The organism is Cutibacterium sp. 37298, from assembly GCF_023838685.1.
Lineage (GTDB): Bacteria > Actinomycetota > Actinomycetes > Propionibacteriales > Propionibacteriaceae > Cutibacterium > Cutibacterium acnes.
In genome coordinates this window covers 688329-745408 of sequence record NZ_JAJNRJ010000001.1, presented here as the reverse complement: position 1 = coordinate 745408, position 57080 = coordinate 688329, and the positions used below count along the sequence as shown (strand labels likewise).

Here is a 57080-nt window from a genome sequence, read left to right as displayed (position 1 = left end):
GCGCCTGATCAGGTCAGCAAAGCCAGCCTCAAGAATCTCGGAGCGACCGAGGTCTTCGAGGTCGGCGGCGGAGTCCAGGCCGTCTACGGAGCCAAAGCCATCCTCTACAAGAACGCCATCAACGCCCAACTCGGAATCGACGACTGAAAGGTGTCGACATGTCCATTTTTCGCAAGCGCCGCAAGGCCACACCCCTGACCATCGCAGCACCGGTCTCGGGCGAGATCATCGATATTGCTGACGTACCGGACCCGGTATTCGCAGGCAAGCACATGGGCCCAGGCTTTGCGGTCGCCCCGGTCTCGGGCGACTTCACCTCGCCCATCGACGGCATCGTCATACTTGTCGCGCCGACCCTCCACGCCGTCGGCCTGCGCGCAGACAATGGGGCGGAGGTTCTGGTCCACGTCGGCGTCGACACCGTTGAGCTGAAGGGTGAAGGTTTCACTGCCCACGTCAACGAGGGCGACAGGGTCAGGACCGGCGATCCGCTCCTGAGCGTCGACCTGGACAGCATACGGCCACGCGTACCGTCGCTGATCTCCCCCGTGGTCGTGACCAACGCGGCCGGGTTCACCATCTCGGAACGCAGCAATGATCCGGCGTCAGTGCTCTCAGTCACCGCAGGATGACCCGGTGCAACGTCCGGATCGCTCACGGCACGCAACGACGAAGCAGGGATCGCTCAGACAAGGGCACGTCATCGTCAAGAAGATTTACAACAACAATGTTCTTCTCGGCGTCAACGGTTCGGGGACCGAAATGGTCGTCAATGCTCGCGGTATCGCCTATGGACGACACCGCGGGGAGATCGTCGATGCCTCATCGGCCCAGCGATATGTCGCAGAGGGTGCCTATCGCACGACCGCCATCGCATCACTGCTAACGAACGCCACTCACACCGAGGTGCGAGTGGCACAGGCAATCGTCGAATTGGCGCGCGAAGAGCTGGGCACTCCCCATGCCCGACGGATGATGCTGCCCATCCTCGATCACCTCGTCGCAGCTGTGCACCGAGCTAAGCAGGGGGCCGTCATCGATTTTCCCCTGGAATGGGAAGTCCGTCAGCTCTATCCCGATGAGGCGGAACTGGGCCGACGCGCTGTCGAAATCGTCGACGGTGCTCTCGGAATCCATTTGCAACCCGAGGAATGGGTGGCATTCTCCCTGCACTTCATCAATCAGCGGTGGGACAGTAGAGACGTTTCGCGGACCATGTCGATGACTCAGACGATCTGCGACGTTTTCACCGAGCTGGAGGACCTGTGGCACGTTGAGATCGACCGTTCGTCCATGAGCGCATCCCGCTTCGTCACCCACCTTCGCTATCTGTTCGCTCGGGCCTCGGACAACAAGCAGCTCTCTCACGTTGACCTGGACATTGTGGGACTCATGTCAGATCGCTACCCAGAAGCCACATTGGCAGCTAGCCAAGTGGCCGAGCACATGTCGAAAGTAATCGGCAACGACCTGACGAAAGCCGAAATCAACTACATCGCCTTACACACCACCCGGCTCTACAACGAGGTGATGGGGATGGATGACTGACGATCGCGCACCTGTTAAGGCTCATCGGTAGCGGTCAATACACAAAAATGGCGATGACCCTCCTGCCGGAAAGCCAGCACCAAAGTCACCAGATCAAAATCCAGATGCGTGCCTAACTCCCACCGCAACATAACGAGGTTCAGCCGCTGCGATCCATCGCAGCGGCTGAACCTCGGGCTGATCAGATTCCGGTGATATCCTTAAATTTCACGGTCTTGATCTCACTAGGGTTTTTGGAACAAATCGCATCAAACTTCCATTTGCCGTGAGCATCGATAGAGTTGGCGTTGGCCAGACAGGTGTCCGTGTTGTTGCCGGACGCGTCATAGGCGTCGAATTCGATCTGGACGTAGTTGTTGATCGACTCGTCAGAGTTGTTGCGTACGTACCCCGTCACATGGACCGTGAACTCGTCCTTCTTCAACTTCCAACCCTTGAGCAGGGCAAGGTCGCCCTTAACTTGATCCTCGTCGGTGGTCTTCGCGGCAGGCTTTTCGACCTGCTTGGCCTGGCTCGTAGCTGGGGCCGACGCGGCCTTGTCGCTACCGGACTTCTGCTCGTCACCTCCTTTCGACCCTCCTTCCAGACCTGCGAAAATCCCCAGAATGACGACGGCGATGACAATCCAGAACCACACCCGCTTGTAGATCGGCTTTTTTGGCTTCGACGGCGGCATCCCGCTCGAGTTCAGGGCATATTGGAAGTTGGGCTGACCTTGCGGACCTTCTCCCGGATACTGCGGTTGTGGGTAGTGGGGTGGTTGCTGGTCATTGGACATTGGTGTCTCCTTTCGACTCCACACCAGTGCATCCCAGGATCGGGCCCTCCCGCATCGGCCGAACGGACAGACCGCAGGTGGCCGATTGGGCAGGTGTTTTCGTCCATCCGGTCGAGGCAGCCCTACCGAAACCGCCCTTAGGATGAGGGCATGATCGAGTACGAAGTCGTGGGCGACGATCGCAGGCCCGCCGTTTGGCTGTCCATCGTCCTCATCGCCATCGGAATACTCGGATGCTTCACCTCGACCGCGTTCTGTCCACTGGCCCTCCATATGACGGCGCAGAACCCCTCCGGTCTCACCGTGCTGCACGGAATCGCTACCCTCGTCGCAGATGTGGTTTTGCCCGTCTGGCTGCTATGGCGACATCGTCAACCGTTCACAATCACCCTCGTCACAGCGGCAATCAGCCTGGTACTACCGATCGGTAACACTGTTCCTCTTATCGCCCTGGCATGTTTGCTGGGACGACGACGTGGCGCGGCACCGTGGTGGACCACCGCGGCCGTGACGATCACGACTACCATCGTAGGAGTCGTGGACGCCGCCAGGTCTCCGAAGGCCGCGTCGACGATCAAAACTCTCTTGTCCCCAGCAAACACCCCTGACACTGCTGATCTGACGGTCTCTTGGTTCACCGTTGCGGCCTTCATCGCCGCCGGGCTCATCATCTCCATTGGTTCGGGGCTGTGGCGCCGCAGCCAACGCACCACAACCTCACTTACCCGGGAACGCGACGTCGCGCAGGCCACCAACGCCAAACTCGGCGACGAATTGTCACGCCGCGAGGAACGCGAGCGCATCGCCCAGGAAATCCACGATCAACTCGGCCATAAATTGTCCCTTCTCAGCCTGCAGTCCGGGGCGCTAGAGACTCAACTTCGGGACAATCCGGACGCCGTCAAGGCCGCCCACGAGGTACAGGCTGGGGCAGCTGCAGCCGTCAATGACTTGCATTCCCTGTTGTCGGTACTTACCGAGTCCCGCGTGACACCCGATTTGCCCCTGTCGAAACTGGCCGAGGTCATTGACGAGTCCTTCGGCGCCGGTCAGCCCCTCAATTCGAGCGTCTTCATTGAGGACGCCGATCGGGTCGATCCCGCCGTGTCGAGGGCCGTCTACCGCATCGTTCAGGAGCTGCTCACTAACGCAGCCAAGCACGCACCCGGGCAGACGACGACCCTGCGCGTACGCGGGAATCCCCGAGACGGAATCAGCATCGACGCGACGAACGGCTACATCGGCGGATGGGCTGGAGGACCGAGTGCCCATTCCCGCGGGCTTAAGGGGATCACCGAGCGTGTCGAGCTACTTGGGGGCAGCCTTCACTACGGTCTTGACGACGATCTGTTCCACGTCCATGTGGACATCCCGTGGCGGTGATAATCATCCCCGCCTGCTCCTAATAGACCACGGTGCAGCCGCAACGAATCGCAAACGGTGAACATCATAGGATGTGGCCATGCTGCCCGTTCGCGTCTTACTCGTCGACGACGACACGCTCGTACGCAGAGCTGTACGCCAGATCCTTGAGGCCGCTGATGACCTTGAGGTGGTCGGTGAGGCCAGTGACGGCGACGGAGCCGTGAGGCAGGCTCCCCAGGCCGATGTGGTCCTCATGGACCTGCGAATACCCGGAATGAGTGGTGTGGAGGCGACATCGCGAATCACCCATTCCCCGAGCTCGCCCAAGGTCGTCGTCCTCACTACCGTCACCACCGATGCGGCCATCACCGACGCAATTCACGCCGGGGCATTGGGGTTCCTACTGAAAACCTCCTCACCTGAGGACATCGTCAGTGCCGTGCGTGCGGCCCACACTGGAGATGCCTTCATGTCCCCGACGTCGACCCGCCAACTTCTAGAACAGTTGCGGAGCGACACTGGTAGACGGGGCCACCGGGCTGCCCGCAAGACCCTTTCCGCCCTCACTGACCGCGAGCGAGAGGTTGCAATAGCGGTGGCCGAGGGACTAACCAATGACGCCATTGCCGCGCGGTTAAACATTTCGGCAAGCACCGTCAAGGCGCATCTGTCGACGATTCAGACCAAGCTCAACGTCGACAGTCGAGTCCGCATTGCGGTACTCGTTGAGCGGGCTGGGTATCTTGCTGCATAAGCGCAACGGCGCTGATAACTTGGGGCCACTGCGTGAAACTACTCACCTGATGACGGGCTGACCGCCCCCAATCGTTGCTTTCCTTGGCCCAAGGCGACGAGACTAGTGAGGTGCTCATTGACGCCGACCGCTTTGACCTTCTGGAGGAACTCATCCTTGCCGAACCTTTACGACACGGGCAGCCGGTTGTCCTCATCGATGGGCGCTCTGGGGCAGGAAAAACCACCTTAGCCAATACCCTCATCTGTCACCATGCCGACTGGCAGCTCGTCCACGCTGACGACCTGTACCCTGGCTGGTCCGGATTGTCATCGGTGTGGGACCTGCGTGATCTCGTCGCTAGACGCCGGTACCGGCGCTGGGACTGGTATCAAAACCGCTTCGACGACGAAGTCATCCTAGATGCGAATCGTCCCCTCGTTATCGAAGGCTGCGGGGTACTGACGCCGACGAATGCACCTTTGGCATCCCTGCGAGTGTGGTGCGAAGTCTCGGCACCGCTCAGGCGCCACCGAGCCTTAACCCGGGACCCAGAATTTCGCGACCAGTGGGCCATGTGGGCCATTCAGGAGGGGCTACACATCGCACGTCACCGACCAGCTGATCTCGCTGATCTCACCATTTCCTGACCGCCACCAAACGCGTATCAGACCACCAGATATTTGACCACCAGCGCGGCCACCATGGCAAGCAGTAACAAAGCCATTCGAGGCCATGTCTGCGCGGATTTGCCAGCCTGAATACGTTTGGGGTCCTCGAAGAAAATAACCCCGCACATCATTCCGACGAGAAAACCCCCAAGGTGGGCCTGCCATGCGATCCCAGAGATGAAAAGCAACAGGGCGGCGTTAATAGCCAACACGACCCATAATTCCCGCGTCGAGACCCCGAGCCGTCGCTGCACGATGAGCAGCACACCGAAGAGACCAAAAATCGCACCCGAGGCCCCGACGACACCGTCATCAACGTTCGGCAAGATCGTCCTGCCCCCATCCGCAGTGGCCATCAGGCAGAACAGCGCCCCACCACCCAGGCCAGACATGAGGTAAGCAGCGAGGAACCTGGCGCGTCCGAGGAAGGGCTCCAGAGATCGGCCAAGGGCCCACAACGCGTACATATTGAAGCCAATATGGAAGATACTCAGCGCGTGCCCGAACATCGAAGTGACGAATCGCCACGGCTCGGTGAATCCGACTCGCGGGGCCAACACAACGGCCTCACCCACCTGAGGGCTTAACCACTCCCCCACCCACACCAGGAAACAGATACCAATAAGGGTCCACGTGACGACCGGAACATCACTGCGACGCTTCACTCGGGCAACCGGTCGGGGAGTCGCCTGCTGGTACGACGCCGAAGGAGGCGCCCATGAGGGGTCTACGTCAACCGAGCGGTAAGGCTCAGGCTGAGATGCCGTCGACTCGTCTCGTTGCGCCGGTCTAGCGTGTGAAGCCGCCCCTGTCACATCGCCGTGGTTCTGCTGTGATTCGTCCTGCCACGATCCCCACTCATCGGGGCGAGAGAAACCGTCGGGACGTTGGTTATTCTGACTCATCGGCGTCCTGCAAGTGCTGAAGTTATTGACTCGGTAATGGAGGTGTCACGAAACTCGAATTCGTGCTCAAGGAGTTTGGCTGGTTTAACCCGCTGCCCTGAGCACAGCGCTTCGTCGACGAGTTGAGACCCGAAGATCATCTTCGCTGCCGGAACCGGGAATGGGATTACAGACGGACGGTGCATGGCCTGAGCCAGCGCCGTGGTGAACTCGGCATTGGTGCACGGGTTCGGACTCACGAGGTTCACCGGCCCGCTCATAGCGTCGTCAGTCAGAATCTTCATCATTGCTGATACGTGATCGTGCAGGCTAATCCACGACATGTACTGACTTCCGTCGCGGATCTTGCCGCCCAGGCCGAACTGGAAGAACGGTCGCTCCTTGCCCAACATGCCGCCGAAGGAACTCACGACATGACCGGTTCGCAGGGTCGCTACCCGCACCCCGTCAGGGGCGGAGTTTGCGGCTGTCTCCCAGCGTTGGCACACCTCGGCCAGGAATCCCGCACCGGCGGGATCGTTCTCGTCAAGCCATTCATCGCCGTGCGGACCGTAGTAGCCGACCGCCGAACCATTGAGGAAGATCCGGCAGCGCGGCGAGGATGCTAAGGCGCGGACGACAACGCCTGTCGAGTCGATGCGGGAGGCAAGGATGCGAGTCTTGCGTTCATCAGTCCAGCGTCCATCAGCGATCGGTGCTCCGGCCAAGTTGACCACAGCGTCAATGTCGTCGAGGAAAGGCGGCGCGATGGAGAGGGTGTCAAGATCCCAGCGTCGATCAGAGGGCTGGATGGGTTCATGACGAGTCAACGTGACGACGTCATGGCCTTCTTTGCGCAGACGCTGCACCAGCGCTGTGCCGATAAGACCGGCGAACCCTCCGATGGCAATCCTCATATGGTCATCCTACGGGTCCAGCGAAGGGCGTCTCTGCGCGGTCCACCGGCCTCACAGATGAGTACGCTCAAGAATTACGCTGGCGCGAACGCTGAAAGTTCGCAAAGAATGCACAGACGATTACGCAGATCGTTCCAGCAGTAATCGTGATAAACATCGACTCACCGAGACCTCGCCCCAGATCGTGACGAACCATGATTCGGGCATCCATCATCATCGCGATGAAAGCCGACCCCAGCGCTGACCCGACCTGACGGGTGGCGTTATAAACACCTGAACCGGCTCCAGCGTCGGCCTGACCAAGATCATCGGTACCAACCAGGGAAATCGGACTCCAGGTAAGAGCCGCACCAACGCCGGTGATGACAGATAGCAGTGGGAACACCCACAGACCGGTGGACGGCACTGTGAACAGCCACCATCCGATGGAGGAAATCACATATAGCGAGACACCAATCGCAGCCATCCGGCCAGACCGACGGTGCTGGAGGACCCGTCCAACAACCAGAGACAGCACGCCGGAGACGACAGCGGTTGGGGTCAACAATAGGGCGGCTGCCGTCGGGGACTTGCCACGCACGTTCTGCAGATAGATGGCCGTCGGCAGAAAGTAGGCAGTTACAAGCATGCCGACGAGGAAAATCGCGATATTGGCAAGAGTGAAATTGCGCTTGGTAAACAGTCGCAGCGGAACCAATGGTTCAAAGTTGGTCGAATGAGCATGCAAGCGGGTTTGCGCCCACTGAGTCTGCGAGACGACGAAGAGCACCATAAAGACCACACCGAGGACGATGAGCAGCGGCACGGAAATGATGCCGGTGATCGTCCCCCAGTTGTACTGCTCTCCCTCCTGAATACCGAATACCAGCAGGGTCATGCCGATACCCGACAAGACGACGCCACACCAATCGAAGGCGTGGCCGTGGGTTTCGAGGGCAGGCACGTTACGGATAGCCAGCCACAACCCAATGACAGTAATCGGGACATTGACGAAGAAGATCCACTCCCAGCCCAGGGTGTCAACGAGGATGCCGCCGAGTACAGGACCGACGAAACTCGCGACACCGGCGGTGGCTCCCCACAGGCCCATGGCAGCACCGCGTTTCTCCGATGGGAAAAGTCGGGTGATCATCGACAGGGACTGCGGAGTCATAAGGGCAGCTCCGATGCCCTGAATCGCCCGAGCAGCGATAAGGACGCCAATCGTCGGGGACAGACCACATGCCAGTGAAGAAACTCCGAAGACGAGCATGCCGATGATGTACATACGATGCGGTCCCCAGCGGTCACCCATGCGTCCGGTAATCAGCAGCGGGACAGCGTAGGTGAGTAGGTACGCACTCGTGATCCACACCCCTTGGTTGAGGTTGGCGTTGAGCGCGCGGATGGTCGCCGGCAGAGCGGTCGTGACGATCGACGTATCGACGAGGATCATAAAGAAGCCGATAAGAAGGGCCCACAGGGCACTCCAGGCCTGCTCCTCAGTAACGACATGCCCGTCTCGGTCCCGGGCAAGGTGTTCGACATGGGCAACGGGCGACTGCTCAGGCGACAAGGGGTCTCCTAGGGAAAGAAGAAATTAGGCCAAGAAGCGATCGTACCTCCCGCAGATCGGCCGGGGAACGTACCGCATCGCCACCGAAGCCTGCACGATTACGTCATAAACAAGCCTTGGACTAGGCATTATGCTTATAGCTAAGACTTCAACGTCATGCTCGTCACCAGTCATGAGCGGTCATCGCGAACCTCACGACGACCCCTGCCCGAGCCTGAGCAAGACGGTCAGCATCCTCTGGATCGACAACCCCAATAACTGGATAACCTCCAGTCGTCGGATGGTCCGGCCCAAAGACCAGAGGCACTCCCGAGGTAGGTACCTGGATCGCGCCTCGCATCACCGGCTCACTCGTTAACTCCCCGGTCACCGCTCTTTCCAGGGATGGTCCTTCCAACCGTGTGCCCACTCGGTCGCTCGCCTGTGCGACTCGCCACGGTGTCTGCTCGAGGGAACGCCGCCCAGCATCGGTAAACCAATCGTCGCGAGGTCCCCATACCCCATGAAGGACGAGTTCCGTTGGCGCTTGCTGAATGTCGACAGGAGTCGTCGAGATGAGACCGGCTGGGCCATCACCGACGCTAACACGGTCGCCTGCCTTCAGCGGGGCCGGGCCCATCCCACGGGTCGGATCAGCCGAGACACTGGCAAAGGTGGGCGACGCGTTAATCCCTCCGGTTACAGAAAAGTAGCTCCGCAAACCGGTTGCTGGCATGGCGATGCTTACCGTCTGACCATCTGTAACGAGAAATCCCCAGCCACTAGGGCGCGGCGCTCCATCCAAATCGATTTGGGCATCCGCCCCTGTCACCGCAACAAGGACAGGACCCCCGACACATCTCAGCCGCACCGGTCCGAGCAGAATCTCCAGACACCCCAATCCAGCACCATTGCCGACGAGCCGAGCGCCATCCAGATAGGCCCGACGATCCCATGCTCCGCAGCCACTGATTCCTAGATCCGCCCAACCGCGACGTCCAGCGTCCTCAATGAGAGTTCTCGGCCCGGCTGTCTCTACTACGAAGTGGGTCATGAGTCCACCACCTCGAATCTGATGACGGCTCCCGGGAGCAGTAGAGCTGGCGGATCGGCCTTCTCATCCCACAGGATTGCGTCAGTCGTGCCAATAATCTGCCAGCCGCCCGGGGAGGCTTGCGGGTAGGCGCCGGTAAATCCATCAGCCAAGGCGATACTGCCCGGCGGAATCCTGGTCCGAGGGGTATCCCGACGCGGGATCCGGTACGGCCAATCAGCTCCGGACATATACCCAAATCCGGACATGAACCCGGCAAATTCCACCGTCCATTGCTGATCGCTGTGGCGTCTCACCAACTCGTCCGTAGTCATATTGAGCAATTCCGCCACGTCAGATAGGTCCAGCCCGTCATAGCGAACTGGCACCTCGACGACTTCCCGCACCCCTTGTTCAACGCAGTCCAATCCCGCGGCGATAAGCTCCTGGACATGAGCGACGGCTGCCGGTAACTGATCGGGCGACTCGACGTCGATGAGCACCGTCGTCTGGGCCGGGACGAGATCTACCGTTCCTACCGCCGGATGCTCACTCAAAGTCCGATGCAGGCGACGACGCTGACCGACATCATCCAATTCGACGAGCACCGCCGTCCGTCCAGCCGGCAACAACCTCATGCGGCAGCCCGCAGTTCGACCCCAGCAGAGGCAAGGCGATCACGCACTGCCGTGGCCATCGCAACAGCGCCCGGGGTGTCACCGTGAACACACACCGAATCGGCCTTGATCGGTACCTCGGTGCCGTCGATAGCCGTTATCGATCCCTGAGTCACCAGGGTCACGACGCGCTCAGCGACCTCGCCCGGATCATGCAACACCGACCCCTCCTGGCGACGTGATACTAAGGTGCCGTCGGGGTTGTAAGCCCGATCGGCGAACGCCTCACTCAAAGTGCGGACGCCCTGCTGCTCAGCGAGGTCAAGGACGAGAGCTCCCGGCAAGCCTAGAATGGCCATATCGGCGCCCGCGGCGGAGTTGACAGCGTCGATCGCCTCGACGACTGCCTTGGCCTGAGCCCGGTGGTGAACGATCGTGTTGTACAGGGCGCCGTGAGGCTTGACGTAGCGCACCGAGGCGCCATGAACTGCAGCAACTCCACGCAGTGCCGACAACTGGTAAATAACCTCATCACGCAGCCGTCCGGGGGCAACGTCAATGAAATTGCGACCAAACCCTGCGAGGTCCCGGTAAGACACGTGGGCGCCGATGCACACCCCGTGTTCCGCAGCAGCCTTACAAGTCCGGCCCATGACGACGGCGTCACCAGCATGGAATCCGCAGGCCACATTCGCGGAGGTGACAATTCCCAGCAGGGATTCATCGTCACCTGTCTTCCACGATCCGAAAGATTCCCCCATGTCCGCGTTGAGATCAACAGTTGCCATGACATAAGGGTGGCGCCGAGATCCCTCCCGGTCAACACGTTTTCTGGGTAGAGACACCTTCAGACGGTCCGGTCGCTTCTAAAGTGACGCCACAACACCCCAAAACATGAGAGGAGCGCACCATGTGGGTTTTACTCGCCGTGGCGATCGTCGTCGTCGGCTTTGCCTTGCGGCTCAATGCCATGCTCGTGGTAGCCGTCGCAGGAATCACTGCCGGCCTCATCGCCGGAATGTCACCGGTCAAGATCATCGAGACCTTCGGAACTGGATTCGCCAGTTCGCGTTCCGTGACGGTCTTCATCGTCGTGTTACCCGTCATCGGGTTGCTCGAACGCCACGGTCTCATGCAGCAGGCCGGCCGCTTGATGTCGAAGATGAAGTCTATGACGGCCGGAAAGCTCCTTGCCGTCTACCTCGCTGTGCGTCAGATCACCGCAGCTGTAGGGCTGTCGTCCATTGGTGGGCCAGCCCAGGCGGTGCGTCCCCTCGTCGTACCGATGGCTGAGGCTGCGGCTCGACGCACTCACCCGCGATACACCCGCAAGATGCGCGAGAAACTGCGCTCCTACGCGTCCTCAGCAGACACCATCGGACTGTTCTTCGGCGAGGATGTGTTCATTGCCATCGGGTCGATCCTGCTCATCACTGGATTCGTTGACGCCACCTACAACCTCAAACTCGAGGCTCTCCAAATCGCCTTGTGGGCCATTCCGACGGCCATTTGTGCCTTCCTCATCCATGCACCTCGACTGTGGTTGCTGGATCGCAAACTCGCCAAGATGGCTGCCGAGGGAGGCGACGACGTCGACGTCGATGAGATCCCTGAGCCTGGCCACACCGTGAGTCTGCCTTCCGGTGGCAACCCGGAGCAGGGGGTCCGCGAATGATCAAGGTGGAATGGTTCTACTGGTTGTGTGGCTTCCTTTTCCTCGTCACCGCGGTCGTGCGGCTGCGGGACCGTGAGGACAACAAGCGCTTCGGATCGGCCGCTTTTTGGGCAATCCTGGCCTTCTCATTTGGCTACGGCAGTTTTGTCATCAACAAGACTGCACCTGCTCTCGTCGAGGGTATTGCGGTGCTCCTCCTGGTCGTGCTGGCCTCTTGTCGTTTTCCGGGTCACGGCTCTACCGAGATGACCACCGACGCCGAGCGAGAAAAGTCAGCAAAGAAATTCGGCAACAAGCTCTTCATGCTTGCCCTCATCATCCCGTTCGTGGCTGCCATTTTCGCAGTGGCTGGGATGCGCAACGTGTCGTTTGACGGGTCGCCGCTACTAGAAACCGGCATGGCAACGATCATTGGTCTAGGAGCGGCGTCCGTTATTGCCCTTGTCACAGCCATGATCATGTTCAAGGTGCGTTCACCGATGATGGCTTTCAAAGAGGGCGACCGATTGCTCGGTCATATCGGATGGGCAGCTATCCTGCCGCAGTTCCTGGCGACCCTTGGCACCTTATTCAACAACGCCGGTGTCGGCGATGCGGTGGGGCGTATCACCTCGTGGATCCTTCCATCAGAAAGTCTCTTCGCGGCGGTGTGCGTCTATTGCCTTGGGATGGCCTTGTTCACCCTCATCATGGGTAACGCTTTCGCGGCCTTCCCAGTGATGACTGCTGCCGTCGGTTGGCCGTTACTCATCCAACACTTCCACGGCAATATGGCCGCCGTCTTCGCCATGGGTATGCTGGCGGGGTTCTGTGGCACCCTGTGCACGCCGATGGCTGCGAACTTCAATCTTGTTCCGGCCGCTCTACTTGAGCTCGACGACAGCTACGGTCCGATTAAAGCACAGATACCCACTGCAGTTCCGCTACTGGTCTGCACCATCCTCATTATGTACCTGTGCTGCTTCCCAGGAGGTTTGCTATGACTCTCGACGATGACGCCCCAATCTGGGCGAAAACCATCATTGACGGACTCAATCGTCCCTTCCCGTGGGGGTCAGCCCACCAGTCCTCGGGACCAGACGATGTCGACGTCACTCCATGGCGCCTCCACCCGGCCTTCCACGGTTGCTTGGACTGGCACTCGTCGGTCCACATGCAGTGGTCGGCGGTCACCCTGCTCCGCTGCGCGAATCAGGTGATCGACCACACAATAATCGACGCCTTGACCGGCGTTCTCAATGACCGTCTGAACGACGAGAACGCTCGTGTGGAGGCCGAGTATCTGCGTATTCATCGCGGGTACGAGCGTCCCTACGGCTGGGGATGGGCAACCCTGCTCGCTGCCCAGTGCGCTCCCCTCACGGGCACGGCGTGGGCGTCGGCCACCCGCATCATCAGCCTTCAAGTTTTCGAGAATTTGCTCGCGTGGCTGCCGACCCTCACCTTCCCGGTACGCACTGGCACCCACGACAACACCGCCTTCGGCATCGGTCTGTGTCTAGACGCTGCCCGGTCACTGCAACGCCCTGAGGTCATCGAAGCCATTGTGGAACACTCTCATCGCTTGTTCGACGCCGACGTTGACTACCCGTCTTCGTGGGAGCCGAGTGGCAATGACTTTTTGTCGGCGGCATTGAGCGAGGCCCACCTCATGGCTCGGGTGTATGACGTCGAGGGTCGAACCAACGAGTTCGGGGCGTGGCTACACACATTCCTGCCGCGTCTGGGACAGTCTGACGATAATCTCCTAGACGTGCCCAGGGTGACAGACGGCACGGACGGCAAGCTTGCTCACCTATATGGGCTGAGCCTGTCGCGAGCATGGCAGCTGCGCGCACTGGCCACGTGGCTTGCCGAAGACTCCCGCCATCGCATCGAGAAAGCCACTGCCCGCCAGATCAACGAAGTCTCCCACCAAATCACCCATGGCGATTTCATGGCTACTCACTGGTTGGTATCCTTCGCCCTTCAGGCAGTGCTGGCGTGAGGAACGGGCCCGGCGCATAATGCACCGGGCCACGGCCATCGTTGTCAGGGGATCAACCCTGCTGCCCCTTGTTATTTTCCCCTGCCGAAGAGGTGAGCTCAGGAGGAACCTCGTCAGGCAGCTCTGAGCGCTCCGTGCCGGTGAAGACGAACGGCTCCTCGGAACCCTCCGGGGCAGCATCGACCACCACGATCTGACCAGGTTTGACTTCCCCGAAGAGGATCTTCTCGGCTAGGACGTCCTCGATGTCGCGCTGGATCGTCCGGCGCAGCGGACGAGCACCAAGCAGCGGGTCGAAACCACGCTTGGACAGCAGTTCCTTGGCAGCCGGAGTGACCTCGATACCCATATCCTTGTCGGCCAGGCGATCTTCCAGTTGCCCCACCATGAGGTCGACAATCCGTAGGATGTCGGGCTGGGTGAGCTGATGGAAGACGATGATCTCGTCAAGGCGGTTGAGGAACTCGGGACGGAAGTGTCCCTTGAGCTCCTCGGTAACCTTGGCCTTCATCTTCTCGTAGCTGGACTCGACGTCGTCGGCCTTGGAGAAGCCGAGATTGACTGATTTGGAAATGTCGCGGGTGCCGAGGTTGGTCGTCAGCACAATGACGGTGTTCTTAAAGTCCACTACACGGCCCTGGGCGTCAGTAAGACGTCCCTCGTCAAGAATCTGCAACAGAGAATTGAAGATATCGGGGTGGGCCTTTTCGATCTCGTCAAAGAGAATGACGCTGAACGGCTTGCGGCGCACCTTCTCGGTGAGCTGGCCGCCCTCCTCGTACCCGACGAATCCAGGCGGGGACCCAAACATCCGCGAGGCGGTGTGTTTCTCGGAGTACTCGCTCATGTCGAGGGTGATGAGGGCGTCCTCGTCACCGAAGAGGAACTCGGTGAGCGCCTTGGTGAGCTCGGTCTTACCAACACCCGACGGGCCAGCAAAAATGAACGAACCTGCCGGACGCTTCGGATCCTTGAGGCCGGCGCGGGTGCGTCGGATAGAGCGGCACAGGGCCTTGACGGCGTCCTCCTGGCCGACGTAGCGCTTGCCGATCTCATCCTCCATGTGGAGCAGACGCTGGGATTCCTCCTCCGTGAGCTTGAAGACCGGAATGCCGGTAGCTCCAGAGAGCACCTCGGCGATCTCGTCGGGGCCGACCACGGCTGGCACCGACTCGTCACCCTGCTTCCACTCCTCCTCCTTGGCCTCACGTTCAGCGAGAAGTTTCTTCTCGTCGTCGCGCAACCCAGCAGCACGCTCAAAATCCTGGGCGTCGATGGCGGCCTCTTTCTCCACTCGCACACGAGCGATCCGCTCGTCGAACTCGCGCAGATCCGGCGGAGCCGTCATACGGCGGATGTTCATCCGGGCACCGGCCTCGTCAATGAGATCGATGGCCTTGTCCGGCAGGAAGCGGTCTTGGATGTAACGGGACGCAAGATTCGCCGCGGAGGTGATCGCCTCGTCGGTGATGGTGATCTTGTGGTGGGCCTCGTATCGGTCGCGCAGACCCTTAAGGATCTCGATGGCCAGGGGGATCGAGGGCTCGTCTACCTGGATCGGCTGGAAGCGACGCTCCAGGGCGGCGTCCTTCTCGATGTACTTACGGTACTCGTCGAGGGTTGTCGCACCGATAGTCTGCAGCTCGCCGCGAGCCAGCATCGGCTTGAGCATGCTGGCAGCGTCGATTGCCCCTTCGGCGGCACCGGCACCAACAAGGGTGTGGATCTCGTCAATGAACAGGATGATGTCCCCGCGGTTTTTAATCTCCTTGAGGACCTTCTTCATTCTCTCCTCGAAATCGCCGCGGTAACGCGATCCCGCAACCATGGAGCCAAGGTCCAGAGAGTAGATCTTCTTGTCGCGCAGAGTCTCGGGAACGTCTCCACGCACAATGGCCTGAGCCAGGCCCTCGACACAAGCAGACTTACCGACGCCGGGCTCACCAATAAGAACCGGGTTATTCTTGGTGCGCCGGCTCAGCACCACCATAACCCGCTCGATTTCCCTCTCACGCCCGATGACCGGGTCGAGCTCGCCGTCGCGGGCGGCCTCGGTAAGGTTGCGACCGAATTGGTCAAGAATCGTCGCCGAGGACTGCTGCGGTCCGGCCTCGGGGGCGCCGGAAGTGGCGGCCTGACGCTCGTCGCCCTGATATCCCTGCAACAGTTGCAAGACGCTATTGCGCACCGTATTGAGGTCAGCACCCAGCCGGATCAGTACCTGAGCAGCGACGCCTTCTCCCTCCCGGATAAGGCCAAGCAGAATGTGCTCGGTGCCAATGTACGAATGATTCATCTGGAGGGCTTCACGCAGGCTCAGTTCAAGAACCTTCTTGGCACGCGGGGTAAAGGGAATGTGGCCCGTCGGCGTTGAGGTGCCGTGGCCAATAATCTCCTCCACCTGGGCGCGGACAGCCTCCAGTGAAATGTCAAGGGACTCGAGAGCCTTAGCAGCGACTCCCTCGCCCTCGCTAATGAGCCCGAGCAGCAGGTGCTCAGTGCCAATGTAATTGTGGTTCAGGGCCTTGGCCTCATCCTGGGCCAGGACGACGACCCGGCGGGCCCGATCGGTGAACCGTTCGAACATGAACTCTCCTTGTATGTGGAGCAGACCAATCCCCGGAAATACCGGATGACCGAATCTACCCGCGGTCGCGTGAAACCTTCATGCAACCAACCGACGGCACTGGACCGTCAGTCTGTGTGCTTCAGTCTAATAACCGCCGCCGACAGATCTGCGATACCTGTTTACGCCGCTGGCACAACCCAAGTAGAACAGCGCGACGCCGGAGCTATCCCGCTCCGGCGTCGCAACCGACTCGCCTTGTCAGACGGTCACATAAACTGGAATCAGTGAGTGCGCTGGTAGGCCTCACGGATCTCATTGGAGACGCGGCCACGCTCCGAGACCTCGTAGCCCTGGCTCTTAGCCCACTGACGAACCTCGTTAGCAGTCGGGCCCCCGGTTGGGCGACGACCACGAGTACGGCGGCCACCAGTGCGACGAGCATGATCAACCCACAAGGACAGAGCATCGCGCAGTTTGGAGGCGTTCTCGGCGGACAGGTCAATCACATAGTTGACACCATCAAGAGCGAAATTGACGGATTCCTCAGCTGGGCTTCCGTCCACATCATCGACAAGATCAACTCGCACACGCTGTGCCATGGCATTCCTTTCAGACTTGCGCCGTAGATACAACTTCGGCTTTCAGACTACAGCTTATATTCATGATCGCGAAAATCACAAGGCGGCTCCAGTTTTTTGTTGACGAATCGTTGTCGTGAAGATGCATCTAGGCGTGCAATGCGGCATCCTCAACGTGTGTTCAGTTCCACGCGAAAGATCATGTTCGTCATCGGATCGATGCCGTTAACGCATCCTAGTCAATCCACCGATGGCGACCCTGGCAAAAAATACGAGGTGACTTGGCTAGATCTCGGGCACCTTCACCCTAGTCGGCCGGGACTCGTCACTATCACCACAACTGTCGATGATGACGTCATCACCTCTTCCCAGGTAAATGTCGGCAACCTCCACCGCGGTGATGAAAAACTTTTCGAAGCTCGCGGTTACCGCCAGATTCCGATGCTTGCATCACGTCATGACTGGACAGCTCCATTCATCGGTGAGACCGGCGCAGCCCATGCCATCGAGGATGCGATGGGCATTACCATCCCAACTCGCGTGGCATGGATACGAACCCTGCTCGCTGAGTTCAGCAGAATCACCTCACACTTCACATTTTTGTCATGGGTAGGCCATCACTGTGATGATGCCGGCCTTGAAAATGCGATCGCTACAGCAATTGAAAACGCCCGAAGGATCTGGCAGAGGTGCTCTGGAAATCGAATCCATCCTATGATCACGCGTATCGGAGGACTTCGGATCCACCCAGAGAGTGAATGGCAGCCCACATTGGGGGAATGGCTTGACGACGCTAATGCGCTTGTGACGTGGCTGCGTACCGCTCTCGACGCCACCGTCGGCGTACGCGGCGTGGCCGTCATACCCACGAATATGATCGATCGCTATGGTTTGTCAGGGCCCGTCTCCCGGGCTAGCGGGGTCGACCTAGATACTCGACGGCGCACCGCGGTGTACGACGAGCTGAAGTGGCCTGAGGTCGTTATAGAGCCCCGTGGTGACGCCTACTCACGGCTGGCAACGTTATGTAACGATGCGGCGGTGTCGTCGAGCCTATGCCGTCAGATCCTCGACCGGCTGCCGAACTTGGACGGGCCTCTGGAGACTCGTCTACCGACCACCATCAAGGCCCCTCGGGGACGCACCTGGACGACTATAGAGGCCCCCTGGGGACGCGCCGGATACCTTCTAGAGTCCCGCGGTAGCACGACACCGTGGCGGATGGCCTTGCGCACCCCGACCTTCGCCAACGTTCAAGTCTTGGAGGCGGTGCTTCCCGGCACTCGAGTTGACGACGTTGAGGCCACCATTGCCTCCTTGGGATGGACGCTAGGAGACCTCGATAAGTGAGCTGGTATCGGGGTGACGCAACAACGCGGGGCCCAGCCGGAAGCTAGACCCCGCGTCACATTTGGCAAGCTAAGTGCGTCAGGCCTGGCGACGAGTCTCGCGAGTCCCCTCAGATAAGCGCGGGAAAGCGACTCGGGACAGATCAGCGATAGTCGCGTCGTTACCGCGCTCCCAGATCTCCTCGGCGGTGGGGACACCTGCATCAGTGACGGTACGCAAGGTGGTCAGGCGCCCGGACCGACCGTCAGCCAGCAGAGCATCAAGCTCCGTCTCCAGTTCGGTAATACGCATCTCAAGGGAAGCAACCTTCTTATTGCCAGCGGTGACCTTGTACTGCAGAGCCGCCTTGTCGCCGCGTAGGGTCGACAGCTCGCTCTCTGCACGATCGAGCTTGGCACGGGTATCAGCAAGGGTTTTCGAGATAGAGCCAACCCGGCGCGAGAAGGTATCAATCATCTCCATAGACTCGGCATGATGACGCTTCTCCTGCTCCGAGGCAGCGTGACGAAGCTCCTTGAGGGTGTCGAAATGCATCCGGCGAATGGCATCAACTTGGCGCCACGCCATAAAGACAGAAATCCAAGCCCCCACGAGGGCAACGAGCACACCAGCCCGGACCGCCCAAATGGAAGGAACTACCCCACACACAGCGGCAACAATCGTTGCCACAATGAGAAGGGCGAGCACACCTCTGCGCTCGCCAGTGTCCTTTTCAACCCGTTTGAGATCATGCTCACCGCTCACGGGCATCATCATATCGTGCGAGGAGGCCATAAGTACAGCCCGTTTAGCCTCTGGTCAAGCACTGGATCCCGGCGAGTCGCGATCTTGTCCGTCGTCACCCTTTGGGATGCTTTTCGGAATCATCGGGCCCTTTAGGAACTTTACAGGCGTTCTCCAGAAACCATCCAGCCCAAGCCATGGCGGCGCAGGTGATGGCCGTCACTCCTCCGACGATGGCGCGCTGACGCGGGTAGGGAATGTTGAGATGCCACACGAAGGTCAGCACGTACACGATACAAGCGCCGACAAGCGCAGCGCCAGATAGGGCGATCGCTTTACCCAATGCCAGCGAGACGAGCCCTTGGTTCGCCTCGACCTCACGTTGTGGATCAACAACCTTGGTACGGAAAGCCCGCGCGTACCCCCAGGTTGCGATGGCGGCAACAAGGATGACCACCGGCAAAGACCACGGCAGGATCGGCACGGTAACGTCATTGATTTTATAAATACTCAGCGCAAACCATCCCAGGGCGGCCCCGCACATGGCCGCCACGATGATGACCTTCCAATCGGTCGGAGCGATGTTGCCCTGAGGGTTACCGCCGCCAGGTCGCCGGTCGTCATCCCAGTCGGGTGGCAAGCTCCGTGTCATACATCCTCCTCGTCGTGCCTCTCGTCCCATCCTCCTGCAACGGTGACCCCAGCTACGTCAATCTGACGCGAATAAGGCTTAACGGCGTCAGCCAGCTCGCCAGCATCGAAGGAGGCGACCAGATCGGCGATCCGACCGTACCCGGGCAATTCGGCCTCAGGGTCGGCGTCGCGCCACGGCACCAGAACGAAGGCGCGCTCATGTGCACGGGGGTGTGGAAGGGTCAACTCGTCGGTGGTGACGGTCTCGTCGCCGACGCGAATGAGATCAATGTCGAGGGTGCGAGGACCATTCGGGATGGTGTGATCGCGCCCGTAGGCTGCCTCGATGACGTGGGCACGCTCCAACAGGACTGACGGAGGAAGGTCGCTAGTCGCAACGACGACGAGGTTGAGGAAGTCATCCTGCTCCACTCCTCCGATCGGAGCGGTGACATAGACGGGCGAAACGACGACGTCGTGAATACCGGGAGTTTCGGCGATCAGGCGGACGGCGTCTCGCAGATGGGCAAAAGGGTCTCCCATATTGGAACCCAGGCTGAATACGGTTTTCACTCGGCATCCTTTCGGTACGTGACGGCCACGTCGTCGAGGGCAACCCCCACGGGGGCATGTGGCTTGTGAACGGTTACCTGGACAGAATGGACACGCGGACTGATCGCAAGAACGGTGTCAGCAATCTTGCCAGCCAGCGTTTCGATGAGACTCACCGGTTCTCCGGTGAGAATGTTGAGCACCCGCTGTGCGACCGCCGCATAGTTGACGGCCTGGGTGAGGTCGTCAGAGACGGTATCCATGTCGACGTCAAGGCTCACGTCGACGCTGAAAGGCTGACCGAGTTCACGCTCGCTGGCAAGCACGCCGTGGTTCGCGTGGGCACGGATGCCCGTCAGGGTGATCTGTCCGTAGGTCATGGCGGAAGGTTACCTGTTCGCCACAATCGGACTTTACCGACAAGTGCGCAGATTACTGCGTCAGGCGAGAAGGCGGGCAACGGTCTCCACGGCGTCGCGGTTGGCCCGAACTTCGTGGGTGCGCACACACCAGGCGTGATGAAGGGCGAAATAAGTCGACAGGGCCATGGTGCTCGCATCGCGTTCGAGGGCCGGACGGTCCTCCCCGTTCTGGGCGAGGAGTTCACCAAGGAAACGCTTGCGACTAACTCCCCACAGGACACGAAGGTCGGCAAATCCTTCTTGGAAGGCGTCAACGGCGTTAATGAGCTGCCAGTTGTGCTCGGAAGTCTTGGAGAAACCAATGCCCGGGTCGACGATGATGCGCCTACGGTCGATTCCAGCGGCAATAGCTGCGTCGACCTGCTGGGAGGTCTCAGAGATGACGTCGGCTACCACGTCGTCATAGTCGACAAGGTTCTGCATAGTGGCGGATTGACCGCGCCAGTGCATGAGAACGTAATCGACGCCAGCGTCGGCAACGACATCAAGGATTTCCGGTTCAGCCTTGCCCCCAGAGACGTCGTTGACGATGGTGGCTCCTGCCTCGACAACGGCCTTGGCCACTGAGGCGCGCATAGTGTCGACGGAGACGGCGACCCCGTCGGCCACCAAAGCTTTGACGACGGGCAGGACGCGGCGCAATTCTTCGTGCTCGGGGGTGCGTTCGGTGCCCGGACGGGTGGATTCACCACCGACGTCGATGATGTCAGCTCCTTCGACAACGAGGTCGCGAGCGTGGCGGATGGCCACCTCAGGATCGGCCCACATGCCTCCGTCAGAGAACGAGTTAGGAGTGACGTTGACGACCCCCATGACGAGGGTGCGGGCGGGATGCGAGTTGGTAGCCGAGCCGACATTGATCATGCAGTGGAGTCTAGGGCTGCCTCGCAGGCACTCATCGAGGTCTGTGAGGCAATCACTTACTTGCACCCCTCACTGATCTTGGGGACACGTTTGCCGTTCTCCAAAAGATAACCCATCTGACCGGTGGACGAACTGGATTCCCTAGCATCTTTTTCTCCGACCTTCGCGACCAAAATGTCATAGGAATCGTCCTTCAAATCGGAAGTCTCACTGCTCGTCTGCGTGTCGATCTGGATGTCCTCAGACTGGTAAAGAAACTTAGCGAAATCGTTAGTGGCGTCAGCGTCCAGCGGGTTCATAAACCGCGCCTTGACCAGCAGTGGCACTGCATTGGAGGGGCCGACATCGTTAACCCCGAGCCGCTTTTGGACCTGACTCCGGTTCTGGTCGTTGACGGCTACCCGGATGGTGGTCGTCTCACGACTCTTGTGGTCACCGTCGGACTCCTCCTCGCGACCCGGTCTTAGACAAAGTACTCCCCTTGCCCTGCTTGTTGTGGCGGCCCTCGTTGTTACCGGCATCGCGAGTCTTATTGGGCTCAGGCTTCCACCTAACGGGACCAGGACCAGGCCTCGGCTTTCCCGGACCAGAAACAAGTCTCGGCTTACCCGGCTCAAATTTGAAGTCACCATCCACGCCGAAATCGGCGCCTTCGGCACCGCTCTTGGTGATGACAAGCTCTGTAGTCTTCCCAGAATTGTCTTTGGTTACCGACACCGAGGTATCGTCATCAATCCCGGCATGACCGCCGACAGTTGGTGTTTTAACGCCGTGGATACCCATCGTCGCGCCCGCGTTCGCATGGGCATCACCATTAGCCGATCCCGAAGCTTCAACCGTGTGCGTTACCGCACCGGTCTTCGAATCACGCTTAGTTATGTACTGAACAATGCCGTTAACACTGCCGCTGGCACCAGCATCGGCTGAACCGTGACCACCGACTTTAGCCTTAACCTTGAGATCCGCCTTACCTTTGACATCGACTTCTACTGTCCTCGAAGTCGAAGAGAGCCGAGAGTTGGGGACATCGGGGGCACTGCCAAGATGCATGACCGCCAGCGCACGTTCCCGAGCGTACTTGTTCAAGTTGTCCCGATCTGCGCGAGCGGCGGCGACGCTGTCGTAATGGACAGTCTCACCCTTCGTGTACTTTGCCGACCCGGTGATGGACGCGTCGAGGCTGGCGGGGCCTTTACTCCAGCCAGGCGCTGCGGCGCCGGCACTTGCCCCGACGTTATAGAACAATTCAACGTCAGCTTTACCATCGCTGTACTCAACCAAATGGTAGCCGTATCCACCTTCCCCACCGATCGTGACCCAGGTGATCTTTCCCTCGGCATAGATTGACGTGGCGTTCTCGTCGGAGTGAATCAAGCAGCGCTTAGGCAGCTGCTGGGCCGGCGGCTTCGCCTAGCTCGCCGGAGCACACGAACCCTTCCCGAAGATAACCGCCAAGGCCTGGCACACCTTCTGCTGCACCCATTCCGGCTTGACGCCGACCGCCACCGCACTGGTGAACATAGCCGCAATAAGGAGAATTGCGATGTATTCCGGCGCGGCGGCACCCCGATCGCCCCTTGTCCGCATGGGTCTCCCCTCCACTACCTACCCAATACAGGGGAGAGCATAAAAAGAAACCCATAGCCGCACCTGAGCCCATGGCCCCAAACCGGGGCCCAAGCCGGGCCCAAATCGTGGGATCAACCGGATGGCCGTACATCACGCGTCGGAACCGAACGGCTCCTCCACCGCGCTAGACAGCTGCCTAGTCCCGGTTCACAAGCTGTGATGGTCTGCCACGAGTCGCGCGCACAACCGCCACACATACCCCGTACCGACCGCGGTACAAGCCGCCACCGGAAGAATCGGAGCAAGCGTTTCTACAACCACGGGATCTACCGGGCTCAGGTCCGCACGCACCCACGCGTACACGGCCATCCCCACCACACACAGCAGGACCAATCCGCATGACCACCACACCGTCGCCAACGCCCGGCGCGATGCCCATACATGCGAAAGCACCAACGCACCCAGGCACCCCAGAAGCGCTGCCCCTAGCCGCGTGTCATAGACGAGAGCACACGACCACACGACGACGACATCGCGATGCCTGCTGCAACGATGGTGAGCAACACCCCCAAAACAACGTTAAACGTCCGAGACCGTCGCTTCGGTGCCGGCAACGTCAACGTAGGGTCCGCCCATGCCGACCGAGTATCTTGCCTCATATCTCTACCACCTCAAGCAGGACGCAAGATCACGCCTTGAACGACATCGACGCAATAATTTTGTCAACCAGATTCGTGTCATCGCGGGGAAGACGGAGAAGCACGATCGCGGAACCCTCGGTGGGCAACACACCCGAAGCAACAAGCCAATACCCTCGCGCAGACTTCCCCTTATAAGTGAAGTCAAACGGGCACTTGATCGCCCTGGCAGCGCCCTTGACGGTGATCTCCTGGTACCCCTTGGGGTCGTAGCCCTGGAACGTCCCGCGGATCATGAACTCAAGCACGGACCATGCCAACGTAGGTTCGGTGTCGTCACTGTAATGACCCGCAATCTGCATGCCATGGGGGCCGTCAGTGAAATTCTTGGTGAAATTTTCATTCTCCGGTGGCTTCTCCACCCACTCCGTGGGATGGCTCACCGTGATGCGATCAACGGTTACTGATTCCCAACCCTCCTCCGAATCAGAGCAACCCACCAGCCCAACGCCAAGCATCAACCCGCCCACACCGAGCAACGTCCTACGCGACACGCCATAGTTGTTGGCCATCATCCCTCACTCACTTACAGCCCGAAGCCACCGCTTCAACGAAACGCGGTGCGTTCTGGTGCTCTCGAAATACTTGGCCAACATGGGCCTCATCCCGATAGTCTCCACAATGCCGCGCTGATCATAGCGACGAAGCTGTCAAGCGCGCCTGAGCCCGTGGCTCTAAGTCTGGGCCTAGCTTGGGCCCAGGCCTCAACATCGTCCCCTCAACGAGTCACCGGGATATCAGGCGACGTCTTGGCCGACCCGACCGCGATCTTCACCTTCGTCACCGACTTCGGCAAAGGCGGATACGACGCCTGCATAACATAGACGCTCGTCGCATCGATCTGGGGCTCCTCACTACCAACCACGAACTTTGACGTATCACCGGCCTTGGAAAAGTAATTCACCCCGTATTTGACACCGCCAACAGTGTCAACGAGAGATGGGAAATCCTCGGGAAAGACCGGACCCATGGCATGATCAATTGTGTTCGAGGTAAGCCAGAAAGTCAGGACCGTGCCCGTAGGGCCCGCCTTAATCGAGACGACATGCGCTGTGACGTCGACATTATCGTAGAGGTTCAGATGGAAAGAGACGTTAGCCACCTCTTTGGGAATTGGGCCACCATCCTCTTTCACCTTATCCCGAATCGCCTTACCCGCCGCCGACTCCACAGCCGCAGCCTGCTCCGAACCCATCACACTGACCGACGCACTCGGAGACGCCGACATGCCCACCACAGACACGCTTGAAGAAGCAACAGTATGGGGATGTAACCCAGCGGACACGCCAGCGCCACCACAAGCCGTGAGAACGAACACAGCCACACAGCCAACGAAACCGGACGACCCTTCATCATCCCTCCTTGACAGTAATCGTGACTCGACGGTTCAAACAGCGCCCAGCCTCCGAATCATTACTGGCCACTGGATCAGCCTCCCCCTTACCCGCTGTAACCAAGGTGATCCCTTTGGATAGCTGCGATCCGAGGACCTTGGCCACCGACGCAGCCCGCCGACGCGAAAGATCCAGATTATGAGAAGCAGAACCGCTATTATCGGTATAGCCAGTCACCTCAATCTTCCCCGACACCTTGCGAGCAACAAGTTGCTTAGCGGTCCGGTCAATGATCTGACGACCAGCCGGCTTAACCACATCAGAGTCCAGATCAAAAAGCACGCTGGCATCCAAATCAATCTTCATGGATTCCTTAGTCACCCGCTCACGGCTAGCATCGGAAGCATCACCAGTCGTAGTCACCAACGCATTCACGAACTTCGACACATCGACACCAGCCAGATCCTTCGGATCCAGTGCCGGCCAAGCCACACCCAACGGCATACCCTCATTCCAGCGACCTGTCGCCGCCTCTTTATCAATAGTGGGACCCAATAACCCATCACCCACCGGCACATCATGAAAAATACGATTAGCAACCGTGACATCAACCCGCGACACATCAGCAGGCAACGGCGGAGTACTAAACCAACCAAGCGTAGAATGCCCAGGAGCCGTGTTGGCCGGCGCACCTTTCCACCAGTCGTCACTGCACAACTTGCAATCGAATTCTTCGCCAATCGGGCGATACAGCTTATGGTTTCTCGCATCAATGATGGCCCCATTAGCGCTGTACTCTCTGGAGTAGCTAGAGGCTCCCCGCGCTAAATGCCCCAATTCGGCCGGGCCGGCAGCTAATGGGTCGACGGTGATCGAGTAGTAGACGACAGTATCTTGTGGAATCCGTCTCACAGCATGCAACGCCAAAATCACCGACCCCGGCTTCTCCTTCTGCCGCTTGGCCGACTCAAAATGGCTCACCGCCATCGCATCAACCAGAGGCACCGGCACAGTGACACTCTCATCAGAGTGCGCCGGTAACGCCACAAAACCAAAGACCACAGCAAGCCCACCAATAAAACCTGCCGCCCTCATCTTCCAATTCCACATTCCCACAACACCTACCCAATCCCATACACAAACAAAGCCCCACGAGCCACAACCAGGGCTCACCTGACTAGAGCACACTAATAACCAAGCGCAAATCTGCAACCAAAACCCTACCGGAACACGAATACATCACCGCACCAGCGACGCTCTACGGCCCCCAAGAAGAAAATCTCGAATCTCACGCGGAGAAATCCAGACCGCAGCCCCACTACGCTTACCAACACCCACGTCAATAACCTTGTCACCGCACCGCATGTGACCAGAAGTCGGCTCGATGGGCGCAGGAGCCGGATCACCGGCATCACCAGGAGTCGACGTAGTACTCACAACCGGACCCGACAACGGCGTCGGCGTCGGCACATGAGGTCGGTAGACACCGACAGCTTGACATCGCCCATGCCCATGCCGCCGCCCCCACCGATGAGGGCCAGCGCGAAAAACACGAGGAAGACGAGAAAGCCCGCACCCAGCGAACGTCCGAAAACCGTCCAGACGAGCACCCACCACCGGCTGCGCACCGGAAGGTCGGCCTCGTCGCCGCGCCGATAACGCCTCGGTGTGACGAAAGCCAGGATAAGTGTCCCTTCAGCCAACCCGGTCATCACACCCACCGTCGCGGCAACCGGTCCGCCCACAGCACTGAACACTGTTACCATGCTAGGGAAGTCAAAGCTTGAGGCGTTAGGCCCCAGGGCCCAGGTAAAGGCCCATTGAAATGGTCAACGTCCAGCCGTGATCAGCCCCATCGCCTCGGCCCGCGTCGCCGGGTTGCGCAGAATCCCGCGCACCGCGGAGGTCACCGTCCGGGCCCCCGGCTTGCGGACCCCCCTCGTCGTCATGCACATGTGCTCGGCCTCAACGACCACGATCACGCCACGAGCATCCAAATGTTCTACCAAGGCGTCGGCCACCTGGGTCGTCAACCTCTCCTGTACCTGGGGTCGACGCGCATAGACCTCCACCAACCTCGCGATCTTGCTCAACCCCGTCACCCGGCCGTCCCTAGCCGGAATATAACCGACGTGCGCTACCCCGATGAAGGGCAGCAGGTGGTGCTCACACATCGACTGCAACTCAATATCACGCACCAACACCATCTCGTCGTGGGAGATGTCGAAGGTCGTTGCCAGCAACTCCCCCGGATCTTGGCTTAATCCGCCAAATAGCTCCTCGGCCGCCTGGGCCACTCGCATTGGAGTATCGCGCAGACCTTCCCGATCGGGATCCTCGCCGACCGCCAGAAGAAACTCGCGGATAGCTGCCGCGGCTCGCTCGCGATCAACGGACAATTTCATGGAACTCACAGCGGACAGCCTAGAACGACGGCCTGCCGCGATATGTGCGGCAGGCCGTTGATAATCAGGACCTCGGCGGACCCCAAGGGTTACCGTTTGACGGAGGTTGCGGGCCCTCCCCCGGATGCGTCGGGCTTGGCGGTTCGGGTGACTTACCTCCCCCAACACTTGGCGGCTGCCAATCGGAGGGGGGTTCCCACTCACCAGGATTATCGCCCGGTAGATCCCCACCCGGTTCAGGAGTCGGCGGGGCGATGACGCCACGACGAGGAGCGTCAACCTCCGGAGCATCCTCATCCACGCCAGCGATCTGCGGCGGTTTGACCGGCGGGATAGACGAGGGAACACGCTTGTCCGAACCAGTGAAGGCACCGCGCTCAGGCCAACGCTTGAGCGGCTTGAAAATATCGGCTACCTCAGCCTTGCTCAGCGTCTCCCGTGCGAAAAGCTGACGCACCAACTCGTCAAGCACCTCGCGGTTAGCGTCCAAGCAATCGAAGGCTTCCTGGTGGGCATTCTCGAGAAGTTCCCGCACCTCGTCGTCAATAATCTTGGCAGTCTCGTCAGAGTAGTCACGCTGCTGTCCGGCGGTCATGCCAAGGAAAGGCTCAGCGTCCCCCGACCCCAACTGCACGGTGCCGACGCGAGCCGACAGGCCATACTGGGTAACGAGGGCGCGAGCCACCTTGGTGGCCTTCTCAATGTCATTGGAGGCACCCGTCGACGGATCGTGGAAGATGAGTTCCTCGGCCGCACGACCACCCATCATGTACGCCATCGAGTCCAGCAGCTCGCTGCGCGTCTGGGAGTACTTGTCGGAGTCAGGCATGACCATCGTGTAGCCCAGCGCCCGACCACGCGGCAAGATCGTGATCTTCTGCACCGGGTCAGTACCCGGCATGGCCGCGGCCACCAGGGCGTGACCACCCTCATGATATGCGGTCACCAAGCGCTCATGTTCGTTCATGAGCCGCGTCTTCTTCTGCGGTCCAGCAATAACGCGATCGATAGCCTCGTCCAGCTCAGCGTTACCAATCACCGGCAGGTTGGCACGAGCCGTCAGCAAAGCGGCCTCGTTGAGGACGTTAGCCAGGTCAGCACCCGTCATGCCAGGGGTACGACGGGCAATCGACGCCAAGTCGACATCGTCGGCCATGGGCTTACCGTGAGCGTGAACCTTGAGAATCTTGAGACGGCCATCGAGATCCGGAGCCTCCACTGCGATCTGACGGTCGAAACGCCCAGGACGTAGCAAAGCCGGGTCAAGAACGTCGGGGCGGTTCGTCGCCGCGATCAGAATGACGCCGCCACGGACGTCGAAGCCGTCCATCTCGACGAGCAACTGGTTCAAGGTCTGCTCACGCTCGTCGTGGCCACCGCCCATACCGGCACCACGATGACGACCAACAGCGTCAATCTCATCAATGAAGATGATGGCCGGGGCGGCCTCCTTGGCCTGCTCAAAGAGGTCACGCACTCGGGAGGCGCCGACGCCGACGAACATCTCGACGAAATCCGAACCCGAGATAGAGAAGAACGGCACCCCAGCCTCACCGGCTACCGCACGAGCCAGGAGGGTCTTACCGGTACCAGGCGGACCATACAGCAGCACGCCCTTAGGAATCTTCGCACCCACCCGCTGGAACTTCGCCGGCTCAGCGAGGAATTCGCGGATCTCCTGCAGCTCGTCGATCGCCTCCTGGCAGCCAGCGACGTCGGCAAAAGTCGATTTGGGGGTGTCTTTGCTACCCACCTTGGCCTTGGACTTACCAAATCCCATGACACCACCACGGCCACCCATGCCCTGTGCCGCGTTCATGACCCACAAGAAAAACAGCAGGATGATGACAAAGGGCAAGAAGTTAATGAGCAGAGCCTTCCAGATACTCTGCCCGGGGTTCTCACCCTGCCACGACTTCAGCGTCTTCGCCTTGACTCGGTAGTTGAGCCTGTCAACGAGCTGATCGGACTGGTTACCAACCCAGTACGAACGATACTTCTTGTTCTCGTTCTCAGTGATCTTGATGACCTGGTCGCCGTCAGTCAGCGTGACGCTATCCAGCTTCTTGGAGCTGTTGATGATGCTGACAGCCTCAGAAGTCGGGATGTCCTTATACCCGTTCCCCGATCCGGCGAACTGTAAGAACACAATGATCAAGCCGATGCACAACAGGATCCAGATCAGAGGACCTTTGAAGATGCGGGACGCGTTTTTCATAGACTACCTAGAGGCATGATGGGTGGAACTCAGAGCGTCACGATACCAGCGCATGACAACAACCAGCCCTTGCTACGTTCCGCGGACAGCTCAGAACAGAAATAGATCACTGGCACGACGTCACGACTTCGGATCGCACCCTCAGGATTTGTAGACGTGCGGTGCCAGCGTCGCCACATCCGTGAGGTTGCGGTACTTATCGGCGTAGTCAAGGCCATATCCGACGACAAACTCGTTTGGGATGTCGAAACCGACGTATTTGACGTCCAGCGGACAGGTAACAGCCTCAGGCTTGCGGAACATCGCCATGATCTCAATCGAGTTCGGGTTGCGGCTACGCAAGTTCTGCACCAAATAGCTCAGCGTCAACCCGGTGTCAATGATGTCCTCAACAATGAGAATGTCACGACCATCGATGTCCTTGGTGAGGTCCTTGAGGATGCGCACCACGCCGCTGGACTTTGTCCCAGCCCCATAGGACGACACAGCCATCCAGTCCATGGACATATGGGAGGTCATCGCGCGACATAGATCCGCCATCGTCATCACAGCCCCATTGAGCACGCCAACCATAAGGATCTCTCGCCCGGCGTAGTCAGCGTCAATCTGGGCAGCAACCTCGCGAATACGGGAGGCCACCTGCTCCTCGGTGTACAGAACGTGGTCGAAATCTCCAGGAATGTCAGAAGCTCGCACACCACCAGCCTACCGACTTATGTCCCATCACAGGCGCCGGGCTAGATACAGAGTCCCCTGTCTCATCTCGACGCGTCCGCCCGGGACGTCCACCCCTGCACCACCAGGCCCGTCCAGCAAGCCCAAAACGGCATCGACGTGCACCATCCTCGCCTGCGGCAGCCACTCCTTGACGACGCGGCGCGCCAGGCCGACCTCAACCCCACGCAAACCGGGCAATTCATTGGCATTCACCCCGTGCTCATCCGCCCACATCCGCGCAACCCGGGCGACGACCTCATCTTCCCCTGCCAGCAAGGTCGCGCTGCGAGCCAGGGATGCCGCCACCTCTGGGCCCAGCACCTCCTCCATAACCGGCATGAGCTCAGTGCGCACCCGAGAGCGCAGGAACCGTGGATCACCATTGTGAGGGTCCTGCCACGGCTCAACCTCCCACTCCCGGCACGCCTGCACCGTCTGGGCCCGTCGCACCTCCAACAGCGGATGCCAAAACTGACCGGAACGCGGCCGAATACCTGCCAGCGACGTCGCCCCGGAGCCCCTGGCCAGAGAAAGCAACACCTGCTCGGCCTGATCGTCACGGGTGTGCCCGAGCAACACCGGCTCATCCCCAGCGACGTCGAGCAGTGCTGCCCGACGAGCAGTCCGCGCCGCCGCCTCGGGGCCATCGGGGTCATGAGCGTCAACGTCGACGCGACGCACACATGCATCCATACCGCGTCGCGCCAGCAAGTCCCGGGTCCGCTCGGCCACTTCGTCGGACCCCTGCTGCAATTGATGGTCGACAATGACGACCCTCACGCCAGATTCGCACCGCCGCGACGCCCACTTTGAGGCCAAAGCCAAGGCCAGCGAGTCCGGACCGCCCGAGCACCCGACGACGAACCGATCAACCCCTCGCACCATCCGCTCGACGGCCTGGGCGACTGCCAGGGCCGCTGGCCCTAATTCCCGTCGTGCCATCAGCGGGTGCAGCCGCACCCGGCCAGGTTGCCGTAGACGACGTCAAGCCACGACCGGGCACTGCCGTCAGTCTGATTGATGATGAAGGAAGCCACCAAAATTCGCCCGTCAGCGTCACGCAGCCACCCCGACATCGAGATGACTCCTTGCAGACTGCCCGTCTTGGCGTGAACGACACCGCGTCCGGCTGCCGTGCTCGGATCGGAAAATCGTTTATGAAGGGTCCCAGAGACCCGACCCACTGGTACCGCATTCGCCACCGGCTGCAGCTTCAGGGTCGTCAATACTTTGCGCCAGGCACGAGAAAGCATCAACGCGGTGATCCGATTGCCCTGGGACAATCCCGATCCGTCCTGGATGACCGCGCCGTCCTGCCAGGCACCTATGTTCTTGAGGTGCTCCTCGAGGGCTTGGGTACCACCAGCAAAGGATCCCGGCTTGCCACTAGCAAGAGCCATCTGTCGGCTCAAGACCTCAGCGGCAGAGTTGTCTGACTCCTCCAGGGTGCGGGTGACAAGGTCCTCCACCGGGAGCGACTGCACCGCCGCAATCTCCTTGGCAGACCTGTCAGCCTTGTGACGAGAAACCGAACCATTCACCGTTATCCCGGCACTACGAAGCGAGCCGATGAAAGCGTTGGTAGCAAGTACGGCTGGCGTCTTACTGCGATTCCATGGGCTGTTGTTGATCATTCCCTCGTCGACCCACAATGACGTAATTGGAGTGACCTCGTCGGAGTAGTTGTCGACCGGCCAGGCCCCGTTCCAATCCGGCCCAGTAAACAGAGTGTCGTCGAAGCTGACGGTGACCTTCGTCGTCCCCGCTTTCTTGAGAGCCGCCGCCGTACGCTTGGCAAGGTCTTCCATCGACGGATACTCGGGGTGCTGGGCCGAAGACTTCGAGCGTAGGTAGGGGTCGCCACCACCGACCAACGTCAGTGCGGACCCATTGGCGACAACCTTCGTCGTGTAACGATGCCCGGCGTCGGTGCAATCCAACAGCGCAATCGCAGTAAGCACTTTGAGATTGGAAGCTGGAGTCAGGAGGGAATTCTGACCCGACTGGTAGAGGGTCTCACCAGTTGCCGCATCCATAATGTCAGCACCTAGTACACCAGGGGCTGCGCCTGCAGACTTGACGCGATTGGCGATCGTGGCAGCAACTGGCTTGGCCGACGGCGTCGTCGGTGCCACTGCCGCAACAACCCCTCGTCCCGGCTGCACCGCTTGAGCGGTGTTCTCGTGGCGATGAGGAAGGATTCCTCCTCCGGTCCAGCGCGCAGGTGACCCGCTCCGCAGCGAACTGACGATAACCGCAACAACAACAATGACGACCACTGCGATGCCGACAGTAACGGGTACCCATCCCGGCATGCGCCGTCGTGGCGCCGACACAGCTCGCTTCGACGTAGGTTGATCTGAGTGTGGCACGAAAATCCCTCCTGCAAACGGATACAGTGTCGATCATCACCGTGTCCAATACAAGAAGAGGGGCCCCTCGTGACCGACGATTTCACCAATCCATTCCAGGGAGAACAGCCTGAGAGCTTGCACTTCGATGTGACGATCGAGATTCCACGTGGCAACAAGAATAAGTACGAGATGGACCATGAGACCGGTCGCATCCGTCTCGACCGCACCTTGTTCACCTCTACGCAGTACCCGTATGACTACGGATACATCGAGGGCACCCTCGGCGAGGACGGCGACCCGCTTGACGCCCTTGTCCTGCTGACTGAGCCCACATTCCCCGGCTGCCTCATCGAGTGCCGCGCACTGGCTATGTTCCAGATGCAAGACGAGATGGGTGGCGACGACAAGGTGCTGTGCGTGCCTGCCGATGACCCCCGCCGCGCCGGCCTCATCGACCTTGACGATGTCGGCAGCATGACCCTCATGGAAATCGAGCACTTCTTCACCGTCTACAAAGACCTGGAGCCCGGAAAGTCGGTCGAAGGAGCCACGTGGACCGATCGCGACGAGGCTGAGGCCGAGATCAAGGCTTCCTTCGAGCGCGCCAAGGGCACCTCCTACGAGAACCTGCACACCGCCTGATCCACTCGCACCCCGGCACCGCCCCAATTCCGGGCCGCGAGTCATGACGTCAGCATTCGACACCCGCATCGCCGCGGATGCCGAATGCTGTTCATGACACAATGTCACCCATGTCCGAAACCCTCGTTCTGCTCACCCCTGCAGCAAACCACGTCTATGCCGGGCAGGCGGGACGACTGTGCGCCGCCGAGCTCTCTCTCACCTGTCCCAACGCCACGTCAGTTGCCCCGGTGACCGTGGCCGGGGTCGAGTACCTGTCGATTCACAGCGAGAATCCCCTCCCGCAAGCAGATCTGGCGGCCGTGGCGCGATCCTCGGCAGCTCTGGCCTGTTTCGAATACCGCGGCGATCTGCTGGCTCCCCTCGAGTTGCCGCAAGTTGACGTTGTAGACGAGGACCTTGTCACCATCCCGAAGTACCGAGGCAAGACCAACGAACAGTTCACCCGTCTACTGCTCAACCTCACTCTCGCCAGTCTGGAGGGCCGCTGCGCAACCCGTCGTGACGAGGGCCAGCGGCTAGCTATCCTCGACCCGCTGGCCGGGCGCGGCACCACTCTGGGATGCGCCTGGAGGGCCGGGCATAACGGCTTCGGTGTCGAGCAGGATGTCAAGGCCGTCGAGGCGCTCGCTGCTCACGTCACGACATGGCTGCGTCGCAAACACCTCAAGCACAGCTGCGGCACCCATCCAGTGCGACGTGACGGCCGCTCGCTTGGCAAGCGGTTTGACGCTAAGGTACGTTTCCCGCAGGCCGAACCTTTGACCATGGGCGTTTTCACTGGTGACGCCGTTGATTCGGCAGTGCTGTGGGGACGCAAGACCTTCGATGCCGTCGTCACCGACGCCCCCTACGGTGTAGTGCATGGCTCCCACAGCGGAGCATCTCGACGTCGTTCCCCTACTGACCTGTTGCGCGAGGCCATCCCGGTATGGGCCGGTCAGCTGCGTCACGGCGGCGCGCTAGGTATGTCGTGGAACACCCTGGGTTTATCTCGGGAACACCTCGTGACGATTCTGTCTGCCGCTGGTCTCACGCCCCTTGACGACGACCTGTGGCATCAGTTCAGCCACCGCGTCGATTCCTCGATACACCGCGACCTCATCGTCGCCGTCAAACCGTGAACTGACCTTGACTCGTCACGAAAACAGCTGGGCCAGCACTCCGAGCTGATTCCAACGCTGGACGTCCTCCCCAGCCGCGTGACCGGCAAAGGGGTAGACGGCAATGTGCTTATCAGCAACCATGCCGTCGCCCCAAGCGTTGTATGCCGCCCACACTGACGACGGTGGTACCGCTTGGTCCATCATCGCGACTGAAAACCAGGTAGAAGTTCGGGCCCGACGGGGCGAAATGCAGGCTGTCGAAATACCCGAGAGTCTGGAAAGCACGGCCGCACAGTAACGGGTGGGCAGCCAGGTAACGAACGACTTCCAGGTATGGGCCATCCGTGGCAATATCGCAACTGCGCCTGATATGGCACAGGAACGGCACGTCGACGAAGGCCCCAGCCAGCTTGATACCGCGCATCGCCGCCAGCGCGCACACCGCAATGGCCTGACCACCGCCCTGGGAATGACCGAGAACGGCGATTCTGGTGGGGTCGACCAGCTCCATCTCTCGGGCAGCCTGGAGGCAACGGAAAGCGTCAGTGAAGAGCCGACGGTAATAGTGGCCGTGGGGGTCGGAAAGAGACTGGGTCATAAACCCGGGGGCGCCTGTCCCGTCGTGGGCATCCGGACAGTTTTCCGTCAAGGTTGGGTGGCCCCACCCCTGACCACGTGGATCGACGACGATATGTGCATAGCCAGCAGCAGCGAAGACTGATCCAATCGGCACACCACGCGAACTCGAGTACCCGAGGTACTCGATGACAAGGGGGAATGGGCCGTTCACAGCGGCTGGGGCATGTAATCACCCGCTCACCCGAGAGTTGTGATACCCCGCCCACGACAAATCCCAGGTATCTATCAGAGCCTGACGGTTATCGAAAGGCACCGCCGTCAGATCTTGGGGAACGCCGGAATACTCATCGAGGGTCTCGGCCCAAAAATAGTCGAAACCATCGGGTTCAGGGACGTTCGGGCGGTAGGTACGCGCCTCATCAATGCCCAAATCCGTCAACGGCATGCCAACATCGTAGAACCGCGGCGACCGCGAAGTGCAACGATGGATCCATGCACACTCTGTTCCTCATGAGACATGCACAGCCCGCATCACATGCTCCGGGCGGGGATCGGGAGCGTCCGCTCACCGACGTGGGGCGCCGTCAGGCCCGTGAGGTCGGCACGCGTTTAGGACTGCGCAATGTTGGACATGCTCTGGTCTCCGATGCCCTACGCACCCGCCAGACCTGGGACTGCCTCCAACTGGATTGTCCGGTCGAATTCATGCGAGCCCTCTATTACTGCGGCACTGATACCGTGCGTCGGCGCATCGGAGAAATCGACGACGATGTGGATAACCTGCTCATCATCGCCCATGCCCCGACGATCCCCGGACTGGCAGCGCAACTTGCCGCCATGAGTGGAGCCGAGGACGAGGTCGGCTGTTGGTACCCGCCCGCGACCCTCACCGAGGTAGAGGTCGACGGCACGTGGGCTGATCTCAAGGATGAATATTTCGACAAGGTGAGGCTCGTCGGGGTTCAGCGACCGATGTGATTTCAGGATCCGAGCCCTCAGCGCAGAATGTGAACTTTCGCGGCGATGCCACCCGTACAGGTGGTGTAGCTCTCCTGCGTCTCGCACTTCATGGTGTACATCTTACCCGTCACCGGGCTATACGCCTGCACCTCATAGTCGCCCTGGGCACCCGCCGGGATGGCATTAGCCACCTCAAGAGCGAACGGGCACGATGTCGTACCGACGGCACCAACCGACGAGGAACAAAGGGTGTCTCCGTCGGGCAGTTTGTCAGCCACCTGACGAGCGCTCAATGTCGGAGACTGCGGGCTCAACGGAGTTGGGGTTGATAAGGCTGGACTCGACGAGGCTGGACTCGACGGAACGGGACTTGGCGAGGCAGGCGAGGACATCAGGAAGCTGGGGGTGGTGTCAATCGATGTAGCCTGCGGATCCTCCGAGGCTGACTGCGTGGGCTGTGAGCTGGCCGACGGGGTCGTGACCACAGCAGGTTCACTACCCGACCGCCCTTTGAGACCGCCGGCAAAAAGCAGCACAGCTCCCAGGACAACCAGCACCAACAAACCCACCGCTAAGCCAATCAATACGTTGCGATGACGTGGGGAGTCACCCGAAGGTGGCGGCGGATATGCCATAGCTGGCGTCGACGGCGGAGGCGGAGGGGTGAACACGGGATTCTCAGGAACCGCGGCCATCACCCGGGTGCGCTCAGCCTCCGGGTCACGGAACCAATCGTCGGGCATCTGGGAAGCCCCAAGATCTCGGTATTGCCCTTGAGAAGGTTGCTGCGGCCCCGACTGACTATTGGTGGTCCATTGCTGAGTTGGCGTCGAGTCCTGGACCGGCCACTGCTGGGTCGGCATGGAATCCTGCCACTCCCCTGGCTCCGACGGCGTTTGCACCCGTGGGATCTCCCGCGTCGGTGTCGCCCCTTCACCCACCGGGCTCTGGACCCGCGTCTCGTCATAGGAACCCGGGTCGGTCATGCGCACGGCGCCAGGCAAACGCAAATTCAGCCCGCATTGTGGGCAGACTGCATCGTGTGCACCCACCTGGGTGCCGCATCGCGCACAAAACATTCTCATCTCCATCCACGAGTGGCTGCTCAAGAATATGGCATCCTCTCACCAGCTCCCGTCACTTTGGCGCTATCGACGTAACGCCGCCGTCATTTCGCGACCTGCTTTTTCACATATCAGTAACGTCGACCAAGCGCTTCCGCAACAGCCCCTCGGTGCGACCTTCAGGCATCTCTGTGGCTCCTCCCGGTGACGTCGCCCCCAGGCTGAAGTCAGCGATGGGAGTCGCCGCGATACAACCCTCTGACGCTGGCCTCGTGGCACGGTTCGCCGCAGAAGAAGTCAGTGGCTGATCGTCTTGGCTCAGAGCAGGTCGAGGACCTCCTGAGCAGCGCGAGCAGCAGCGCGCAGTGCGCCCTCCATATAACCGTTGAAGGAAGAGGCGTACTCAGCCCCCGCGAAAAACACCCGGCCCAGCGGCTCGGCAAGGATCGGCCCCGTAGTCGTCCACAGACTGGGAGCGAAGTGGGCTCCGTGGCATCCGCCGGTGTAAGGCTCAGAGAGCCAGTCGCGATCAAGGTACTCGATCGGCGAGCTGGGGGCCTTGCCGAAGGCCGACTCGACGACCTCTTCGAAGGCACGTTGACGCAGACCGACCGAAAGTTTCCCGTAGCCGGAAGCCTCGGTGCCCTCGAAGAAGCCCATGAGGATTCCCTTGCCGGTCTCGTCGTCAGAAGTATCAAAAATGACACGGACAGCGCCCTCGTCAGCACCCATCTGGCCGGAAGCACCAGAGGTGCGCCACCATGGGCTGTCATAAACGAGGTAGGCCTTGATGACATTGCCAGCTGGCACTTTGTCGGCCATCTCGAGACGCTCAGCAGGCAGCGCTGGCTCGAATGTCATGTCCTTAAGTAGCCGCGGCGGCACGGTGACGATGACGCTACGTCCCTGATACTGCGTGCCATCAGTAGTGGTGACGGTAACGCCGTCGTCGTCACTATGAACGGATCGGACCGGGCTGGAGAGTTTAAGATCGTCACCGAGAGGCTCAGCGAGGTTACGGGTAACCTGAGCAACCCCGCCCTTAACGCGCTGCTGCTTAAGGCCACCGTTGACGGCGACGAGGGATTCCAAGTCCACACCGGCGTTGGCCTTAGCCAGACCGTTGAAGAGAGGAGTGTCATTGGCAGACACACCGAAGGCTTGACGGAAGAGGTTCGTGATGTAGCCACGACCGGCCTCGGTACGAACATTCGAGACTGTCCATTGACTCAACGACTGGTTCAACCAGGTGGCATTGGCCGCCGCCCAGCCCTTGTTATTGGCAACACGATCGGCCAGACGACGGAACCTCAGCAGGCCCTGGCCGAGGTCAGCCAATTCGAAGGGGCTAAGGGAATGAGCGGACGGCTCGGACAAACTTGTGACGTGAGAGACCCTGCCCCTGGCCTTGACAACGACGTCGCCGTCGGTTGAATCAACCAGTTCTAACCCTTGTGAGGAGAGGAGGGAGCGAAGTTCCTCATGCCCTTCTCCAACCCACTGGCCACCCAGTTCAACGACCTGCCCGTTGGATAACTCGGCGTTTTCCAAGCGGCCGCCTACCCGGGCTCGGGCCTCCAGGACCACCACCGAGTGTCCTGCGGAGGCGAGCTCTTCAGCAGCCGTGAGTCCGGCTAGACCCGCGCCAATGATGATGCTGTCGTACATGCGTCCCCTTGCAATTCCGCTGGACGGACCGAACTCATGGCCGGACCGTGATCGATGAATCGTGGTGAGTTGATCGTACCTGGCGCCTCTGACGAGCTGGGCGTCGCCCCTGTTCGATCCGCAGGTTTGACCTCGTGGGACGAGCGGTCGCAAATCGGGATTGAGCGGACCGCTGCGGTACCTTGTCAGCAATGCTTTGGGAACGTGGAGCCAACTACGGGAATCGAACCCGTGACCTACGCTTTACGAGAGCGTCGCTCTACCGACTGAGCTAAGTTGGCACGCCTGCCGCGGCAGGCCCCGAAAACTATACCGGCACGATGACCTCTTCACGAAACCAACACGCTTTTTGCTGGAACACCGCATGCCACGCACCCGTCGTCGGCTCGGTATAACGTCATCGTTGTGACCATGGACAATGCACACACCACCCACCAGATGGGATCAGAGGTCGACGAGGTTGCCGACCACTATTGGGCCGCCCTCGTCCAGTCCAGCCCTACGCTCGCCACGGCGCTCGGTTTGGATCTTAACCAGGACGAATACGACGACCTGTCCCCCGCCGGCCTGGACGCCCAATACCGCCTCGCCATGGACACCCTCGACCGGCTCGATCAGGCTATGCCCGCCGACGATACCGACCGGATCACGGTCGCCGCGATGCGTTCTAGCCTGGGTTTAGAGGCGGAAAGTCACGATAAGGGGTACGACCTCCTTTCTCTCAATGGCATCGCGTCGGGAGTCCACGAAATCCGCGAGGTCTACGACGCCATGCCCACCGAGACCCCCGACCAGGTGTCGACGATCGCGCGTCGTCTTCATGCCACCGGCCCTGCCCTGGACGGCTGGCTGGCAACCCAACGCGCCTCGATCGACGCCGGAATCCCGGCGGCCATTCGCCAAGTCGACCTCCTCGTCGAACAGATCACCGCATGGACCTCCGACGGCGGGTTCTTCGACGACTACCTCAAGCGAACCGCCTCCCGTGACCTACCCGACGCTGTGACAACCGCACTCGCCGAAGGTATCGACGCGGCCAAGGGGAATTTCCGTCGCACCGCCGAGGCCCTCTCAACCGAGATTGCCCCACTGGCCACCGAAACCGACGCCGTCGGCATCGACCGCTATCGACTGGCCTCCCGCCAATTCGTCGGCACCACCGTCGACCTCGCTGAAACGTACGAATGGGGAAAGCAGGAGCTCGCCCGCATCGAACAGCTGCAGCGCGAGACAGCTGAGCGCATCCGCCCGGGAGCGAGCATCAAGGAGGCCATGGCCGTCCTCGACGCCGACCCCGCATACCAGATCACCGGCACTGCGGCCCTCAAAGTCTGGATGCAGGAGCGCGCCGACGAAGCGATTTCCTCCCTGGACGGCACTCACTTCGAGGTACCCGAGCAGGCTAGGCACATCGAGGGCATGATCGCTCCCACCCACGACGGCGGCGTCTACTACACCCCTCCATCCGATGACTTCTCCCGTCCCGGCCGCATGTGGTGGTCGGTGCCCGACGACGCCAACACCTTCACCACGTGGCGAGAACTCACCACCGTCTACCACGAAGGCGCTCCAGGCCATCACCTGCAGACTTCATCGGCCATCGCGGCCCGCGAGGAACTCAATTCCTGGCGCCGCAACTACTGGACGTCGGGTTATGGGGAAGGCTGGGCCCTCTATGCCGAGTGGCTGATGGCCGATTTGGGGTACATGGACGATCCCGGCCACTTCATGGGCTTGCTCGACGGGCAGTCCATGCGCGCCGCCCGCGTCGTACTCGACATCGGCCTGCACTGCCAGTTCGAAGCCCCCGAGGAAATGGGCGGCGGCGAATGGAATTGGGATAAAGCCTGGGCCTTCTTCAATAACCACGTCTCGATGGACGAGGGCTCGGCCCGCTATGAGGTCAACCGCTACTTCGGGTGGCCTGGACAAGCCCCCTCCTACAAGCTCGGCGAGCGCACCTGGCTGGAGCTGAGGGAGGCTGCGAAGGCCAAGGATCCGAACTTCGACCTTAAGGAGTTTCACACCACAGCACTGCGGATGGGAGCTCTGCCACTGGATGTGCTGCGTCGAGCGATGCTGTCCTAGCTGGGCTCCTGAGTTTTGCGGGGGCGTGTGTGATCAAGGATTACGCACGCACAAGGCCCCGACATACCCGGTGTCGTGGCTCAACTCGTGGCGTACCGACACCCGGGTCAGTCCCTTGGGACACTGCGATGAAGGCTTAACAACATCTTTGACGTACCTGGCACCATTCTCATGGCACCCCACCGTCGGGACACGCCCATCGTCAACTCTCGCACCCACGAGGACACACCGTCCGTCCACGGCCTTGAGATCGTTCCACGCATGCGTGCGCCATGCCCACTCCAGTGCGAGCAAAATACCCGCGAGCAGGGCAAGGCCCACAGCACGCACCACGATGCCGGCGACATGGCGCTGATCCAAGGTCATGAGCGATCCCTCCTCCCGAGAACAAGGGTAACGACGTCTCCCAAACCTCCCGGCAACCGCGCACGTTTGCCCTTGCGGCAGGTCACGGCTAGCACACCGTGTTGTCCTTGGGGGTCTTTCCGTCATTGACATATCCCTCGACAGCCTTCTTGACGCATTGGTTACCCAATTCCCACGCGGAGTGGCCGGAACCTCGCCACGTCAGTAGCACGCCAGACTTAAGCTGGCCAGCCATCCATGTGGCCTGCTCGTAAGGGGTCGCAGGATCGCCGGTGGCACCCAGCACGAGGATCGGCGCCGCTCCCCGAGCGGTCAGGTACAGCTGGGGAGCCGGGCGAGCCGTCCATACCTCACAGATCGGTGCCACCCCCAGAGCTTTACCTAATGTTGGGGCCTTGGCGACCTCTTGAGGCCACTCTTGACGCGCGTGCTTCAAGCCAAAATCGGCCTGGTCAAGACACGAGATCGCGGGGAAAGCCGAAGCGATCGTCTCCCACTGACCATCTTTTCCACGGCCGTTGAGGTAATCGGAAGCCGTCAATAGATAGCCACCATTGCCATCCTTCATGGCTCCAACGAGGGCAGCGGTCAGATACGAGTAGGCCTGCTTGCCCGAATACAGGAACAAGGCGATGCCGGTAGCCGCCAGGCTCTGCGTCAATTCTCGCCCCGCGACCTTCATGGGATGAGCATCAAGACGGTCTAAAAAGTTCAATGTCGCCTTGCGAATTTCAGCCGCGCTCGTTCCCAAAGCGCAGCGGTTTCCCCGATTGGCACACCACTGTGCGAAATCGCCGAAAGCTCGATCGAATCCAACAGCCTGACTAACAGTGTCATGGTTCGTGATGTTCACTGTCGAGTCCAGCACCATATGCCCGACGCGGCCTGGGTACAGCTCGGCATAGGTAGCACCGAGGAAAGTGCCATATGAAACACCGAGATAATCAAGCTTCTTATTTCCCACCAGATACCTCAAATAGTCGAGGTCACGAGCGGTGTCTATCGTCGAAACGTGGTCCAGCAGCTGCCCCGAATACGCGCGACAACTGCGCGCAAAGTCCCTGGTACCGCGGATAAGCCCATTCCACTCGGCTTCGTTATCAGGGGAGGCGTCCAGACTGAACAGACCATCCATTGTCTTCGCCGGACCACAATTGACGTGAGTCGACGCCCCCGTACCGCGCAGATCCCACCCAATGACGTCATGGTCGGGGAAGGACGACGACTGGAAGGAGCTGACCATTTCCTGGCCGGAACCACCTGGACCGCCGGGATTGATGAAAAGGGTCGCCTTGGCAGCACCCTCAGCCGGTTTGCGCTTGAGCGCCAACGTGATTGCTGGACCGTCCGGGTCATCCCAATCCAACGGCACCGGGATGTCTGCACACTGGAACGTCCCGCAGTCATGCCACGAAATCTTGCGAGATAGGTACCAATTTATTCCCTTACCAGCAGGAGCCTTACTGAAGGGTTTGTTGTCTCTAGCTGGGTGCATCACCTGCCGATCAGGGCTCCGCGGACCTTCCATGAGAGCGTGCGCCTTCGGGTCAAAGGAGGCTACCGGCGGATTGGTGTCAGCCTTATCCTGAGCCGGTACAACCGAGGCAGTCACCGACGGCGAGGCGCTCGGCTTGTGCGGCGCAAACTGTCGACTCGCTGAAGCCGACTGGGGCGGCCTAGACCCCGCAGAGGTACATGCGGTGACAGCGAATAGGGAACTGGCCATCAAAGCCGCGACAAACATACGTCGTCGCGAAACGCGTGGTGTCATTGAGTTCCTCCTGGAGTCAGGCGTCCTTGTGCTCCTGGTCCCGTCTGCGAGAACACGTCGGCATTAGCGGACATCTCGGAGCATCCGGGACCCTGACCTCTCCGAGGGCAGCCTCGAAATCAGCGTAATAAGGTGACTCGTAACGCAGGCAGCACATAAGTTTGCCGCATGCCCCAGTCACCGCCAAGGGGTTGGAGGCCATCCCCTGCTCGCTGACAAGGCGATTCGGCACCGACGACGGCTCAGGCAGGAAGGTCGAACAACACAGCGAACGACCGCACACCCCGACACCACCGACGACCCTAGCGGTATCGCGGCCACGAAGCTGGCGCAAATCGATTCTGGCGCGTAGCCGCCGAGCGAGGGGACCAACGATGGTCGCAAACTCCACTCGGTGTGGGGCGCGGAAATACACCGCGATAGCACGATCATCGCCGGATTCGACGAGGTCGATCGCCAACACCTCCATATCGACTCCCGCATCCTCGACGGTGCGCCGAACGGTCTGCAAGATCTCGGCTCGGGTGCGTCGATCACGCGCTGCAGCGGCGACAGCGGCATCGTCGGCCTTACCAGGGCACGTCGGCAACTTCCCATCGAGATCAACCTCTTCAGGACCCCATACGCACCGGCATACCAGTGGCCCCTCTGGGGTGGGATATAGCAACCACGAACCCACCTCGACGTCGAGGGTCCCGACGTCGAGGTGAAAAAGTTGACCGTATTCGCGGAAGGCTACCGCTACGATTCGGCTCAGTCGCCGACCTCCTCTGCCTTCGCAGCAGCGCGGCTACGCCGGTAGGCGGCGTCAATGGACCAGCCACCGGCACCCAAGAACAACAACAGCACGCCGCATGCAGCCAGCAGCAGCTCCAGCTCGCCCTTGAAGCCCATCGTTTTGAAGATGGCAAAACTGCCCCAGAAGATGAAAGTCAAGGTCAGCACCATAATCGCGATGATGCCGGCTCCCGCGACGCGGGTAAACAGGCCAAGGATGATGCACACCGCGGCAATGCACTCGCAGATGCCCAGCACCCACACACCGGCCTGGGCGTATCCGCTGGGTAGTGGGAGAGCCTGCACCGCGCGCAATGTGAGGTCTCGCTGGGCGAGGTGCTGGAATCCGTGAACCCCAAGAATCCCGCCTACGATGAGGCGGAACAAGAACAGGCCCAGGGATGCCATGATCTTGTCGGTGGTGCGCTTGGGGGCCGGTTCAGCAACCCGCTCCGGCTCGGGCTCGGCATGGGCGGCGCGACGCTGACGCTCGGCCTCGATGGCCTGACGGTCGGCGCGCTCGCGGGCGCGCTGCTCGGCCAATTCGCGACGGCGACGCTCCTCCTCGAACTCGCGATCGTCCACAACACGAGTCGTCTCGGAGTCAGGACGGAAAACGTTGTCGTCGATGACGCTGGTGCGCTCCGAGTCCGCTGAATCACTGGGCTTGATCACCTCAGTGGGGTTGACATCGGCATCCACGCGGGAGGCCCCCGTCCGGATGACCCGGGTGGTCTCGGCGTCGGTGGAGTCCGCTGCAGTCCTCTTGATCGCCTTGCTCACGCTCAATCCTCACGATTTGGGAACCGCACCGAGGATACGGCACGGCACATTCACACTGTGCCACGAAACTCGCTGCCACAGCGGCGCAACACACCGTTGTTATTCACTTCATCATGCCATGACAGGGGGATTCACCAGCGGGCGCGGTCTACTCCCGTCATGGCGATAAGGAGAGTTTCCATCACAAGCAGGGGGGTGACGCCATGTTTCAGGCTCTTGCGCGCCGCAAGGATCGCATCGATCGTGGCAACAGTGTGCTCAGGACTCTGCGAATCTGCGATCCGATGAAGGGAGGCCGACCAGCCAGCATTAACAAGGCGGGCTCCTCGTAAAGCGTTCTCCTCCTCAGGACGCACAGCGCCAGTTTGGATAGCCAATACATCACGGTGGTAAGCCGTCAACTCTGTTAACACACGATCCAAGGCGTCGCGCTGTAACCGCTTCAACCGAGCGGATTGCTGCTTTTCAAGGTCCCGCAAAGCAGCTTGAGCATTGCGCGGTCGAGCACCAGAGGAGCCAAACCCCAGGGCTTTCTCCAGCTCGGCCCGCTCGGCCGCATTAACCTCTGCGGTAGCGGCTGCGGCCTCCTCGCTGGCCTGATTAACGAGGTCCTCGGCTGCTTGCAGACAGTCCCCCAAGCTCCGCAACCGGGTAGGGAGCTCACCAATGGCGTTGCGTCGCGCACGAGCTTCCTCGTCCCAGGCCAGGCGCCGCGCCCGCCCAATATGCCCTTGACCAGCGCGGGCAGCCTCAGCAGCCACCTCCGGGGCAATGCCGTCACGTCGGGTGAGCAGATCTGCCACAGCCTCATCGCGCGGCGTAGCCAAGTGAAGGCGCCGACATCTCGACCTGATCGTGACGATGACGTCCTCTGGAGTAGGGGCACACAGCAACCAGACGGTTTTCGGCGCAGGCTCCTCGATAGCTTTAAGCAAGGCGTCAGCTCCGCGTTCAGTGATGCGGTCGGCATCTTCGACGACGACAACCTGGTGACACCCGTGGACCGGATTCATCGCCGCTCGACGAACCAGTTCACGCACCTCATCGACGCCGATAGACAGCGCCTCAGTACGCACGAGGGTGACGTCAGGATGGGCGCCTGACAAGGCGGTTCGACAGGCATTGCACTGCCCGCATCCATGGTCGACGCACTGTAGCGCCGCTGCAAAGGCCTTCGCAGCATTCGACCGACCTGATCCAGGCGGACCCGTAATGAGCCATGCGTGACTCATCGCATGGGACGAGCGCCCCGGCTGCGATTCGGCGGCACGACGCAGTACCCCGACAGCCTTCTCCTGGCCCACAAGATCGGCCCACACACCGGTCAATACATCGCTCACAAGATCATCGTTGCAGATCGGCCCGACATCGTAACCGCTCGATTCCTCACCCGTTGAGCAATCCAGTCACGCGTTGACAGATGGCCTCACTGATCTCCTTGCGGCTCTTCCGCGCGTTCAGCACGAGGTATCGCTGCGGATGGGCCGCAGCGAGGTCAAGAAAATGTTGACGCACCCGAAGGTGGAACTCGTCACCAGCAGCTTCCAGACGATCCTTGGCGGCGATCTTACCGGCTCCTTCGCAGGGATCGACGTCGAGCAGAACCGTCACATCAGGTACCAGGCCGGTCGTCGCCCAACACGCGAGCTGGCCGACCTCGCCAGGGTCGAGGACCCTGCCAGCCCCCTGATAGGCGATAGTCGAGTCAACGTAGCGGTCGCAGACGACGACCTTGCCCTCTCGCAAAGCTGGAATGACAACCTCGTCGACGTGTTGGGCCTTGTCGGCGTTGTACAGCAAAGCCTCGGCGCGCGAGGAGATCGGCCCGGAGTCAGGAGAGAGCACCAGCTCGCGGATCCGCTGCCCAAGCCAGGAATCCCCGGGCTCGCGAGTCATGAGGTGAGGGATTCCCTCGGTCGTCAGCCACTGGTCAAGTAGTCGGGCCTGGGTCGTCTTACCGGCACCGTCCCCACCCTCGAAGACAACGAATACACCGCCCAGATCGCGGCCAGTCACCGTCTGGTCAGTCATGGATAGCCTTAAGGATCTTGCGGCGATGCTGTTGCCAGTCATCCCTAAATGATTGTCGGGCCGCAAACAACGATGCCGACGCCCGCTCTACCTCGCGTCCGGCCTCAAAAGCTTCTTGAGGAGACATGTGGGAGACGTCAACAGCCTCGGTCACGCTGCGTTTCGTCTGCGCTATCTCCTTGACGACGGGGCGCAGCTGCTTAGCCACTTTCCCGGCGCGACTCGTGTCGAGAATTCCAGCGACTGCGGCTGCGTGGCGAACTGCAACTTCGGCTGTTGACCACCCCTGCACATCCTCAACGTCATCACACTTGGCCACTGCGTCAGCAACCGACTTCCGAAGCACGCGCTTCATGGTGGGACGTGCGGGCTGGTCAGGATCAACAGTGAGACGCGGGGACCGCGCCGCCGCTGTGATCTCCTCGAGCAACTGGTAATACTCCCGAGAAAGGTTATGGATACTGATGTGACCGGGATCCAGACCCATCACCCGCAAACACAAGTTCTGGGCACGTTCGACCCAAGCCTGATCGAGCAGACCCGACATTGCGTCCAGGGTCTCCGACAGCGCCCGAATCGCCTTCTGAAGCGGCCGAATCGACCCATGGTTACCGTCGTGGATACTGGGGGTCGACATCGTTACTGGGTCGTACCCCATCCCCACAAGATCAGTGCGATCTGGGGACTCTGGAAGAACGCGCGGCTCCGTCCGTGTTGTCTCGGTGGGGCCTAAATCCATCCCCTGGCAACGAACCGCCAGATCAGCCTCGATAACGTCCCGCAACTGTCCAGCCAGCTGAGCCGATACCCAGGTCTGTAATCCGGCACCATGATGAAGGTGCGGACGCGGGTAGTCGGTGAGCGCGCCAGCCCCTGGGCCAAGACGCCGCAAAACCGAAGGGTGCCGGGAGACTGGCACACCGCCCAGAGCCAGGATGCGGTTGGTGAGCCACTCCCGCTGCCCCTCAGCGAGACCCCGTTGTGGGGTGATCGTCAGCTCACGAACCCGCGATGTCGTCACTCCTGACTGGACGACGGCAATGCGGTCGTCGCGGATGAGGGCCAGTTTGGTGCAATCGAGGGCCTCCAGGATCGTCTCGTTACGCTCCCAGGACAGGGCCGCGACCGGGCAGAGGGTCGCCCCGCGCAGGAAAGGACGGGCCAGACAAGTGAAATCTTGAGGCAGTTCACCGGCGGCATCGAGGGCTACTGACCGAGCAACCGGTAACCACGGGGACCACTCGGGAGCATCCATGTACCACTCCCCCAGTCCATCCACGACGCGGTGAGCGACGACAATCCCCGACCTCAGCAGCCGGTGGTCCGGGGAGTCCAGCAAGGTGACCTTGCACTCAATGGTCCGACGGGCCCCGCCGGCGGCGACGATTGTACGCAGGTCGGCTGGAACCGGTCGAGCAGCCGTCCATGCCAACTCGAAGTACAACGGTTCGGTGCTGCCCGAACGACACCCCGTCGCCATCTCAGCTTCCTGACGACGTTTTCGCGTTCGCCTTGGTCACCTTGACGGACTTCGAGGTGGCCTTGGTCGTCGACTTCTTCGTGGTGGTTTTGCGAGTGGTTGTCTTCCTGGTCGTCTTCTTCTTAGTTGGGCTCTTCTTAGCTGGCCCTTTAGCCCGCTTCTCGGCCAGCAATTCCTGGGCCCGCTCCGGGGTGATGTCCTCGACCGAATCGTCCTTGCGGAGGGTCGCGTTGGTCTGGCCGTCAGTAACGTAAGGGCCGAAACGGCCATCCTTGACGACGATCGGGCGTCCCGAGGTCGGATCCTCGCCAAGCTCGCGCAACGGCGATTTAGCCGCAGCACGACCGCGCTGCTTAGGCTGGGCGTAAATAGCCTCGGCCTGCTCCAAAGTGATGGAGAAGATCTCGTCCTCGCTGCCTAAGGAACGCGAGTCCGTTCCCTTCTTGAGATAGGGGCCGTAGCGCCCGTTCTGCGCAGTGATCTCGGTGCCGTCGGCAGCCGTTCCGACCACCCGGGGCAGTGAAAGCAGCTTGAGAGCCTCATCAAGGGTGACGGTCTCAAGGCTCATCGATCTGAACAAGCTAGCAGTGCGCGGCTTCACCTTGTGCTTGGTGCGACGCTTCTTGCCATCCTTGGTTGTTGTCTCAACGATCTCAGTGGCCTCGTCATCGTCAAGGACCTCGGTGACATAAGGGCCGAAACGCCCGTTGCGGGCCACGATCGGACGATGGCTGTACGGATCCAGACCGAGCTCGCGGTCCTGACCGTTCGGGCTTACCAGCAGCTCCTTGGCGGCCTCGACGGTGAGCTCGTCAGGGGGCAGAGCGTCGTCGACATTAGCTCGATTGCCCTCCGGATCCTCAACGTAGGTACCGTAGCGGCCCACCCGGACAACGACGTCAGAGTCGTCGAGCGGGAAGGTGCAGATCGTGCGCGCGTCGATGTCACCAAGCTCAGTGACAAGCTGATGCAGCCCCTCGTGGCCCTCAGTGGGCGTCGGGACGTCGCCGTCGTCAGTCTTGGTCTGGCCAAAGTAGAAGGCTGAGAGCACCGCCACCCGATCGGCATTACCACGGGCGATCTGGTCGAGGGTCTCCTCCATGTCGGCGGTGAACTGGTAGTCGACGAGGTTGGAAAAGTGTTCCTCCAACAGCCTAGTGACGGCGAACGCTAGCCAGGTCGGCACCAGGGCCGAGCCCTTCTTGAAAACGTAGTCACGGCTGGTGATAGTGCGGATGATTGATGCGTACGTCGATGGGCGACCGATCTCTAGTTCCTCGAGCTTTGCCACCAGGCTGGGTTCGGTGTAGCGGGCCGGCGGGCGGGTGTCGTGCCCCTTAGCGGTCACCTCGCGTGGGTCTAGATCCTGTCCCTTCGACAACTGAGGCAGACGTTTCTGCGCGTCATCGGAAGCTCCTTCGTCGACGGACTCGACGTAAGCGCGCAGGAAACCATGGAAAGTGATGGTGCGTCCAGACGCGGTGAAGGTAGCGGTGGTGACATCGCCGTCGGGCAGGTTTACCGGCGAGACCGGGGTAGCATCAATAGTCACCGAAAGGGTTTCGCCCTTGGCGTCGGCCATTTGAGAGGCCAGGGTACGCATCCAGACCAGCTCGTAAAGCCTAAACTCGTCACCGGTCAGGCCGGTTTCAGCTGGGGTGCGGAAGTGTTCGCCAGCAGGCCGGATGGCCTCGTGGGCTTCCTGAGCGTTTTTCACCTTAGAGGCGTAGATGCGCGGCTTGTCCGGAATGTGGTCGGAACCATAGAGCTCGGCAGCCTGGTTGCGAGCCGCGTGAATGGCCTCCTGAGACAGGGCCACCGAGTCGGTACGCATGTAGGTGATGTAGCCGCCTTCGTAGAGATTTTGGGCGACCGACATGGTGCGCTGGGAGGTGAAGCCGAGCTTGCGGCCTGCCTCCTGCTGCAAGGTCGTGGTGCGGAAGGGAGCGTAAGGGCGGCGGGTGTACGGCTTGGATTCCACCTTGGTGACGGTGAACGGAGCCTTTTCGAGGGCCTTCGCGATAGCGGTCGCGGCAACTTCGCCAAGGCGGCGCACGCTGGAAGTGAGGTTGCCGTGGGAGTCGAAGTCGCGGCCGGTGGCGATCTTGGTGTCATCGAGGGAAACCAAGCGGGCCTGAAACTCATCCAGGTCGGCGGTTAAGGTGGCTTCCATGTCCCAGTAGTTCGCGCTGGTGAACGCCATCCGCTCGCGCTCACGGTCGACGACTAGCCGGGTAGCCACCGACTGCACGCGACCTGCCGACAGCCGTGGCAGTACCTTCTTCCACAACACCGGGGACACCTCGTAACCGTAGAGACGGTCAAGGATGCGTCGGGTCTCCTGGGCATCAACGAGGTCTGTATCAAGCTCTCGGGTATGGGCGACGGCCTCGTTGATGGCCTTCTCGGTGATCTCGTTGAACACCATGCGGCGCACCGGCACCTTCGGTTTGAGCTCGTCAAGCAAATGCCAGGCGATGGCCTCCCCCTCGCGGTCACCATCGGTAGCGAGCAGGAGCTCGTCAGCGTCCTTGAGCAAGCTCTTGAGTTCGCGGATCGTCGACCGCTTTTCTGGAGAAACGACGTAGACCGGGGTGAACTCGTTATCGACGTTGACTCCGGTACGCGCCCATGGCTCCCCTTTGTACTTGGCGGGAACCTCGGATGCGCTGGTGGGCAGGTCGCGCACGTGACCCTGGCTGGCTCGCACGGTGTACTTGGGCCCCAGGTACCCGGCGATCATCGTGGCCTTATGGGGGGACTCGACGATGACGAGGCTCTTGGTCGGTGACATTCCTGCCTTCTCCGTTGACGTGATGTGAGCTGCTGGGCTGCCCAAAATGGACGGTCCGCGGCCCAATGTAGCGGCACCGTCACCGGTGGTCGCGCGTCAACCGTAACAACAGCCGTCGCATCCGGCACCTCGGGTATGCCAGAAACGTGAACACTTCGTCCCCGACGGACCGGCTACACATGAGATGCCGGAGGTCGAGAGCGCGTCCGGATCCTCAGGGCATCAGGCCTGTTTGGTGAGCTTAAGGTGCCATTCGTCAGGACCCTCGACGAGGTACTCGACGCCAACACTGCCGATCTGCTCAAGCTGGCTCAGCAGGGGCAGCGGGTTGTGCGGGGCAATAAGGACCATCGAGGCACCCGGCTGCAGCTGCGCAAAGGCACCGATGACGGCACCATGACGGATAGCGTGCGGAATAGTGCGCACATCGAGCTCAGGCAGCTCGGTGTCGCTTTCACCGCAGCTGCAGTGATGGGTCTCGGTAAGCGGGATCTCCTGGTGGTCAGTCATCGGTCCTCCTTTTTAATGATTGCTTCGCCAAAAATAGCGCACCCGGGATCGAAGTGTGGCATTACGGACTACAGCGCTCAGCATGCACCCGGTCATGCCGTCTCGAGGATGCCGTGGCGCAGGCACTCGCGAACCAGAGGCAGCACCTCGATGAGCAAGGCGTCATGGTCAACCTCAAGAATCGCAGAGACGGCATCGGTGATCTGTGCCAAGGTGAGTTCACCGTCGCAAGCACCCAATACTCCGCCAGAAGCCGTCGTCATCTCGACAGCCCGGCACAGCCCGCGACGCTGACGCAGCACGATGTGCTCAGGGTCGGTAGCACCGGGGCGTCCGGCAGTTTCGCTGTCAACGTTGGGGGCGATGCGCCAACGTCGAGCAAGCAGGCCCTCGTCACTGAGACACGCCCAGGTGACAGCCTGAGCGCGTCGGGCCATCGTTTCACCAATCGGTTGTGCCACCTGCCAGGGCCATTCTTCGAAGCAGAGATCGGGATCATCCCGGCCCGCCTTGGTCAAAGTGATCCACCCCAGGGACACACCGGTGACGTCGAGATCGTCGAAGTAGGACAACCACTCGTCGTAGCGAGACCGCCACTGGGCAGACCCGTCCAATCCGGCATCGGTAAGCCAGGCCTCGATGTACTCGCAAGCGTCGAGGTGCTCGCGCTCGACCACCCACAGGTCACAGCCAGTCTCCTCGACCCAGGTGGCGAGCCTTTCGGACCACGGTTGATCACCGATATGGGCCCAGTTGGCAAGAACCTGGAGCATCCCGCCGTCATTGAGACGGGCAGGGGCACCACGAACCACGGCCTCCACCAAGCCGTCCCCACAGAACCCTCCCTCCCGGTAGATCAGCCGTTGGCCATCACGGCTAGGCGGAGCCATGACGTAGGGCGGATTAGTGACGATGAGGTCGAAGGTGTCGTGGCCGCAGGGGTCGTAGAGGGATCCATCCCGGATGTCCACGTCGGCGTGAGAAAGACGGCAAGTGAGCTGGGCCATCTCGAGAGCTCGAGGGTTGACGTCAGTGGCGACGACATGATCGGCATGACGCGACAAGTGCAGGGACTGGACGCCGCACCCGCACCCCATGTCGAGGGCGCTCCCCACATGAGTTGGTACAGCCATCTGGGTCAGTGAAACTGATGCTGGTGAAACGCCTAATACGTAGTCAGGGCGGATTTTAGTGATGGCCTTATCCAAGCCCGGGGTGAGGTCGGAAACTGTCCACCCCGAAGCGCCGTCGTCGGGGGACCCGTAGGGACGCACGTCGACCAGGGCGCGAGCTGTCGATCCCGCAATGCTGACGATGCCGGCCTCGGTGAGGGCTTGCAGCGGCAACGGTGCCAACTGTTCAACAGGAACGGGCTGCTGCAACAGCCATAGACGAATAGCTCCGGCCAGGGCATCCGTGCGCCCTGCTAACGCCCGCAGAGCTGGTGTGGTGCTATTTCTGGTCAACCCGAGCTGCCCAGAGTCGCCGATGGCGGCCATGACGGGATCAGTCACGTACCCGATATCGGTGAAGATGTGCCGCAGCTGTTCGATCTCGTCGACGGTGAGGTGTCTGCCCATGGTGGCAATCTTGGCGCGTGATCGTTCCATCTGTCTCGTCAACCCGTGACGCTGTGTCGCGGTTGTTGGCCATCCCCCAGGTGGTCTATCTCGATCATCGCGAGGCCGCAGCAGGACGCACCTGCGAGTGGCCTTCGTGGTTCCCCGAGGATTGTCGTCAAGCCGTCGAAGCGGCTGGGATTCATCGGCCATGGCAACACCAGGCGCGATTCGCCGAGCTGGCAAGAGCAGGCCGTCATGCAGCGATTTGTACCGCAACGGCGTCGGGAAAAACCTTGGCCTATTTGTTGCCAATCATGGCTGCGACGGCATCGACCACCCCGGTGATGCCGGAATCGCCAACTCCTGGCCTGCCGGCATCTTTGCGGGATTCCCTACACCGCAACAGTGCCCTGTACCTGGCTCCCACGAAGGCCCTGACTCACGACCAAGAACGCGTTTGCCACGAGGTTGGGCCGAGGAATTGGCTGGTTTCAACCCTTGACGGCGATTCCGATGAGGCTGAGCGTCGTTTCGCCCGGGAGCAGGCCCGATACGTCCTCACGAACCCGGACATGTTGCACCACACGGTGCTGCCGTCTCATGCACGATGGGCTGGGTTACTCGGAAGCCTGCGATATGTCGTCATCGATGAAGCCCACCAATATCGCGGGGTCTTCGGGGCACACGTAGCCCAGGTTATCCGCCGGCTGCGCAGGCTTTGTCGGATGCATGGCGCAGATCCGGTATTCCTGCTTTCTAGCGCAACCTCGACGAACGCCGCCGAAGCCGGGACCCGCCTGCTCGGTGTAGAGAAGGTCGAGGTCGTTGATGAGGACTACTCCCCGCACCCGGGCCGTGACGTCGTCTTGTGGCAGCCAGCCGAGTCCATCTCAGCCGATGCGACGGGACTCGTAGCTGACCTGACCGACGCCGGATTACAGACGATCTGTTTCGTCGCCTCGCGTTCGCTGGCAGAGGTCATTTCTGCCCATGCCCAGGACCGGGTAACTAGCGGGGCTCGGGTTACCGCGTATCGGGCTGGGTACCTTCCCGAGGACCGACGACGTATCGAGGCCAAACTGCAGGACGGCTCGATGCGAGCGGTCGTCGCGACGAATGCCCTGGAGTTGGGTGTAGACATTTCGGGGATGGACGCTGTCGTTATCGCCGGGTATCCAGGGCGACTGTCGGCCTTGTGGCAGCAGGCTGGTCGAGCCGGACGGTCGGGCCGTGACGCGTTGGTAGTGCTCATGGCCCGGGAAAATCCGCTGGATCAATACCTCTTTGAGCACCCCGAATTATTGTTCTCGTCCTCGGTGGAATCAACTGTGCTGCACCCAGATAACCCGTATGTGCTCGGCCCGCACGTGGCCGCGGCCGCCCAGGAGGCATACCTCTCCCCTGCGGACGAAGAGTTTTACGGGTCGGCCTTTGCCGGGATATGCAAAACGTTGACAGGCCAGAACGTACTGCGACGTCGCGGAAATCGGCTGTTCTGGACTCGTCCGGAACGGGCTGTCGACGCCATCGACCTGCGATCGGCGGCAGGCAAAGGGATTGACATTATCGACGTGTCCACCGGGAGGGTCATCGGGGTAGTCGACGAAGCCGCCGCAGACCGTACCGTGCATCCAGGCGCGGTGTACCTGCATCAGGGGGATCAGTGGCTGGTCGACGAATACAACCCGGTCGAGCACCACGCCCTGGTGCACCAGGACCTGCCGGGATATTGGACTCAACCCCAGTCAGCGTCGACGGTGAGAATCCTTCGGGAGGAGAGACGTCGCGATTGTGGTCCCGGATATGTGGCGTGCGGGCAGGTAGAACTGACAGAGCAAGTTGTTGGGTATCTGCGTCGCGACGAAATCACCAATGATGTGTGGGACTCGGTGGCCCTCGAGATGCCCACCCACACCATGATCACCCAGGCCTGCTGGTGGGTTATTCCCGACAAAGTCGTGGACGACCTGAAGCTTGATGCCGTCCATTTGGCAGGGGCCGCCCATGGCGCTGAGCACACCGCGATTGGGCTACTGCCAATGTACTCACCGTGTGACCGATGGGATGTGGGTGGGGTGTCGACGGTGATGTTGCCTGACACTGGAGCGTGCACCATCGTCGTCCACGACGGTCAGGCCGGTGGGGCTGGATTCGCCGAGGCCGGTTTCGAGAAGGCCGAGGAATGGTGGCATGCCACCACCATGCGCCTAGCCCAATGTGGATGTGAGTCTGGATGCCCCGCCTGCGTCGTCTCGCCCAAATGCGGGAATGCCAACCAGATGCTCGATAAGGCCGCTGCTGCCGCACTGACGGCAGCGATGGATCCGCTGGGCTAATCGGTCATTCGACATGGTTTATGGTGCGGCTTCGGTATCCCCTCCTCGCGGATGTTTGTGTTACCACCCCTGCAACGTCCCCAGCACTACTCTGGGCAGCTCAGCACCCCAGGTTGGTGATTCGCATCTGCTTACGGACAAGCTCGTGACGGACAACTGACCCAGGTCGTCTTCGGCTGCCTAGGCCGAAATGGCCTCGTTCGGTGCCATTTCTGGAACCATCCGCAACGCTCGATAGAGGTACAATTCCCCGGTCCTATGAGCATCAGGAATGACGGTGATCCGTCCCAATTCCATATCGAGATCTCGATACAGCATCCGTGCAGCGGCACCTGGAACTCATGCGCTAGGACGGATCACCGACGCCCCCTAGGGCCGCCTATGGTTTCCCTGGCATTTCTGGGCGAAATTCTCACTCCATCGGGCCGGCCCGAGACGATTTCACCACCCTGGTAGGCATTCCCGGCAACTCCCATCCGCGATGAAGCTGTACCCCTACCTCGACGGTCACAGACGACCCGCTCTCCGTGTTATGCACAACGCATGAAACCAGTTCAGCCCCATTGGCTTTGACGGTTCGCTCGGCCACGGGGCAGCCAGGCTCCCCGACGGCCTGGGCTCCCCCAGCAGCCAATGCGGCCATGTCAGACGTCTCTTCCGCACGATGAGTAGCTGACCACCATCCCGTGATTAAAAGTGACATCCACACTGCCGCGATGAACCCCACCCCGACAGCCGCCAACAGCAGGGTCCCCGAGCCTCGTTCTCCACCCGCTTTGGTGCCACGAGACCGGATTCTCGACAAGACCAAATTCATCATGTCTGCCCCGGTTCCATCGGAGAACGGGCCTGCCCTCGCAGGTGTACCGGCCCGATCCTCCCCAACGACCTGTCGACCTCAACGGTCACGTTCACCCAGCCGCCGGATGTGGTTGTAGATACCTTGGCTCCGGTGGGCGCGTTGCTCTCGGCCTGCCAAGCCGACGCGGTATCCCCGCGAGCCACCTGACGGGCCACCTGGGCGGCCGTCGTACGGCAGGCATCCTCGACGACTACCAGCCCCACCACCCAACAACTTGTCGCCACTACCAGGGTGGCTGCGATGAGACTGACAGCCATCTCGACTGTCACCATCCCCCGCGCTACACGCTGCCGGGATCGCTGCGGGGAGCGACCCGGCGTGGCGGACACCCGCGAGCGTCCGCCACGACGAGCCAGACCGGTCACGGCAGCATGCCTCCTGCCTTGCCAATGATGCTGACAACCAGTTTGAGCAGCTTCGTAAAGACCTCCTGGTGGGTGACGATCTTGAGCAAGACCAGCGCGAGCGCGACGGCGGCAAGCATGCCGACGGCGTACTCCGCGGTAGCCATGCCACGATCAATGATCTTGTTGCGCGCTGCTCGGTAACGCCCTCGATAACGGGGCTCTACCACATCAGTAGCGCCAACCAGATCGAGAGACCTAGCAGAGATGACGGGTTCCGTCGTTGGATCGGTGTTCTCAGACACTGTCGTCTCCTGTCTGTTTATCAGGCCGGGCCACTCCCGACCTCTGTGAGGCGCGTGCCTCACACCTCCAGTTGTCGTTTGAGCTCCCAAAATCCGCCAGTCAGTTTTATTTCTGTGGATAACCCGCCTACGGTCACCCAAACCCCCTGTGGACAACCGATAACAGGCAGGACGACATGCCCGTGCCCTCACGGCACAGCTCGTGTCGTCACAGCGCCCCCAACACCATTCCGGCGATAATCGGCACCACCCCAACCAACAAGAAGGCTGGAAGGTGACAGCACACCAGCGGACCGATGGCGTCAACTCCCGCCTTACGTGCCT

Annotated in this window: 56 protein-coding genes, 1 tRNA gene and 4 pseudogenes (2 of these 61 cut by a window edge); 16 read left to right on the top strand and 45 right to left on the bottom strand. The window is 60.7% G+C overall.

Features of this window, described 5'->3' with window-relative positions; all coding sequences use genetic code 11:
* The 3 genes in view from LRP59_RS03510 to LRP59_RS03500 are tightly spaced (at most 11 nt apart) and all read left to right on the top strand, a layout consistent with a single transcriptional unit that may run on beyond the window.
* On the top strand, positions 1-147 hold the 3' end of the coding sequence (locus LRP59_RS03510; RefSeq protein ID WP_002513016.1) for a PTS transporter subunit EIIC. 1380 nt of this gene lie to the left of the window's left edge; 147 of the gene's 1527 nt are visible here — the last part of the coding sequence; its start codon lies beyond the left edge, outside the window; the stop codon is at positions 145-147.
* A gap of 11 nt (positions 148-158) precedes the next feature.
* A complete protein-coding gene (locus LRP59_RS03505) occupies positions 159-632 on the top strand; it encodes a PTS glucose transporter subunit IIA (protein WP_002513015.1) in 474 nt (157 codons plus the stop codon).
* Positions 633-636: 4 nt separating this feature from the next.
* The gene (locus LRP59_RS03500; protein WP_002513014.1) at positions 637-1548 is read left to right on the top strand and encodes a PRD domain-containing protein; all 912 of its coding nucleotides are present in this window, start codon (positions 637-639) and stop codon (positions 1546-1548) included.
* Between the two features lie 181 nt (positions 1549-1729).
* Here LRP59_RS03500 and LRP59_RS03495 read toward each other — a convergent pair whose 3' ends face one another.
* Entirely contained in the window at positions 1730-2224 is a 495-nt protein-coding gene (locus LRP59_RS03495; protein ID WP_171011473.1) for an FxLYD domain-containing protein, read from the bottom strand.
* A 252-nt stretch (positions 2225-2476) separates the two neighbouring features.
* Between LRP59_RS03495 and LRP59_RS03490 the strand changes: the two genes are divergently transcribed.
* From LRP59_RS03490 to LRP59_RS03480, 3 genes are all read left to right on the top strand, one after another.
* Positions 2477-3709: a sensor histidine kinase gene (locus LRP59_RS03490; protein WP_002513012.1), complete on the top strand. Its 1233-nt coding sequence runs from the start codon at positions 2477-2479 to the stop codon at positions 3707-3709.
* A gap of 79 nt (positions 3710-3788) precedes the next feature.
* Complete coding sequence (locus tag LRP59_RS03485; protein ID WP_002513011.1) at positions 3789-4445, top strand: response regulator transcription factor; 657 nt, start codon at positions 3789-3791, stop codon at positions 4443-4445.
* Positions 4446-4519: 74 nt separating this feature from the next.
* Entirely contained in the window at positions 4520-5074 is a 555-nt protein-coding gene (locus LRP59_RS03480; RefSeq protein WP_002521121.1) for a hypothetical protein, read from the top strand.
* Between the two features lie 17 nt (positions 5075-5091).
* On the opposite strand, the gene LRP59_RS03475 is transcribed toward LRP59_RS03480, so the two are convergent.
* From LRP59_RS03475 to LRP59_RS03450, 6 genes are all read right to left on the bottom strand, one after another.
* On the bottom strand, positions 5092-6000 hold the full coding sequence (locus tag LRP59_RS03475) for a rhomboid family intramembrane serine protease (protein ID WP_002513009.1): 909 nt from the start codon (positions 5998-6000) through the stop codon (positions 5092-5094).
* Positions 5997-6896, bottom strand: coding sequence for a TIGR01777 family oxidoreductase (locus LRP59_RS03470; RefSeq protein ID WP_002513008.1), 900 nt, complete (start codon positions 6894-6896; stop codon positions 5997-5999). Before LRP59_RS03470 ends, LRP59_RS03475 begins: the two co-directional genes overlap by 4 nt.
* A 67-nt stretch (positions 6897-6963) precedes the next feature.
* The gene (locus LRP59_RS03465) at positions 6964-8451 is read right to left on the bottom strand and encodes a DHA2 family efflux MFS transporter permease subunit (protein WP_002513007.1); all 1488 of its coding nucleotides are present in this window, start codon (positions 8449-8451) and stop codon (positions 6964-6966) included.
* 163 nt (positions 8452-8614) lie between these two features.
* Positions 8615-9484, bottom strand: a complete 870-nt coding sequence (locus LRP59_RS03460; RefSeq protein WP_002513006.1) for a biotin-dependent carboxyltransferase family protein — start codon at positions 9482-9484, stop codon at positions 8615-8617.
* A complete protein-coding gene (locus LRP59_RS03455; protein ID WP_148378484.1) occupies positions 9481-10101 on the bottom strand; it encodes an allophanate hydrolase subunit 1 in 621 nt (206 codons plus the stop codon). The genes LRP59_RS03460 and LRP59_RS03455 overlap by 4 nt, the downstream gene beginning before the upstream one ends.
* Positions 10098-10868: a LamB/YcsF family protein gene (locus LRP59_RS03450; RefSeq protein ID WP_002513004.1), complete on the bottom strand. Its 771-nt coding sequence runs from the start codon at positions 10866-10868 to the stop codon at positions 10098-10100. Before LRP59_RS03450 ends, LRP59_RS03455 begins: the two co-directional genes overlap by 4 nt.
* A gap of 122 nt (positions 10869-10990) precedes the next feature.
* Between LRP59_RS03450 and LRP59_RS03445 the strand changes: the two genes are divergently transcribed.
* Genes LRP59_RS03445 through LRP59_RS03435 form a run of 3 tightly spaced genes read left to right on the top strand, consistent with a single transcriptional unit; the run spans position 10991 to position 13742 of the window.
* Entirely contained in the window at positions 10991-11755 is a 765-nt protein-coding gene (locus LRP59_RS03445; RefSeq protein WP_002513003.1) for a DUF969 domain-containing protein, read from the top strand.
* Positions 11752-12738: a DUF979 domain-containing protein gene (locus LRP59_RS03440; RefSeq protein ID WP_002513002.1), complete on the top strand. Its 987-nt coding sequence runs from the start codon at positions 11752-11754 to the stop codon at positions 12736-12738. Before LRP59_RS03445 ends, LRP59_RS03440 begins: the two co-directional genes overlap by 4 nt.
* A complete protein-coding gene (locus tag LRP59_RS03435) occupies positions 12735-13742 on the top strand; it encodes a DUF2891 family protein (protein ID WP_002513001.1) in 1008 nt (335 codons plus the stop codon). The genes LRP59_RS03440 and LRP59_RS03435 overlap by 4 nt, the downstream gene beginning before the upstream one ends.
* A gap of 52 nt (positions 13743-13794) precedes the next feature.
* On the opposite strand, the gene LRP59_RS03430 is transcribed toward LRP59_RS03435, so the two are convergent.
* Both LRP59_RS03430 and LRP59_RS03425 read right to left on the bottom strand, forming a co-directional pair.
* Positions 13795-16329: an ATP-dependent Clp protease ATP-binding subunit gene (locus LRP59_RS03430; protein ID WP_002513000.1), complete on the bottom strand. Its 2535-nt coding sequence runs from the start codon at positions 16327-16329 to the stop codon at positions 13795-13797.
* 263 nt (positions 16330-16592) lie between these two features.
* Positions 16593-16910 carry an Lsr2 family protein gene (locus LRP59_RS03425; RefSeq protein ID WP_002512999.1) on the bottom strand — a complete coding sequence of 106 codons (318 nt, stop codon included), beginning with the start codon at positions 16908-16910 and terminating at the stop codon, positions 16593-16595.
* Positions 16911-17048: 138 nt separating this feature from the next.
* Here LRP59_RS03425 and LRP59_RS03420 point away from each other — a divergent pair, with 138 nt between their 5' ends.
* Positions 17049-18239 carry an NADH-quinone oxidoreductase subunit D gene (locus LRP59_RS03420; protein WP_014604335.1) on the top strand — a complete coding sequence of 397 codons (1191 nt, stop codon included), beginning with the start codon at positions 17049-17051 and terminating at the stop codon, positions 18237-18239.
* A 78-nt stretch (positions 18240-18317) separates the two neighbouring features.
* Here the strand turns inward: LRP59_RS03420 and LRP59_RS03415 are convergent, their stop codons facing one another.
* From LRP59_RS03415 to dacB, 17 genes and pseudogenes are all read right to left on the bottom strand, one after another.
* Entirely contained in the window at positions 18318-18995 is a 678-nt protein-coding gene (locus LRP59_RS03415) for a cell division topological specificity factor MinE (protein ID WP_032499732.1), read from the bottom strand.
* Positions 18996-19077: 82 nt separating this feature from the next.
* Positions 19078-19614 (bottom strand): DUF3180 domain-containing protein, encoded by a 537-nt coding sequence (locus LRP59_RS03410; RefSeq protein WP_002512996.1) that lies wholly within the window; start codon positions 19612-19614, stop codon positions 19078-19080.
* Positions 19611-20168: a 2-amino-4-hydroxy-6-hydroxymethyldihydropteridine diphosphokinase gene (folK, locus tag LRP59_RS03405; protein ID WP_002512995.1), complete on the bottom strand. Its 558-nt coding sequence runs from the start codon at positions 20166-20168 to the stop codon at positions 19611-19613. Before folK ends, LRP59_RS03410 begins: the two co-directional genes overlap by 4 nt.
* Positions 20165-20527, bottom strand: coding sequence for a dihydroneopterin aldolase (gene folB, locus LRP59_RS03400; RefSeq protein WP_002512994.1), 363 nt, complete (start codon positions 20525-20527; stop codon positions 20165-20167). The genes folK and folB overlap by 4 nt, the downstream gene beginning before the upstream one ends.
* Before the next feature lie 60 nt (positions 20528-20587).
* Positions 20588-21433, bottom strand: coding sequence for a dihydropteroate synthase (folP, locus tag LRP59_RS03395; RefSeq protein WP_002512993.1), 846 nt, complete (start codon positions 21431-21433; stop codon positions 20588-20590).
* 56 nt (positions 21434-21489) lie between these two features.
* A complete protein-coding gene (locus tag LRP59_RS03390; protein ID WP_049785429.1) occupies positions 21490-21954 on the bottom strand; it encodes a hypothetical protein in 465 nt (154 codons plus the stop codon).
* Positions 21955-22051: 97 nt separating this feature from the next.
* Positions 22052-23020, bottom strand: a pseudogene (locus LRP59_RS03385) (hypothetical protein); the annotation flags it as partial.
* Between the two features lie 189 nt (positions 23021-23209).
* Positions 23210-23661 (bottom strand): annotated as a pseudogene (locus LRP59_RS03380) (hypothetical protein).
* A 29-nt stretch (positions 23662-23690) separates the two neighbouring features.
* Positions 23691-24215: a hypothetical protein gene (locus LRP59_RS03375; RefSeq protein WP_002518701.1), complete on the bottom strand. Its 525-nt coding sequence runs from the start codon at positions 24213-24215 to the stop codon at positions 23691-23693.
* A gap of 203 nt (positions 24216-24418) precedes the next feature.
* Positions 24419-24895: a hypothetical protein gene (locus LRP59_RS03370; RefSeq protein ID WP_002512986.1), complete on the bottom strand. Its 477-nt coding sequence runs from the start codon at positions 24893-24895 to the stop codon at positions 24419-24421.
* 157 nt (positions 24896-25052) lie between these two features.
* Positions 25053-26144, bottom strand: coding sequence for an OmpA family protein (locus LRP59_RS03365; RefSeq protein ID WP_002512985.1), 1092 nt, complete (start codon positions 26142-26144; stop codon positions 25053-25055).
* A 323-nt stretch (positions 26145-26467) separates the two neighbouring features.
* Positions 26468-26800, bottom strand: a complete 333-nt coding sequence (locus LRP59_RS03360; RefSeq protein WP_002521108.1) for a hypothetical protein — start codon at positions 26798-26800, stop codon at positions 26468-26470.
* A 63-nt stretch (positions 26801-26863) separates the two neighbouring features.
* Positions 26864-27439: a GTP cyclohydrolase I FolE gene (gene folE / locus LRP59_RS03355; RefSeq protein WP_002517093.1), complete on the bottom strand. Its 576-nt coding sequence runs from the start codon at positions 27437-27439 to the stop codon at positions 26864-26866.
* A gap of 64 nt (positions 27440-27503) precedes the next feature.
* Positions 27504-29657 carry an ATP-dependent zinc metalloprotease FtsH gene (gene ftsH, locus LRP59_RS03350; RefSeq protein WP_002512981.1) on the bottom strand — a complete coding sequence of 718 codons (2154 nt, stop codon included), beginning with the start codon at positions 29655-29657 and terminating at the stop codon, positions 27504-27506.
* 141 nt (positions 29658-29798) lie between these two features.
* Positions 29799-30353, bottom strand: a complete 555-nt coding sequence (gene hpt, locus LRP59_RS03345; protein WP_002512980.1) for a hypoxanthine phosphoribosyltransferase — start codon at positions 30351-30353, stop codon at positions 29799-29801.
* Between the two features lie 27 nt (positions 30354-30380).
* Positions 30381-31316, bottom strand: coding sequence for a tRNA lysidine(34) synthetase TilS (gene tilS / locus LRP59_RS03340; protein WP_002533251.1), 936 nt, complete (start codon positions 31314-31316; stop codon positions 30381-30383).
* Positions 31316-32689 (bottom strand): D-alanyl-D-alanine carboxypeptidase/D-alanyl-D-alanine-endopeptidase, encoded by a 1374-nt coding sequence (dacB, locus tag LRP59_RS03335; RefSeq protein ID WP_002512978.1) that lies wholly within the window; start codon positions 32687-32689, stop codon positions 31316-31318. The genes tilS and dacB overlap by 1 nt, the downstream gene beginning before the upstream one ends.
* Before the next feature lie 126 nt (positions 32690-32815).
* On the opposite strand from dacB, the gene LRP59_RS03330 reads away from it, so the two are divergent.
* Together LRP59_RS03330 and LRP59_RS03325 are read left to right on the top strand one after the other, a co-directional pair.
* Complete coding sequence (locus LRP59_RS03330) at positions 32816-33370, top strand: inorganic diphosphatase (RefSeq protein ID WP_002512977.1); 555 nt, start codon at positions 32816-32818, stop codon at positions 33368-33370.
* A gap of 110 nt (positions 33371-33480) precedes the next feature.
* Positions 33481-34494: a TRM11 family methyltransferase gene (locus tag LRP59_RS03325; RefSeq protein ID WP_252236817.1), complete on the top strand. Its 1014-nt coding sequence runs from the start codon at positions 33481-33483 to the stop codon at positions 34492-34494.
* A gap of 15 nt (positions 34495-34509) precedes the next feature.
* On the opposite strand, the pseudogene LRP59_RS03320 reads toward LRP59_RS03325, so the two are convergent.
* Positions 34510-35500, bottom strand: a pseudogene (locus LRP59_RS03320) (acetylxylan esterase).
* Between the two features lie 47 nt (positions 35501-35547).
* Between LRP59_RS03320 and LRP59_RS03315 the strand changes: the two are divergent.
* Positions 35548-36033, top strand: coding sequence for a histidine phosphatase family protein (locus tag LRP59_RS03315; RefSeq protein ID WP_002512973.1), 486 nt, complete (start codon positions 35548-35550; stop codon positions 36031-36033).
* 17 nt (positions 36034-36050) lie between these two features.
* Here LRP59_RS03315 and LRP59_RS03310 read toward each other — a convergent pair whose 3' ends face one another.
* The 3 genes from LRP59_RS03310 to LRP59_RS03300 form a co-directional block, all read right to left on the bottom strand.
* Positions 36051-37001: a hypothetical protein gene (locus LRP59_RS03310; RefSeq protein WP_032499733.1), complete on the bottom strand. Its 951-nt coding sequence runs from the start codon at positions 36999-37001 to the stop codon at positions 36051-36053.
* Positions 37002-37397: 396 nt separating this feature from the next.
* Positions 37398-38747 carry an NAD(P)/FAD-dependent oxidoreductase gene (locus LRP59_RS03305; protein ID WP_002512971.1) on the bottom strand — a complete coding sequence of 450 codons (1350 nt, stop codon included), beginning with the start codon at positions 38745-38747 and terminating at the stop codon, positions 37398-37400.
* 205 nt (positions 38748-38952) lie between these two features.
* Positions 38953-39028 (bottom strand) — tRNA-Thr (locus LRP59_RS03300).
* A gap of 157 nt (positions 39029-39185) precedes the next feature.
* On the opposite strand from LRP59_RS03300, the gene LRP59_RS03295 reads away from it, so the two are divergent.
* Entirely contained in the window at positions 39186-40835 is a 1650-nt protein-coding gene (locus tag LRP59_RS03295) for a DUF885 domain-containing protein (RefSeq protein WP_032499734.1), read from the top strand.
* A 33-nt stretch (positions 40836-40868) separates the two neighbouring features.
* Here LRP59_RS03295 and LRP59_RS03290 read toward each other — a convergent pair whose 3' ends face one another.
* From LRP59_RS03290 to LRP59_RS03270, 5 genes are all read right to left on the bottom strand, one after another.
* Complete coding sequence (locus LRP59_RS03290) at positions 40869-41201, bottom strand: hypothetical protein (protein WP_002512969.1); 333 nt, start codon at positions 41199-41201, stop codon at positions 40869-40871.
* Positions 41202-41289: 88 nt separating this feature from the next.
* Positions 41290-42729 (bottom strand): alpha/beta hydrolase, encoded by a 1440-nt coding sequence (locus tag LRP59_RS03285; RefSeq protein WP_171011472.1) that lies wholly within the window; start codon positions 42727-42729, stop codon positions 41290-41292.
* Between the two features lie 259 nt (positions 42730-42988).
* The gene (gene ricT / locus LRP59_RS03280) at positions 42989-43651 is read right to left on the bottom strand and encodes a regulatory iron-sulfur-containing complex subunit RicT (RefSeq protein ID WP_002512967.1); all 663 of its coding nucleotides are present in this window, start codon (positions 43649-43651) and stop codon (positions 42989-42991) included.
* Between the two features lie 74 nt (positions 43652-43725).
* Entirely contained in the window at positions 43726-44532 is an 807-nt protein-coding gene (locus tag LRP59_RS03275; RefSeq protein ID WP_002512966.1) for a DoxX family protein, read from the bottom strand.
* Positions 44533-44663: 131 nt separating this feature from the next.
* Positions 44664-45836 (bottom strand): DNA polymerase III subunit delta', encoded by a 1173-nt coding sequence (locus LRP59_RS03270; RefSeq protein ID WP_230614258.1) that lies wholly within the window; start codon positions 45834-45836, stop codon positions 44664-44666.
* On the opposite strand from LRP59_RS03270, the gene LRP59_RS03265 reads away from it, so the two are divergent.
* Positions 45768-45929, top strand: coding sequence for a hypothetical protein (locus LRP59_RS03265; RefSeq protein WP_002521097.1), 162 nt, complete (start codon positions 45768-45770; stop codon positions 45927-45929). The two genes, LRP59_RS03270 and LRP59_RS03265, sit on opposite strands and share 69 nt — an antisense overlap.
* Here LRP59_RS03265 and tmk read toward each other — a convergent pair.
* The 5 genes from tmk to LRP59_RS03240 all read right to left on the bottom strand — a co-directional run bounded on the left by tmk (position 45919) and on the right by LRP59_RS03240 (position 52957).
* Complete coding sequence (gene tmk, locus LRP59_RS03260) at positions 45919-46563, bottom strand: dTMP kinase (protein WP_002512964.1); 645 nt, start codon at positions 46561-46563, stop codon at positions 45919-45921. The two genes, LRP59_RS03265 and tmk, sit on opposite strands and share 11 nt — an antisense overlap.
* Positions 46556-48043, bottom strand: coding sequence for a hypothetical protein (locus LRP59_RS03255; RefSeq protein WP_148378481.1), 1488 nt, complete (start codon positions 48041-48043; stop codon positions 46556-46558). Before LRP59_RS03255 ends, tmk begins: the two co-directional genes overlap by 8 nt.
* Position 48044: 1 nt before the next feature.
* Positions 48045-50837, bottom strand: a complete 2793-nt coding sequence (gene topA, locus LRP59_RS03250) for a type I DNA topoisomerase (protein ID WP_002512962.1) — start codon at positions 50835-50837, stop codon at positions 48045-48047.
* 222 nt (positions 50838-51059) lie between these two features.
* Positions 51060-51347, bottom strand: a complete 288-nt coding sequence (locus LRP59_RS03245) for a DUF2249 domain-containing protein (protein ID WP_002512961.1) — start codon at positions 51345-51347, stop codon at positions 51060-51062.
* Between the two features lie 92 nt (positions 51348-51439).
* The gene (locus LRP59_RS03240) at positions 51440-52957 is read right to left on the bottom strand and encodes a methyltransferase (RefSeq protein WP_002512960.1); all 1518 of its coding nucleotides are present in this window, start codon (positions 52955-52957) and stop codon (positions 51440-51442) included.
* On the opposite strand from LRP59_RS03240, the gene LRP59_RS03235 reads away from it, so the two are divergent.
* Positions 52945-55245, top strand: a complete 2301-nt coding sequence (locus LRP59_RS03235; protein WP_014604326.1) for a DEAD/DEAH box helicase — start codon at positions 52945-52947, stop codon at positions 55243-55245. The two genes, LRP59_RS03240 and LRP59_RS03235, sit on opposite strands and share 13 nt — an antisense overlap.
* 60 nt (positions 55246-55305) lie before the next feature.
* Here the strand turns inward: LRP59_RS03235 and LRP59_RS03230 are convergent.
* The 5 genes and pseudogenes from LRP59_RS03230 to LRP59_RS12075 all read right to left on the bottom strand — a co-directional run.
* A pseudogene (locus LRP59_RS03230) lies at positions 55306-55563 on the bottom strand (hypothetical protein).
* Between the two features lie 94 nt (positions 55564-55657).
* The gene (locus LRP59_RS03225; protein ID WP_002512957.1) at positions 55658-56065 is read right to left on the bottom strand and encodes an Rv3654c family TadE-like protein; all 408 of its coding nucleotides are present in this window, start codon (positions 56063-56065) and stop codon (positions 55658-55660) included.
* Complete coding sequence (locus LRP59_RS03220; protein WP_002521092.1) at positions 56062-56379, bottom strand: TadE family type IV pilus minor pilin; 318 nt, start codon at positions 56377-56379, stop codon at positions 56062-56064. Before LRP59_RS03220 ends, LRP59_RS03225 begins: the two co-directional genes overlap by 4 nt.
* 89 nt (positions 56380-56468) lie before the next feature.
* On the bottom strand, positions 56469-56756 hold the full coding sequence (locus LRP59_RS03215; protein ID WP_002512955.1) for a DUF4244 domain-containing protein: 288 nt from the start codon (positions 56754-56756) through the stop codon (positions 56469-56471).
* Positions 56757-56964: 208 nt separating this feature from the next.
* Positions 56965-57080: the 3' end of a type II secretion system F family protein gene (locus tag LRP59_RS12075; protein ID WP_002512954.1), read on the bottom strand. Its footprint extends 634 nt past the window's final position; 116 of the gene's 750 nt are visible here — the last part of the coding sequence; its start codon lies off the right edge, out of view; its stop codon occupies positions 56965-56967.

Coding starts and splice junctions, on each gene's coding strand:
- LRP59_RS03490 (WP_002513012.1), top strand. CDS start 2,477: ATGATCGAGTACGAAGTCGTGGGCGACGATCGCAGGCCCGCCGTTTGG.
- folP (WP_002512993.1), bottom strand. CDS start 21,433: ATGATCAATGTCGGCTCGGCTACCAACTCGCATCCCGCCCGCACCCTC.
- LRP59_RS03505 (WP_002513015.1), top strand. CDS start 159: ATGTCCATTTTTCGCAAGCGCCGCAAGGCCACACCCCTGACCATCGCA.
- LRP59_RS03240 (WP_002512960.1), bottom strand. CDS start 52,957: ATGGAACGATCACGCGCCAAGATTGCCACCATGGGCAGACACCTCACC.
- topA (WP_002512962.1), bottom strand. CDS start 50,837: ATGTCACCGACCAAGAGCCTCGTCATCGTCGAGTCCCCCCATAAGGCC.
- LRP59_RS03450 (WP_002513004.1), bottom strand. CDS start 10,868: ATGGCAACTGTTGATCTCAACGCGGACATGGGGGAATCTTTCGGATCG.
- tilS (WP_002533251.1), bottom strand. CDS start 31,316: ATGGCACGACGGGAATTAGGGCCAGCGGCCCTGGCAGTCGCCCAGGCC.
- LRP59_RS03425 (WP_002512999.1), bottom strand. CDS start 16,910: ATGGCACAGCGTGTGCGAGTTGATCTTGTCGATGATGTGGACGGAAGC.
- LRP59_RS03435 (WP_002513001.1), top strand. CDS start 12,735: ATGACTCTCGACGATGACGCCCCAATCTGGGCGAAAACCATCATTGAC.
- LRP59_RS03430 (WP_002513000.1), bottom strand. CDS start 16,329: ATGTTCGAACGGTTCACCGATCGGGCCCGCCGGGTCGTCGTCCTGGCC.
- LRP59_RS03290 (WP_002512969.1), bottom strand. CDS start 41,201: ATGACCTTGGATCAGCGCCATGTCGCCGGCATCGTGGTGCGTGCTGTG.
- LRP59_RS03255 (WP_148378481.1), bottom strand. CDS start 48,043: ATGGCGACGGGGTGTCGTTCGGGCAGCACCGAACCGTTGTACTTCGAG.
- LRP59_RS03295 (WP_032499734.1), top strand. CDS start 39,186: ATGGGATCAGAGGTCGACGAGGTTGCCGACCACTATTGGGCCGCCCTC.
- LRP59_RS03440 (WP_002513002.1), top strand. CDS start 11,752: ATGATCAAGGTGGAATGGTTCTACTGGTTGTGTGGCTTCCTTTTCCTC.
- LRP59_RS03420 (WP_014604335.1), top strand. CDS start 17,049: ATGCGGCATCCTCAACGTGTGTTCAGTTCCACGCGAAAGATCATGTTC.
- LRP59_RS03370 (WP_002512986.1), bottom strand. CDS start 24,895: ATGGGTTCGGAGCAGGCTGCGGCTGTGGAGTCGGCGGCGGGTAAGGCG.
- tmk (WP_002512964.1), bottom strand. CDS start 46,563: ATGACTGACCAGACGGTGACTGGCCGCGATCTGGGCGGTGTATTCGTT.
- LRP59_RS03220 (WP_002521092.1), bottom strand. CDS start 56,379: ATGGTGACAGTCGAGATGGCTGTCAGTCTCATCGCAGCCACCCTGGTA.
- LRP59_RS03410 (WP_002512996.1), bottom strand. CDS start 19,614: ATGACACGGAGCTTGCCACCCGACTGGGATGACGACCGGCGACCTGGC.
- LRP59_RS03455 (WP_148378484.1), bottom strand. CDS start 10,101: ATGAGGTTGTTGCCGGCTGGACGGACGGCGGTGCTCGTCGAATTGGAT.
- LRP59_RS03375 (WP_002518701.1), bottom strand. CDS start 24,215: ATGATGGCCAACAACTATGGCGTGTCGCGTAGGACGTTGCTCGGTGTG.
- LRP59_RS03470 (WP_002513008.1), bottom strand. CDS start 6,896: ATGAGGATTGCCATCGGAGGGTTCGCCGGTCTTATCGGCACAGCGCTG.
- LRP59_RS03315 (WP_002512973.1), top strand. CDS start 35,548: ATGCACACTCTGTTCCTCATGAGACATGCACAGCCCGCATCACATGCT.
- LRP59_RS03415 (WP_032499732.1), bottom strand. CDS start 18,995: ATGATGATGCCCGTGAGCGGTGAGCATGATCTCAAACGGGTTGAAAAG.
- LRP59_RS03365 (WP_002512985.1), bottom strand. CDS start 26,144: ATGTGGAATTGGAAGATGAGGGCGGCAGGTTTTATTGGTGGGCTTGCT.
- ftsH (WP_002512981.1), bottom strand. CDS start 29,657: ATGAAAAACGCGTCCCGCATCTTCAAAGGTCCTCTGATCTGGATCCTG.
- LRP59_RS03460 (WP_002513006.1), bottom strand. CDS start 9,484: ATGACCCACTTCGTAGTAGAGACAGCCGGGCCGAGAACTCTCATTGAG.
- LRP59_RS03475 (WP_002513009.1), bottom strand. CDS start 6,000: ATGAGTCAGAATAACCAACGTCCCGACGGTTTCTCTCGCCCCGATGAG.
- dacB (WP_002512978.1), bottom strand. CDS start 32,689: ATGCCGGGATGGGTACCCGTTACTGTCGGCATCGCAGTGGTCGTCATT.
- LRP59_RS03245 (WP_002512961.1), bottom strand. CDS start 51,347: ATGACTGACCACCAGGAGATCCCGCTTACCGAGACCCATCACTGCAGC.
- LRP59_RS03225 (WP_002512957.1), bottom strand. CDS start 56,065: ATGATGAATTTGGTCTTGTCGAGAATCCGGTCTCGTGGCACCAAAGCG.
- folE (WP_002517093.1), bottom strand. CDS start 27,439: ATGAAATTGTCCGTTGATCGCGAGCGAGCCGCGGCAGCTATCCGCGAG.
- folB (WP_002512994.1), bottom strand. CDS start 20,527: ATGACCTACGGACAGATCACCCTGACGGGCATCCGTGCCCACGCGAAC.
- LRP59_RS03325 (WP_252236817.1), top strand. CDS start 33,481: ATGTCCGAAACCCTCGTTCTGCTCACCCCTGCAGCAAACCACGTCTAT.
- LRP59_RS03445 (WP_002513003.1), top strand. CDS start 10,991: ATGTGGGTTTTACTCGCCGTGGCGATCGTCGTCGTCGGCTTTGCCTTG.
- LRP59_RS03265 (WP_002521097.1), top strand. CDS start 45,768: ATGGGACGAGCGCCCCGGCTGCGATTCGGCGGCACGACGCAGTACCCC.
- LRP59_RS03285 (WP_171011472.1), bottom strand. CDS start 42,729: ATGGAAGGTCCGCGGAGCCCTGATCGGCAGGTGATGCACCCAGCTAGA.
- LRP59_RS03485 (WP_002513011.1), top strand. CDS start 3,789: ATGCTGCCCGTTCGCGTCTTACTCGTCGACGACGACACGCTCGTACGC.
- LRP59_RS03390 (WP_049785429.1), bottom strand. CDS start 21,954: ATGCCGGTAACAACGAGGGCCGCCACAACAAGCAGGGCAAGGGGAGTA.
- LRP59_RS03360 (WP_002521108.1), bottom strand. CDS start 26,800: ATGGTAACAGTGTTCAGTGCTGTGGGCGGACCGGTTGCCGCGACGGTG.
- LRP59_RS03495 (WP_171011473.1), bottom strand. CDS start 2,224: ATGCCGCCGTCGAAGCCAAAAAAGCCGATCTACAAGCGGGTGTGGTTC.
- LRP59_RS03310 (WP_032499733.1), bottom strand. CDS start 37,001: ATGACCGACCCGGGTTCCTATGACGAGACGCGGGTCCAGAGCCCGGTG.
- LRP59_RS03305 (WP_002512971.1), bottom strand. CDS start 38,747: ATGTACGACAGCATCATCATTGGCGCGGGTCTAGCCGGACTCACGGCT.